The organism is Candidatus Nitrososphaera sp. 86-2, assembly GCF_056726185.1.
Map to the genome: position 1 here is coordinate 1 of NZ_JBWZON010000001.1, position 53,485 is coordinate 53,485.

Genomic DNA, 53,485 nt, shown 5'->3' on the forward strand with positions numbered 1-53,485 from the left:
GTTTGTCAAGGCGTTTGAGTCAAACCCCAAGATAGGCGCCGCAGTAGGCCATGTCAAGGTGCTTAACGCGAACAAGAACCTGCTCACCAGGTGCCAGGACACGTGGTACGACTTTGCGTTTAATATCCAGAAATGCTGCGAAAGCTCGTTTGGCAGCGTGACCTGCTGCTCGGGGTGTCTTGCATGCTACCGCCGCTCGCACATAGAAAAGTTCATGCCGTACTGGATGAAGTCAAACGTAGACTGCAGCGACGACAGGGAGCTCACGTCGTTCATCATCGCGCCGACGTACGGCAAGGTCGGGTTGAGCGAGAGTTTGTCCGGCAAATCAAAACTCGCAGAAAAAATCTTGATTGATGCAAGCCAGTACGACGACGCGGAAGACAGGATACTTACCGCTCACGCATTGACCCGGTCGGACGCCGTCTACATAGCTTCAGCCGTGGCATACACGGACGTTCCTGAAACGTTCCGCAAATTCACGCGCCAGCAGGAGAGGTGGAAGAAGGGGTACCTGCGAACCAACTTTTACGTGAGCACCTTCTTCTGGAAGAGGAACCCGCTGATGGCAATGTTGTACTACACGGAATATGCTGCCAGCTTTATCACACCGTTCATAGCGCTTGGCGTGACCCTGTACCAGCCGCTTGTATTGGGACACTACTGGCTGCCATTCACCTTCGTCTCGCTCCTCATGTTCAAGGGGTTCCTTCTTGGAACGGATTACCGCATGAGAGACCCGGCTACCCGGAACTGGAAGTACAACGTGCTGATGAGCATGCTGAGCCAGTTCGTGGTATCGTGGATGCTTGTACCGGCGCTTTTGCACATCAAGAACAATAGGTGGGGGACGCGCTGACGATGCAGGTCCTGCTGTCCGCAAAATGCCGCTACTGTGATATTCTGCTTGAAGGCCGGGAGCAGTTCATGGGCCACATGATCCACGGCCATGACATGCCCTTTGGGCAGGCCGAGATCATGTGGAAGTCGGTGCGCAGCGCTACCTTGGAGCCTTGCTGATACTCGATTACGATGTTGCAAAAATCCGATGTGCCGTCGCCGCACCTCGTCTTGCATGAAACTAGATCTATGTGAGTGTTAGCTGCCCGGGGACAGTAGTGGCAATATTGCTGTGGTATATAGTCTCCCTTAGTCGACATAGTTTATGTAAATCTCTAAAAACAGAGTAATACTCTATTATATTGCAACCTATCGAGATTGCATAATTGCTTTTAGTAATTTGAATAGCTTGCATCAAGATGAATCATAATAACAACAAGGTTTTGGTCATTGGTCTCGGTCAGATAGGCTACAGCAACGCAGAGTATATGACAATGAAGGGATTGACGGTCGACGGGTATGACATCAGCGGAAAAGCGGTTCAGCGCGCAATCAATGACCAGGTCATCAGAAAGAAGGCAACCAACTTTGCCGGCTATGACTATTACATCATCTGTATCTCAACCCACAGGCCGGAAGACATGTTCCAGCCGTACCTTGATGGATTGTTTGAGATAGCAAGGCAGCTTTCGTACGAGGGCAAGCAGGGCGCGCTTGTTGGTATAGACAGCACCATTACGAGGGGGACTTCAAAGAAGGTGCAGGAAATCCTTGGTCACCGCCTTCACGTGGTGCACGTTCCGCACAGGTTCTACATAAACGAAAAGCACGACCACGGCGTGCGCCAGACCAGAGTCATTGGTGGATGTAGGGAATGCTGCATAGATGCGGCAAAGCACTTTTACGGCAATCTCTTGGACATACCGCTCCACCCTGTAGAGTCGGTCGAAGTCGCTGAACTTTGCAAGATAGTGGAGAACAGCTATCGCTTCATGGAGATAGCTTTTGCAGAGGAGCTGCGCATGTTCTGCGACAGGTCCGGCATAGAGTTCCAGGAGCTGAGAGGGGCAATAAACACAAAGTGGAACATCGAGGTGCTGGAGCCCCGAGAAGGAATCGGCGGCCACTGTCTGCCAAAGGACAGCCAGATGTTCCTCAACTTGTCAAAGAACCTGCTTGACTCTTCGATAATAGAGGCTGCAAAAAGAGTCGATAGCGAATACCGATCTCATTTGAAATACGCAACCACATCCACAAAAACGGTCCCAGCATTATCGCAGACAAACTAGGCGCGCATGGACGGATGATGCATCATGAAACCGGCGCTACTGGGTATATCGTCTGCTGAAATCATGGCAAGAGGCAAGGCCAACGTCGTCAGTACTTTGAGCCTTGGGGCTGCATCCCGGGGTAAGAGGAGAGAGTATTGACCGCTACGGAAGTTACAGGCAATGCAAAGGCGCTTATCGATGAAGTGGACAATGTCAGCAAGCAGCAGCTGTCAGCCAGCGGCAGGATTAAGATCAGAAAGCTGGGATGGATAATCAGGGCGGCTACTCTATCAATAGTCGCTGTCATAATGTGGCATATCATAACCTTCAGCATTGAAACGAACGATATGATAATGATGGCGTCACTGATACTGCCAATTCATACCCTTGTGATTACCCTGATCGCATGGATTTGGTACACGAACCCCGCTCATAAGGTACCAGAGATCAAATGCAACCCAAAAGTCTCGATAATCATTCCAATCTACAATCAGGCCAAGCTGATAGAGTCAGTGATTGATGGGATCTTTGCTTCTACCTACAAGAATATCGAGGTTATAGCGGTAAACGATGGCTCAAAAGACGCCACAATGGAAACGCTGATTGACCTTTCCAGAAAGTACAAAAGACTTATCGTAATCAACAAAAGGAATCAAGGCAAGAGAAAAGCGGTCGGAACAGGCTTTTTAAAATGTACGGGTGAATACGTGGTACTTGTAGACTCGGACAGCATCATCGATCCCCGCGCAATAGAAGAGTTTGTCAAGGCGTTTGAGTCAAACCCCAAGATAGGCGCCGCAGTAGGCCATGTCAAGGTGCTTAACGCGAACAAGAACCTGCTCACCAGGTGCCAGGACACGTGGTACGACTTTGCGTTTAATATCCAGAAATGCTGCGAAAGCTCGTTTGGCAGCGTGACCTGCTGCTCGGGGTGTCTTGCATGCTACCGCCGCTCGCACATAGAAAAGTTCATGCCGTACTGGATGAAGTCAAACGTAGACTGCAGCGACGACAGGGAGCTCACGTCGTTCATCATCGCGCCGACGTACGGCAAGGTCGGGTTGAGCGAGAGTTTGTCCGGCAAATCAAAACTCGCAGAAAAAATCTTGATTGATGCAAGCCAGTACGACGACGCGGAAGACAGGATACTTACCGCTCACGCATTGACCCGGTCGGACGCCGTCTACATAGCTTCAGCCGTGGCATACACGGACGTTCCTGAAACGTTCCGCAAATTCACGCGCCAGCAGGAGAGGTGGAAGAAGGGGTACCTGCGAACCAACTTTTACGTGAGCACCTTCTTCTGGAAGAGGAACCCGCTGATGGCAATGTTGTACTACACGGAATATGCTGCCAGCTTTATCACACCGTTCATAGCGTTGGGGGTCACCGTCTTTCAGCCGCTTGTGCTTGGCCACTATTGGATGCCTCTCATGTTTGCCGCACTTTTGGTCCTCAAAGGGTTTCTCTTGGGAATAGACTACCGCCTGCGAGATCCAAATTCCAAGAATTGGAAGTACAACGTGCTGATGAGCATGCTGAGCCAGTTCGTGGTATCGTGGATGCTCATACCTGCACTCTTGCACATTCGGAATAACAGGTGGGGAACACGCTGATGAGGTGCTATAAGGTAGCACATACCTAAAAGAACTAGCCCGTGTTCGGTAGTTTCCACTGGAAACACGCCCTCTCCTATATCCTCTAATCGCACAGTCACAATCAGCAACATACATTAATTAAACAGAAATGCGACCATTCCTGCGTGAGCGCCCAAAAGGCCGCCGACTATGAAGCGCTGCTAAAGCGCCTGCAGGACAAGCTGGGAACCGGTGCCAGGAAGGCTACCTCTAGGCTAGAGATCCCGCAGCCCCAGATAATCTGGGTCGGCAAGAACACCATATTCCGCAATTTTATGGAGTTCCCAAAGGCCCTTAGGCGCGACCCTGAAAAATTGCTCCTGTACCTGAACAAGGAGCTTGCCTCGGCCGGCTACATACAGGGCGACCGCGTCCACTTCCTTGGCCGCAAGTCACCGTCTTCGTTTGCCGCGCTCCTCGACCGCTACGTCAAGGACTATGTGACATGCCCCGTGTGTGGAAGCCCCGACACTCGGACGGAAAAGAACAAGAAACTTGGCTTTTTAATCTGCGAGGCGTGCGGCGCCAAATCGTCTATCAAGGGCAACTACGCCTAAGCCTTCTGCTTTTCGCCGCAATCAGACAAAGCGCGCTTGCTACTGCTATCGCAATAAGCGGCGATGGGAACTCTGGGACGACTTGTGCGCCTGATATGCTGAAACTGTGTGCGCCGGAAGGCACGTCGAACGAGACTACTGTGGCTCCAAAGGCGTCATGTTGCTGCTGGAACTGGACTTCTTTTTCGTAGTCGGCAACAGAAACAGAATAGACATCGCTTATCATGCCCTTTGTAAGGGTCAGCTCCAGCCTGCCCTGGCCCTCGACGCCAACTTGTATGGATCTCCCAGGGACTATACTGACAAAAGTCACCTTTGCGTACGACGATTTTCCTGTCACCTCATAGTCTTCACCGCCGAATTTTGCCTGCACTATTGACACCTGCGGCCTGAACTGGACTGTCTTGCTAAAGGTCGTGATGCGCACGTTCTGCGCCGAGAACGAGTCTATCAAGCCATAGAGCTCGCTTATTGCTATGTTATCCAGTGTGTTTGTAGTTCTGCCATTCTTTGTTAGCAAATAGCTCTGTGGATGCAGGAGTATGACGGCATAACCATATTTTGCAATGCTGAGTTTGGCCTGAGAGATGATCTGCGTTTCTGACAGATTCGTCCAGGTCTTCTCGTCGCTGCCTACGACGCCAAAATAGGTTGCTGCAGGCAGGCGGGATACCTCTGCCTGCAGGCTTCTTCCAGCATTTCCATAGGCCACGAAATACATGCTGCCGTTACTGTCATGGGTCACGTCTGAGCTGATTATAGTCAGGTTGGTGCGAGCCATCGCCTTGATCGTGTCGTCGTTGAACCTGTTAAAAGGGGGATGAAGACACTTGGAGTTTCGCCAAACAACTTGTACATCTTTTCTTTTGCCGCCGCCATAGTGCTTGCCTGCATGTCCTGGCTCAGCGCTGAATAGTCCACGTGGTTCCAGCCATGGATGTCCAGCTCGAAAAGGCCCTTGTTGCGCCCCTCGATGATCTTGCTGAGCAGCTGGGAGTTGTTGCCAAAGTTGTTCATGATTATGCCAAGCGAGAGGTCCTGATTCCTTGAAATGAATGCATCCATCACTGCCATTGCCGGCATGGCGCGGTTGTCGTCAGTAACATCATCCATCCGAAATATCACGCAGTTGCATGGAAAATTATTGTTCCCTCCGCCAGTTGAGCCGGTGGCAAAAGAGGCCAGCGCGACGTTTGCGAAAAAGGATACGAACAGGCTAGCGACTATCGCAACGACAAGTGGTCCGATCCGTCCGGGCTTTATGCGAGCCGTCATCCTGTGGTGCCTGTCACGGAGGACACGCCGGAGGCTATAGGCGTTATAGAATAATGCTCTATAAAAAGAGCATACTGCCTGAAAGAACGATGCGTGTCACGTTTGCCCAGACGACAAATAGTCGCGGGCGTACAGGCCCCTTATCCAAGAGTTGACGACGGACGTGTCGCCATCGTAGCTTCTCCTGCTGCCAACCTGCGCGTTCATCTCGTTGAACTCGGCGACCTTTTTCTTGACCGCGTGGTTCCTGCCGGTGACGTGCTGGCCGACCTCGGCCACATCAATGACTTCGTTGCAGATGTTGCAGCGCAGCTTTTCTTCCATGCAGACAAAAAGCGTGAATCGATTATCTGCGCGCTCGCCAACCATGCTTGGCGCATTCGTCAGCTATTGTTGATCAGCTTTTTCAGAGTCACGTATCATATCAAGCACGTACTTTAGCTCCGGCTCGCTTGTCAATTTGTCCAGAAAGCTGCGCACTATTTGTCTGGTGGTCCTTTCAGCCGTGCCCTCGCCACGGTGCTGCACGTTCACCACATAGTCGTAGACGAACGGGCTGATGTATATCGAGCAGACGTCGGCAATCCAGCTGAAAAGCGTCTGCGTGGTCTGATCGGCAAGCATCTGCTCACGCTTTTCCTCGAACATCCTGCCGATTATGCGCACGTTGTAGAGGTACATCTTTTTTCCCGTCTTGCTGTCAGAGCCGGTGAAAAGGATGTTGTCGCGCTGGTCGTATATGAGGCCGAACGAAACGTTCTTGGGCATCTTTATGTGCTTGCTCTTTTGCGCGTGCTCAAACAGCTCGTCCATGAGCGCCTTGAGGAGCGCGTAAAAGCGTTCTACTGCCTTTTGCTTTTCCTCCTTGTCTTCTTCCCTCTTTTTCAGTATGCCCACTACTTTCTCATTGCACGGACCCGGATGATTAAAACGTTAGCGCGATAGTATTATTGAGGCGCTCAGAAACTTGCAAAATATGTGAGGTGGACGCTCTCATTGACTAAAATTTCCAAAAAACCGCCTCAATCGCTACTATCATGTCAACCTTGTTTACTTGATAATCGTCAAAAGTTGACTATTGGCTCTAAGTACCAACTAGGAACTATCTCATCATGACAGCCATAATGTCGCTTCACAATGAAGCAGCAGCAAGAAGCAACTTTACGACCGGCCAGAGCTGGGGTGCACTGCGCAAGGCATGGAAGGGCTACAGGATCGCCAAGGTACAGGGCGATGCGAGCCGCATGAGGGAATACGCAGGCAAGATCCGCAAGATCCAGGGCGAACTGGGCGTAAGCGTTGCATCCTTTCCGCACTTGGGAATAAACTAAAAGAAAAGTGCGGACGTCCTCTTTTTCTCTTCTCTTTTTCTTCTCTAACCGTATATTGTCGAACTGCCGCTGCTGTCGAGGTGCTGCTTTAGCTTCATCTCTATCTGCCCCTTTGGCATGGCGCCTATCATCACGTCGACCACTTTGCCGCCCTTGAACACCATCATGGTCGGTATGCTGGCAATCCCAAACGTGTTTGAGATTATGGGATTCTCGTCGACGTTTACCTTGCCGAACACTACCTTGCCGGCGTACTCTTTGGCCAATTGATCAATGACGGGCGCTACCATCCTGCACGGGCCACACCAAGGCGCCCAAAAATCCACGAGCATGAGAGGATACTTGGCCGTCTCACCGGAAAAGTTGGAATCGCTGAGGTGGACAGGCTGCGTTATCGAGGACAGCGCCTGCTTTTCGGCGGCAACCTTTTGGAGTTCTGCCATCTTTTTCTGCTTTATCGCCTCAAGTTCATCGTCGTCGCCTGCTGCTGACACGCCAGCTCCCTTCTCAAATTGCGCTATTATTCCTTTGGGCGCAATCTAATTATTGTTCAATGGCACCGGTAATGGCCGGTGACACCCTATGGTGGCAGCAGCAGAAGAGAATGATGAGGAAACGCAACAGCAGGCCGAAGAGACAGAGACTCTGAGAAAGGAACTTGCGGCCGCAAAGGAGGCGGCGGAGGGCAACCTCAACAAGCTAAAGTACCTCATGGCCGACTTTGACAACTACCGCAAGCAGATGGAAAAGCACTCCGCCTCAAGGGTCGAGTCGATAAAGGCAGAATTGCTGTTAAAATTCCTCAACATCCGCGACGACTACCAGCGCGCAATCGAGGGCGCCAAGAAAAAGAGCGAGCCGGCAGTCATCGAGGGCCTTGAAGGCATACTCAAGAACATCGACTCGCTCCTCTCGTCAGAGGGCGTGAGGCCGATTGAGGCCGTGGGCACGCCGTTTGACCCTAGCGTGCACGACGCAATAGCGTTCTCGCCCCGGGCAGACGTACAGGAAAACGCCGTCACGACCGAAATAAGGCGCGGCTACATGCTGAACGGCAAGGTTCTCAGGCCCAGCATGGTGGAAGTCGCAAGAAAGATAGTTAAAAATAGCGATGTTGCCAATAACGGTGGCGCAGGAGAGGAATAAGAATTGGGAAAAATCATAGGTATTGATCTTGGAACTAGCAACTCTGCCGCGGCAGCGATGATTGGAGGCAAGCCGACAATCATACAGGCCGCGGAGGGCACGTCCGTGGGCGGCAAAGCGTTCCCGTCCGTGGTGGCGTTTACAAGGGAAGGGCAGCTCATCGTGGGCGAGCCGGCGAGGCGCCAGATGATCTCAAACCCGGAAGGGACCGTGATTGCTGCAAAGCGCAAGATGGGGACTGACTTTAAGTTCCGCGTCTGGGGCAAGGACTATACGCCGCAGCAGGTGTCGTCGTTCATACTGCAAAAGATAAAGCGCGACGCAGAGGCGTTCCTCGGCGAGGCGGTCGACCGCGCGGTCATTACGGTACCTGCGTATTTCAATGACAACCAGCGCCAGGCGACAAAGGATGCGGGCGAGATAGCCGGCCTGCAGGTGGTCAGGATAATCAACGAGCCGACGGCGGCGTCGCTTGCATACGGCCTTGACAAGGCCCACAAGGACCTGAAGATAATGGTCTTTGACCTCGGCGGCGGAACCCTCGACGTGACGATAATGGAGATGGGAGGCGGCGTCTTCCAGGTAAAGAGCACGTCCGGCGACACGCAGCTTGGGGGCACGGACATGGACAACACCCTCGTCGAGTTTGTGGTGCAGGAATTCCGCAAGCAGTCCGGCGTGGACATCAGAAACGACAAGGCCGCCATGATGAGGGTGCGCGAGGCCTCAGAAAAGGCCAAGATAGAGCTTTCAAACGTCGTCACCACCGAAGTCAACCTGCCGTTCCTTGCGTACGACCAGCAGGCGGGGCCAAAGAACCTCATCCTGCAGCTGTCCAGGGCAAAGCTGGAGGAGCTCATGAGACCGATTGTGGAAAGGTGCAGGCACCCGATGCTCCAGGCGCTGCAGGACGCCAAGATGACGCCGCAGGAAGTCGACAAGATAATCCTCATCGGGGGCCCGACTAGGATGCCTATGGTGAGGGAGTTTGTCGCAAGCGTCATGGGCAAGGAGCCAGAGCGCGGCATCGACCCGATGGAGGCAGTGGCGATGGGCGCAGCGGTGCAGGGCGCAATCATTGCCGGCGACGTCTCGACGGACATTTTGCTTGTAGACGTCACGCCTCTCACCCTCGGTGTGGAGGTGCTTGGCGGGCTAAAAGAGCCCTTGATAGAGCGCAACACGACGATTCCGACCAAAAAGGGCAAGGTGTTCACGACTGCAGCAGACTACCAGACCGCGGTGACAATCCACGTGGTGCAGGGCGAGCGCCCGATGGCGTCTGACTGCGTCTCGCTTGGCATGTTCAACCTCTCTGGCATACCGCCGGCGCCTAGGGGCGTGCCGCAGATTGAAGTCACGTTTGACATCGACGCAAACGGCATACTCAACGTGGCCGCAAAGGACCTTGCAACGCAAAAGGAAGCGAAAATCACAATCACCGCTAACAACAAGCTCTCAAAGGACGACATTGAAAAACTAAAGAGGGACTCGGAGCAGTTTGCCGAGGCGGACAGGAAGAAAAAGGACGAGGCCGAGGCAAGGAACGAGGCCGACAACCTCGTGTACGCGGCGGAAAAGCTGGTGAAGCAGGACCTCAAGGACACGATAAAGCCCGAGCAGGCCGAGCGGGTCAACAAGGCCGCGCAGGAGCTTAGGGATGCAATTTCGAGCAACAATTTCGAGGGCATCAAGGCCAAGGTGCAGGAGCTAAAGAACATCCTTGCCGAGGTGAGCGCCGAAGCCTACAGGAATGCCGGCTCTGCCGCTGGCGGCGCCCAGCAGCAGGCGTCGGCAGGGGCAGGTCCTTCCCCCGGTCCGCAGCAGGCCGGTGGTCCGGCAGGCGCGCAGCCGTGATGATGCACTCCCTTTGCACTCCATCCTGCTTCCCGGTGACCCTGCATGAGCAATAAAAGGGACTATTACGAGGTCCTCGGCGTCCCAAAGGCAGCAAGCAAGGACGACATCAAGAGCGCCTACCGCAAGCTTGCGCTGCAATACCACCCCGACCGCAACAAGGACGCGGGCGCGGAGGAAAGGTTCAAGGAAATCTCTGAAGCCTACGCAGTCCTTTCCGACGACGAAAAGCGCAAGCGCTACGACACGTACGGCCACGTGGGACCGGAGGAGGTGTTCCGCGGCTCGGAGGCCAACTTTGAGGAGGTGTTCCGAGACATGGGAGGCTTTGGAGGGTTCCGGGATATTTTCGAGCAGTTCTTTGGCCGGGGCGGGGGCTTTGGCTTTGGAGGGGCAGACGTGTTTGGCTTTGGTGGCCGGCGCAAGGGGCGCGACCTCGTCTACGACATGGAGCTTTCGCTTGAGGATGTCCTCCGGGGCAAAAAGGAGGAAGTCGAGGTCCCGAGGCTCGACAGGTGCGGCGAGTGCGGAGGCTCTGGCGCGGCTCCTGGCACGAAGGCGCGCAAGTGCACAGTCTGCGACGGCCGGGGGCAGGTGCAGCGCGTGTACGGCAGTCAGAACCGGTTTTTCACCTCCGTGACAGTCGAGCCGTGCAGGACGTGCCAGGGAAGGGGCCAGATAATCGAGCGGCCCTGCGGAACGTGCAGAGGCTCTGGCAAGGTGCAAAAAATGAAAAAGCTAAAGATAGAGATACCGCCGGGAGTCGAGGACGGCATGGCGATGCAGCTGAGGGGAGAGGGCGAGGCGTCCGAGTCGGGGATACCCGGCGACTTTGTCGTGCGCCTGCATGTGAAACCGCACCAACAGTTTGAGCGCCTTGAAGACGGCCACCTGCTCTACAGGCTTGACGTCAGGTACACCGACCTTGCGCTTGGCACCGAGGTGAGGGTCCCGACGCTTGACGGCACGGAAAAACTGAAAATACCGCAGGGGACGCAGCCTGAAGTGCTCTTGAAGCTAAAGGGCAAGGGGCTTCCGCGCTATGGCGCATCGGGCAAGGGCGACGTGGTGGTAAAGCTGAACGTCAGGGTGCCCACCAAACTATCGGAAAGGCAAAAGTCGCTCCTGAAGGAGCTCGACAGGGCCCTGGACAATGATGATGATGACGGCGAAAAGTGAAATGCTTTAATAGAATTTTTGCTATTTTACCGGCGAATACAGAGATATGTCATCCCCATTTGACGAGTGGTTTTCCAAGAGGCGTAGAGCGTGGTTTCCGGACGTGGACGAGATGATGCGCGACATGGACAAGATGATGGCGGAGGCTTTCAAGAACTTTGAAAAGCAGGTTCCGAAGAACCTTGTCAAGGAGCGCAAGCTGGACGACGGCTCGACGGTACGCGAGATGGGACCCATAGTCTACGGTTATTCGGTCAAGATAGGACAGGACGGCAAGCCGCAGGTGCGCAAGTTCGGCAACATTGACGCCTTTCCGAACCTCCTCGGGGGCGGCCTTGCGGTCAAGGAAGAGCGCGAGCCGCTCGTGGACGTGATAAAGGGCTCTGACGACATACGCGTCGTCGCGGAACTTCCAGGCGTCAACAAGGACGACCTGCACCTGTCAGCCGACGATAACTCGGTCACGATAGAGTCGGTGACGGGCGAGCCGCGCTACCGCAAGGTGGTGGACCTGCCAGAGCCGGTGGACCCCAAGACTGCTACATCAACCTACAAAAACGGAGTCTTGGAAGTCGCGCTGAAACTGCGGAAAAAATCGGGCTCGGGCGTCTCTATCAAGATAGAATAGAGCGGGCGCACAAAGGATATTATTCTAGTCGATACGATACCCCGCACGGGCGGGGGTCGCCCAGCCTGGTCAAAGGCGTGAGACCGGATAAAATTATCTGGCGCGATGCTCAGATGTTCGACCAACTGGGACACCTCATTCCTTAGGGATTCGTGGGTTCAAATCCCACCCCCCGCACCACTTTCTTCCTTCTTTACTTCGTATCCGATCGCGTAAGTACTGGCAGTGCGTATACTTTCATGTGTGTAACTGAAATGAGCTCTGGCGATTCGGCAGAAAAGCAAGAAATGCGCGATGAAAATGATGAATTGCAGGACCAAGAGCAGTTTGAAAAGAGCGAGGAGTTTGAAGATCAAGGGTTTGAATATGGCGCTCCATTGGACGACAACCCTGAGCACACTTATAGCGAAGGGCATCCTGAACAAGAAGCAGAAGCAGAAGCGGATGCAAACGCTGAAACAGGATTTAAGAAAAAACGCCGACCCAAAGCGTGATCTTTTCTATTATTGCGTATATACAAAAACGTCTAGTCTTTAAAATAATGAGGACTGCAATTACAGCTCTTTAACGGCTTTTTTAATGCCTGCCACTCAGCCTTGCCAGCCGGCGCAACTTGGACCATCGCAGCAAGAGCTTGGATGCAACGATGCCTGCTACTACTACAGCCCATATCCAGAGTGGCGGGCTCTCCATCGGACTATTTTCGCACCAGAAGGATATAACTTGCCATCATCATTAGTCGCGTTTCTGAGAGATTTTGATCATAACCCTGTCATCGTTCAGTCCACGATTATATCTCTGAAAACCTGAATAGACACCTTGAGGATATTAGAGAATAGAAGTGACTGAAGACAGTGGTAGTAGTAGCAGCCTGATCATAACCTGCATATCGGACGACAGCATCCAGTTTGCCAAAGAGGTCTATGAATATCTGTATTCTGCATTGGAGCGGCAAAAGACGCAATTCACGGAAGAAAGTAAGGGCCTGAATGTTGCCCGAGACCTGATAACTTTGCACGTCAAAGAGAAAGGAGAAGAAGAACGAGCAGGGGAAGAAGAAAGTCAAATCCGCATTGACCGTCTTGCCAACATCTCTAAAGGAACGATAAAGTCGATTCTAGGGTCATTTTTGAAATCAAACATATCAAGGTTCAAGGACTATGAAGTAATAGAACTTGGAGAGACGTTTACGATAGGCGAGTACTTCCTCCATCTAAAATGGAGATGCTCACCTGCGAGATCTGCGGGTTCTTTACCCCTTACAGTGGGGAGCTCTATACTCACAGGATGACACACTTTGGGATATAACGTCTCTTTCATTTTTTGTCCTGAAAAACGAATGGTCCTGTGTTGCTGCTATTCTGTTTGCAAGCTCGGTAAAAGATTACTACCCCTGATATGATCAGAATTGTGGCGAATGTTGACAGGCCAAGAGACAGGACAGGCACTAGGTTAAAGTAGTCGGTCATATACGCCGGATACTCAAACCTTGAGAGGAAAATCAGAGGAAAGGCGTAAAGAAATGGAATTACCTTGCTCTGGCCCAAAAGTATGACGATTCCTATGACAAACATTGCCATTCCAGCTTTTTTCTCCATATGCTTCTGTGTGTGTGCTAGACTAGTGCACTATTATTTTTAAAGTCTGCAGTTTATCATGATAGCAGGGTATAATCAATTAAAGAAAAAGAGGCACGGCAAGGGGGCAAAGCAGTCCTGATAGGCGCGCTTTAAAATCCCAATGAGCTCGCTTTGACCCGGGATTCTGAAACCTACCTATCTTTCCGGCCGAAGGAAAGGTCGCGGATCAAAAAGAACGTTTATCGAACTTATTTTCCCACCATCATCGACGTGACACCAAATGGATGCAAAGACCGTTGCAGCCGGCTTGGTAAGAGCCGTTTCATGGAAAATGCAGACATCATTGTCGCCGTCGGTGAAAATCTTTTTGATATCTAATTTCGGCAGGTGCAAGCTGAAATTATACTTTAGGTATGCTTCAGCATTGTCAAATGAATTAAGAGGCGACACGTACGATATGTTGTCCTTCAGATAGCTTCTGGCAGATTCAAAGTCCCGGCGTTCTAGTGCATCAAAGTACTCCAGTACGATTTCCTTCGCGTTTTTTGCAGAAGATTCGTGTTGTTTTTGCATGGCATTTCTCCGGCAGCACTGGATTTATCTCCAGTGGCAGCGACACTCCCAGAATCGGACAACCTAATAGCAATCCTGGTGGATGCGGGTGACTAGGACAAAGATTGATTATGAAGAACTTTCTATCACTATCATACATACACGCATGTCTGGCAGCACAACGACACCTGTAATTACAGGTCTTGCCTGCGGAATTGCTTTGGTTGTGCTCTTTAGTTTTCTCTTCAGTGCCGACGCAACTCGCAGCGGCATATCGAACAATTCTGGAGAGATGGGAAAAACCGCTACCGAAAATGCATGTCTTCCCAAGAATCTCTCTTCTGTCGTCGTCAACTTTCCGGTAAAACAACCTGCTGCGACAAGTATGCCTGCAGGATTTAACTTGGAGGGCGTTGACTATGCAGGAGGCAGCGTCATTATGTTCTATACGGATTATTCCCTTTGCCCCAATACTGAATCATTCGAGGAACTGATTGACAAAGGCGCCATAGTTATCAGCGTCAGTAAATACGATGAGGTAAAAGATAGCGTTCAATTTCAGACCCGGGAACTTCAGTATTACACAAATCATACGGAAACACTGGCCAAAGTTGAGCCGGTTACAGTAAATGGCAACAAAGGAGTCGGATGGGAGCCATTTAACGGGACTGACACTGTAAGAATAGATGGGAATGTCGTTAAACAAGAACCAGTAAAGATGCCCGGATGGGTTAGGTTCTATGATGACCAAGATGGCACGCTTTACGGCGTTCGTGGGCACCAGCCTCTTCAAGAATTGATGAAGATTGCTGAAAGCTTGCACAGGTAGAGTGGTTCAATTACTCTGTGCTCTCCTTCGGAATTCGCTTTTATCGGGCATTTACTCACCTTGTTTTGGGCTACAAAACGATCCGTTTTACACAGAGCCAAGCTGAAATTAGTAGGCATCTCTATCACGAAATTTTCTTCTTCAGAACTAAATCCTTGGAAGCTTCCATCCTAACTGCTCTGCCAAATCATCAATTCTTTTTATCTCTCTGTCTACTGAGGTTATAAAACCTGGGGGTTCCCCTTGTTGTTGGCTCTTTCTACACCCTCATGAAGCATCTTCTGGTTCCGTAGAACTTCCTTATGGATTGCAAGGACGCTAGCGATAACATTTTGCTCCCTTGCAAGTATAGCTTGCAATTTCCCTTCTGGCGCTGAAGAATGACTGGCAGAAAATATTTCATGACTTAGTGTAGATAGGCGTTCAGGAGCGATGATGCTTTGGCACTTTTGCTCCAGTGACGCAAATTCAATAGCCCTCGCACGGTACCATTCTGGAGGTCTTGGCTCTTTCTCTAGTTCTTGCAAAAATGTAGCTGGATCATAAGGTAGAGAATGCTTTTCAAGTATGGATGCGATATCCATACCCTGCATTCTGCTTGGATTCACAGATTAATATAATGTCAAAGAAGGCTATAAGAGCCGCTGCGGTAATTGTGCATATTTAAAAGACATTGTTGTTGCATATGAAATAACATCCGGTCTGACTGCTCTTGGTTAGAGAAGAAGACTTGTTACACAATAACAACAAAAACTATCATCATCAATAAAAGAAAAGAAAGGGAGGAGATGCAACGAGTCTCCTACGGTATCGACCTGCTGTACAGCCTTCCTTCCAAGGCCAGCTTGTACATCTCTGCTATGTGCGGGTTTCTCGCAGGTCTCTCTGCGCCCAGCTCGACGAGCCTCGCGTAGACCCTCACAAGGTATGCCAGCGACCCCATGAGAGCCATGAATATCCCCATGTTAAAGGCCCAGTGCGGAGGGACGGCAAACACCTCTTCGACGAACCAAAAATGCCACAGCTCGTTAACTCCAATCGCAAACATTGCCGCCAGGTACCCGATGATTGCCACCTTGAGGCCGGTATTCAGCGTGTTTCCCGGCCCCCTCATGATGGGGACCCGCCTGTCATATATCGCTATCATGCCCCATCCCAAAGGCAGTGCTATCAAGGTGCTGTACAGCCACCAGTTTGCAGGGGTGAACGCCGAGTCGCGAATAATCGTCTGGTTCAGCGAAGTGTCAACAACATAGTCTAGTTCTGAAGAAGCCATCACAGAGACCATGACTATTATCAATATGTAGATCCGCTTTAGCCTCTGGACTTCAAGCTCTTTCGGTATCAGGGAAGGAATCTGAGCCATTTGTTTTTCATCATCTCTTATAACTATCATTCGTGGCCAGAAATAATAACTCTGATTAACCATGTGAATTAACAAGGTTACTTTTCTGGTTATTAAAAAAAGAAAAGGGAAAAGAGGCGTCTTTTACTGGATCTCTGCCAGTCCCCTGCCCTTTAGCACCTCGTTCAGGATTTTCAGGTCATAGATGTTGGAAAGGTCTGGTTTTTCCTTGCCAAGGAAGCCCAGCTTGAATGCGTCGTCTGCCGACTTGAACAGCGACGACTTTATCGGGTCCCACGTCAGGGTGAGCTTGGACAGCGCGTCCTTGAACTCGTCTTCGGGGATTGTCTGGCCAGTGAGCTTTTTCAGCTGCGCGTTGAAAGCGGCCCGTGCCTCGTCAGGGTGGCCGTTTATCCAGTTGGTCTCGTCGATGTTGGCTTCAAGCAGCTTCTTTATGACGTCCGGATTCTTTTGCAGGTAGTCAGTCCTGGCTATGATGTGCGTGGTCACAAAGTCGCCGTTTGGCCACAGCGTCCTTTCGTCGACGAGTATCTTGCCGTTGGCTTCCTTTACCAGTTTTGCGCCCCACGGCTCGGGCACCCACGCGCCGTCGATCTCTTTCTTTATAAAGAGAGTGACAATGTCCGGGTTCTTTGCAGGGATGACATCCACGTTGCCTCCCTTGTCCCTGGTCTTGTAGCCGTTCGCAAGGAGGTAGCTTCTCAGCGCCACGTCCTGCGTGTTTCCAAGCTGTGGCGACGCAAACTTTTTGCCAGCAAAGTCGGCCGGCGAGTTGATTCCTGCGTCGTTGCGCACCACAAACACCGCGCCAGCGCTTGCAGCCCCCGAGATGATCCTGAGGCTCTTGCCCTCCGACTGCACATAGCCGTTGATAGCCGGGTTTGGACCGATGTATGCCACATCGACTTGGTTTGCAAAGAGTGCCTCTATCGCCGACGGGCCGGCGTTGAACACCTGCGTCTTTACATCGACGTTGCTCCCAAAGGCCTTCTGGAAATCGCCATTGCCAAGTCCTATCACTGCCTGCGCGTGGTTTATGTTTGGAAAGTAGCCGATTCGAAGTGTCTTTTGTTCCGATGCCGCTACCGGTGTGCTAGTAGTAGTATCATTTCCCGTTTCGGCGCTCGTCTGGGGCTGCGCCTGCTGGTCAAGTACAAGGGGTATCGACGTCGCGATGACCGCAGCAATCACGGCCGCCGCTATGCCGATCTTTAGTTTGTTGTTCATATGCCCACTACGTAGACTGCCTTGTCTTAATATCTCTTGTAACTGTGCAGAATCCGGCAGTTATGTGCAGAAACATGACCTGAAACCGCGACTGTGTGCTGTATCTGCATGTGAGCAAAAGCCAAAATAGGCGCCGATCCTGCATATACACGTCAAATTTGCTGGAAAACTACGCCAAGAACAGGGTCGACGTCAAAAAACCCCGCAAGGAGGGCCGGACGTACATAATCGACAAGCTGCAGGGCCTCGACAGGGAGAACTTTGAGGCCATAGCCCCGTTCATAGACGTGGTCAAGGTCTACGGCGTGCTCCCACTCATGTTGTCCGACGACGTGCTGCAAAAAAAGATAAGGTTCTACCAGGACCTCGGCGTGAGGGTCTCGACCGGCAGCACAATTTCCGAGTACATGGTGGCTGAAAACGCGTTTGAAAAATTCGTCGACAGCGCCGCAAAAGTAGGGTTTGACATGATTGAAATCGGCGAGAACAGCCTCAACCTGACGTACGAGCAAAAGAAAAAGCTGACCGACGCAATCCTAGCAAAGCGCCTCGACTTTCAGTGGAAGGTCGGCAAGAAGGACCCCCGGCACCAGCTTTCAATCGACTCTACGCTTGCCAAGGTGGAGGAGGCAGTCAAGCTCGGCTCCGACAAGGTCGTGCTTGAGGCCAACGAGGGCGTCAACGTCGGCATCTATGACGAAAAGAGCTCGATAAAATGGAATTTCGTAGGCGCACTGACGGCCAAGTTCCCGCCGAGCACGTTCATCTTTGAGGCGCCCCTTGAGCACCAGCAGTCGTCCCTGATAGCAGAATTCGGGCAGCGGGTCAACCTCGCAGAGATCCACATCGACACGGTGTCGTCGATAGAGTCCCAGAGGAGAGGCTTTCCGACAAAATCGGCGTTCAGCGTCTCGTACCTGCGCAAAGACCCCGAAGGCGGCCCGGGCGCAAAATTCGTCTACTTCATCATCAAGACCAAGCACCCAATCGACCAGCAAGAGCTGATGGAACTGACCCGGATGCCGCGCAGGACCGTCCAGAGCGCAATAGAGGAGCTCAAGACCCAGGGCCTGATAATAGAGAGAAACAGCCTTGACGACGCAAGGAAGAGGATATACAGCCCTGTCCAGTCGTCGTGGTTATAAAACCCGGCAGAAACTGCGCATTTTGCGCGTCATGGGCGCATTCAAGGACGAATAAATCCGGCGCGCCATACAATATGCTCGTATGTCAACAGCCACAGTCTCGTCGCAAAGAAGGATAGCCCCTGTGAATTTCGTCATCTGCAACGAATGCTTTTGGTGCGCCTCGCTCCTTGGAGCAAGGTCTATCAATGATGGATGCCCGTCGTGCCATAAAAACGCGCTAGAGACGGTGCCGGTATCAAGCAACGAAAAGTACGCCTTTGACTACAGCCCGACAGGCGGGGCGGTGCTAACTGGCAGTGCAGCAAATGCATGTACACCGACGACTCGGTGCACGGCCACGGGGAAGTACAGCCAATCCCCAAAGTGGCGGGAACGGCCGAAAGGGATGTCCTTGCAGAAAAGTATGCGCAACAATTGCGCAGAATCTGCGCCTAAATCGTAGCCGTTGCACATTTGCGGTACGTTATATCGCATCTTAGAAAATACATACGGAGAAAGAAATGGCGCTCATCGAATCCAGGTACGAAAGCAAGCAGCAGGTGGCACTGTCCGTAAGGGACGTGTCAAAGACGTTTTCGTACAGCAACGGGACTTTCCAGACAAACAGGGTCCTGGACAAGATAAACCTCGACATAAGGGAGGGAGAGTTTGTGACGATTGTAGGGCCTTCCGGCTGCGGCAAGAGCACCCTTTTGAACATCATCTCCGGCCTGGACAGCCCGGACTCGGGCAGCATCATGATGAACGGCGAGGCCAAGCACTCGACCGACGCAAACAGAATAGTCATCTTCCAGGAAGGGGCGCTCTTTCCCTGGCTGTCGGTCCTTGACAACGTCGAGTTCGGCCTAAAGCTTGCCAATGTTCCGAAAGAGAAGCGGAGGGAGACTGCCAATTATTTCATAAACATGGTCCAGCTGTCGAAATTCACCGACTCGTACGTCTACCAGCTGTCCGGCGGCATGAAGCAGAGGGTGGCAATAGCCCGCGCCCTTGCGCTGGACCCAAAGATCCTCCTGATGGACGAGCCCTTTGCGGCCCTTGACGTCCAGACCCGGGACATGCTCCACGCAGAACTGCTAAAGATCCACAAAGCGACAGGCAAGACGATGCTGTTTGTGACCCACAACATAAACGAGGCGATACTCCTCGGGACACGGGTCATCGTCCTCTCGCCTGCGCTTGGAAACATCAAAAGAGAGTTTATTATAGACACTCCACGCCCAAGGGACGTTGACAGCCCGGAGATGGCGGCGGTCAAGAGACAGGTCTTGAAGGAGCTTGAACAGGACTTTCAGCAACTTAAAACCAGTGGAGTAACATTTCCAACTTGCTAAAAGGATACAGCTACAAGGTAAAAAACGGCAGCGGCCGGAAAAAGCTCGACACGACTGACATTGCCAACACGGTTTTGATGCTGGCGGCGTTTGTCGGGATCTGGCAGCTTGTCTACCTGCTTGGAATATGGCCCAAGGAACTGCTGCCGGCTCCCGTTCAGGTCGCCTCCTCGCTGGTCGAGCTTGCGACGGACCTCTCGCTGCCTTTTGGGATAGGCATGACTCTGCTGAGGCTGGTGGCCGGCTTTGGAATATCTATCGGGATAGGCGGCGCCGTCGGCCTTGCCATGGTCAAGTTCACGGGCTTTGGCAAGACGATGAGCTCCTTTGCGGTCGGCCTCTTGACCTTTCCCAGCATTGCGTGGGTGCCGTTTTCCATCCTGCTCATCGGCTTTAACGACTTTGGGATACTCTTTGTGCTGGTGATGGCCTCGGTGTTCTCGGTGATGATATCCACCTACAGCTCTATACGCAACGTGCCTCCGATATACATCCGCGCTGCAAAAAACATGGGCGCAAGCGGCTTTTCCCTGTTCAGGTACGTCATGATCCCAGCCGCGACCCCGTCGCTAATCCTGGGAATCAGGCAGGCGTGGTCTTTCGCCTGGCACGCGCTCATCGGGGCAGAGATGCTGATAGCGGTCTTTTACGGGCTGGGCCACGTGCTCAGCGTGGGCAGGGACTTTAACGACATGTCGCAGATAATCGCCATGATGATAACCATCTTTGCCATCGGCCTGCTCTTTGACCGGCTCGTGTTCATGAGGCTGGAGAACAAGGTCAGGGAAAAGTGGGGCCTTGACCAGCACAGCCAATAGCAGCATATGCCGCGATCCTCTTTATTATTTCTCTCACGTATCTCCCTTTCATGAATCCCAGGTCCGCTGCCAGGATAGGAGGCGCCGCGGCCGTAGCAGTCGCGCTCGCCGTCGCGGTATGGATTGGCGCACAAAGGGTTGACGCCGCGCAGAGCAACGTCGCCATGCTTGGAACCGGCAAGGACGTGTCCAAAGTCGAGACATCGACGGTAGAATACTATAACAACACGTCGGGCTTTCTCGCCAAGCCGGCAGGCGACGGCAAGTATCCCGGCATCGTCATGCTACATGAATGGTGGGGTCTGAACGACAACATCAAGGAGATGGCCAGGCAGATGGCGTCGGAAGGGTACGTCGTTCTTGCGGCCGACCTGTACAAGGGTCAGGTGACGACTGCAAGCTCGCAGGCGCAGGTACTTGCCACCGGCGTCAAGAACAACCCCAGCGAGGCGATAAAGAACCTGCAGGCCGCCGTCAGCTATTTGCGCAACAGCAGTTCGGTGGATGGCAAGATAGGCTCGCTCGGGTGGTGCTTTGGCGGCGACTGGTCGCTCCAGCTTGCGCTGAACGAAAACAAGATGGACGCGACCGGCCTTTATTACGGCCAGCCCGTCACCGATCCAAAAGCGCTGTCCGTGATAAAGTGGCCGGTGCTCGGCATCTTTGGGAGCGCCGACCAGTCGATACCCGTGGAGAAAGTAAATGCGTTCAAGCAGGCGCTTGACAAGGACGGCATAGTGAACGAGGTACACGTGTACAACGGCGTGGGGCACGCGTTTGCAAACCCGTCTGGGGCCAACTATGCGCCTGCCGAAACAAAGGACGCGTGGCAAAAGACGCTTGCGTTCTTTGACAAGCACCTGAAGGAATCTTAGGACACTACTATCGTGCCCTTCATCCCGTCCGCCGAGTGGATGGTGCAGTGGTACTCGAACGTGCCCTTTTCGGCAAACTTGTACTGGAACGACTCGCCGCCGTCGAAAAACCCGCTGTCTATGTTCGTGGCCTGGCCCGACTCGGTCTTGTACGTGCCCACCACGTTGTGGGGGACGTTTGACTCGTTTATCCATTTCACAGTCGAGCCGGCCTGCGTCACGGCCGCGTCGGGCATGTACATGTTCATTCCGCCGTACACAATGTCCTTGCGCAGGGTGTTTGACATCACCCGCTCGCTTTCGTTTGAAATGTTTGTCACCTTGTTTGCATCCATGTCGACAAACACGTTCCATATCTGCTGGTGCGACTCGCCCTGCTTGCCTGCTATAGAGGAAAAGCTCTCTGCGTCCGCGTAGGGCCTGCCTGCGACAAGCTGCCGGTTCGAGGTTATTATCACCTGCCCCGAGCCGCTGTGGATCACTTTGCCGGAGGGGTCGACAAACGCTGTCGGCTGCACCGCCGCAATCGTGACTGCGCTGCCCCTTGCCTGCGAGAGTATGTCCTGCACCTTTGCGTCCTTCTCGGCTATCTCCCACGCCTGCTTGGCCACGCTGTTTATGGCATAGATGTACGTGTTGTCGCCCGCGCTTGGCTCTTTGATGACTACAACGTTTCCGGTATCAAGCGTTATGTTGGAAAGGGCGTTGAAATTCCTGGCGCTTTCCTCCGGCAACAGGCCAGACGACATAAGCGCGACTCCGCCGGCGACAAAGACTGCAACGACGCCGGCTAATACCAGGAGCTCCCTTTTCACGGCGCGATATTAGCTGCAATTCATTTTATATGCCATGCGGTACAGCACTCGAAAATGGGTTTTAATACCGTCCATGCGCACACAGCCTTGCATATATCATGAGCGCAACAGCAGTAGAATATTACAACATAAAGTTTGGCGACAACGCCCAGGCCGCGTTCATACACTTGGTGCGCGAGATAGGCGAAATAGCCTTTGCGATGGAAAAGCAGAACGCCGAGCACGCCAAGCTAGAGATAACCGAGTCGATAGCACTCCTGCACTACCTTGCGTCGAAATACAGCCTTGATGTCCCGGCGAACATGCAGGCTTTGTATTCCAAAAAGCTGGAAGCCCTCAAGGCCAAAAGATAAAATGATAACGCTCGGGCAGGACCTGGACGCCATTTCGGACATTCTCCGGCAGACGTTTGCGATAGAGCCGTTCAAGCGTGACTATGACATGGTGTTTTCCGCGGTTGCAGCGATACTGCGCCGCTATGGGCTGGTGGAAAACCCGCGCAACCTGCGCTTCCGGTTCATACTGTGTATGCAAGAGTTCTTTGACGGGATACCGCAGGACCAGTGGCGCGTGAGAGACCCCGCGTTTGTCAAGCAGTCAGAAGAGTTTGCAGCCGCAAAATTCCGCGAGTGGATTCTGGAGCAGATCACTTAGTAGTAGCAGAAGCCTTGTTCTTGGCTATCCACTGCTCGTACATCTTTATGAGGTCGTCGACGTCGTCGCCCTTTTCCGAGTAAGTGACAATGACTGCAAACTTGCCATTCTTGCCGTCGTTGCCCCGGGCGTAATACCCCCAGAACGTGTCCGGGAGCCTTTCAAAGTTCGACCTGTTCATCGCCACGCCTGCGAGGTTCTTTGCAAGCGTGTCAACGACCTTTGCCGCGTCGCCTGACTCTATCATGTGCATTTCTTTTCTTGCCGGGCAGGTGATTTAGAGCTAGCTCCTACCTGATGCGCTCTATGAGCTCAAACACGCTATTCATGGCAGGTGGCTCGCCGGACTGCTCCCTCACGTACAGCGACGAAGCCGCGTTTGCAAATAGCAGGCGCTCGCGCGAATCGAGCCCCGCGATGTACCCGAGTATGTCCGCGGCATCCCACACGTCGCCGGCGCCCGTCAGTATCTTTGGTTCGACTTTTATTGCGTGCACAAATTCTGCCTCCTTGCCGTTTGACCACGCCGAGCCGATGCGGGTGTGCAGGTCGGTGGTTATTCCGACGCTTTCCGCTATTTTTCCAGCCGCCTTTTTTACGTCGTCAGGCCCATAGCTTGCGCCAAGGCGAGCGTCGAGCCCGAGCGCGGACGCCAGATGGTCGCACTCGTTTTCATTGATGCTTAGGTAGTCGGTGACAGAGCCGAGCTTGAACAGCGCGTCGCGGAACTCTTGCTTTCGAGTTGCAATGTCCGCCGGGTCGATAAAGTGAAGCGCGCTGGGCGAGCCCTTGAAGACGTGCTCTGCAAGCTCTGTTCCTTTCTGGTTGCTTGCCCAGTTGACCACCATCACCGCGTCGGCGTTCTTTAGAGCCGCCTGGTCGTCTTTAGAGCCGACCTTGTCTGGGCCAAAGCTTGCGTTGTCGCCAATGTCGCTTACCATCACGTTCACCCTGCTGTCACCGTGCGGGAACTCGAACGCGGTGGTGTAGCCATGCCTCCCTTGCGCGATCCTGAGAGTCACCCTGTCGCCAAACTGCGAAAACGACTGCCTTATCATGGCCGCGCCCATCTGGTCTGCGACCGTAAACAGCGTCACCTTGGCTCCGAGCTTGGCAAGCGCGTACGCGACGTTGACCGCGTTTCCACCCCTGATGTCCGTCGTGGGGACGCCCCGGACGCTCCCGCCGCCGTTTCTTGCCTTTTCCTCAAGCGCGCTGACCAGCTTTTCCCTTGCGTCGAGCCTGATTATCCTGTCGACGAAAAAGTCCGGCATCACCACTATCGAGCCGAGGATGTGCAGCTGCTTCAGCTTGTCAATCATTATTATCTCCTTCTTCTTGCGTGAGCGTTAACACTCGCGGTATTTGTTGTTTGTTGAAAAAGAGAAAAAAGGAAAAAGAGAGAGAAGAGGGGCTTGCTTATTCCATTCCCATGCCGCCCATTCCACCCATGCCACCCATACCGCCGCCCGGCGGCATCGCTGGCATCCTGGACTTGCTTGCGGCAATCACGTCGTCGATCCTGAGGATCATCGACGCGACCTCTGTTGCAGACTTGATTATCTGCTGCTTTACCACCAGTGGCTCCAGCACGTTCTGCTTGTACATGTCGGCTACCACGGTGTTCCTTGCGTCGACTCCCGTCCATTTGCTTCCTTTGCTCTGCTTGGCGCGCAGTTCCGTCATGGTGTCAATCGGGTCCATGCCGGCGTTCTCTGCCAGGTTGAGCGGGATTGCGTCAAGGGCATCTGCGAATTTCTGAACCGCAAGCTGGGCGCGGCCTTCTTGGCTTGAGGACCACTGGCGCAGCTCGTTTGCGATATAGGCTTCTGGCGCGCCTCCGCCTGCCACGATGGCCGGCTTTTCAAGGACGTCCTTCATGACCATGAGTGCGTCATGCAACGACCTGTCAGCCTCGTCTACTACACGCTGCGAGCCACCGCGGACAAGGATTGTGACAGCTTTCGGGTTTTTGCACCCTTCGATGAACACCCACTTGTCTGTCTCTACCTTGCGCTCCTCCACCAAGTCTGCAGAACCGAGGTCTTTTGCGGTCAGGTCGTCAAGGTTATTGACAATCCTTGCGCCCGTTGCGCGGGACATTTTCGTCATGTCGCTTTCCTTCACCCTGCGCACGGCAAGTACTCCTGCCTTTGCGAGGTAGTGCTGGGCGATGTCGTCGATTCCCTTCTGGCAAAGCACGACGTTTGCGCCAGAGCTCTTTATTTTGTCGACCATAGCCTTTAGCATCCTGTTCTCTTCTTCGAGGAACATCTGCATCTGGTGCGGGTCGGAGATGCGTATCTCTGCGCTCATCTCTGTCTTTTCGATTTCAAGTGCCGAGTTGATGAGCGCGATCTTGGCTGCCTCTATGCGCTTTGGCATACCTGCGTGCACCACTTCCTTGTCAAGGACGATGCCCTTGATGAGCTTCGTGTCGTGCATTGAGCCTCCAGCCTTCTTTTCCACCTTGATGTTGTCAAGGTCGACCCTCAGGCTGCCGTCTTCTGCCTTCTCTGCGACCTGCTTTGCAGCATCTGCAACTATCGCCCCAAGGAGCGGGCTGTCCTCAGATACAAGCTTGGAGTCCATGCTGGTCTTTGCTATCTTTAGGAGCATGTCCTTGTCAGAGATATCGACCTGCACCGCTATCTTTTCCAAAAGCTTTAGCGCCTGCTCTGCGGCCGAGTTGTAGCCGTCGACGATGACGGACGGGTGGACGTCCTTGTTCAAAAGCTCCTCCGCCCTTTCAAGCAGCGCGCCGGCAAACACCACTGAAGAAGTGGTGCCGTCGCCGACCTCGTTGTCGACCGACTTGGATACCTCGACCATCATCTTTGCCGCCGGATGCTGCACGTCTATCTCTTTCAAGATGGTAGCACCGTCGTTTGTTATGGTCACATCGCCGAGGTTGTCCACCAGCATCTTGTCCATGCCGCGTGGGCCAAGGCTCGTCTTCACTATCTCTGCGATCAGTTTTGCCGCTGTCAAGTTGTTCTTTTGCGCTTCGCGTCCCTTGCTTTCCTTAGTCCCTTCCTTCAGGATTAAGACTGGCATACCGCCAGGAGTTGTTTGAATTGATGCCATTACAGTATCACCTAAGAATAATTACGACTTTTCATGCATCTCTTATATATTTTTCACATGCCTAGCTGCTTTTGCTTCTCGCCAAACTTGGCCCGGAACCTCGGAACGTTGATGATAAAGCGCTCGTGCCTGCCCTCTCCTATCCTCTCAAGCTTGTCCCTCGCTTCCACATCGAACATGACCTGCCTGCCGTTTACAGAGGCCACTTTTGCCTTCAGGAACACATGGGCACCCACTGGCGTTGCAGCAAGGTGCCTGACGTCGACTATGGTGCCGACCGAGTCCCATTCTGCCTCGGGGATTACCTGCTCCTTGAGAAGGAGCCGGCACGTCTCTTCCATCTCCATTATCATGGCCGGGGTGGAAAACACGTTCTCGCCCTCCCAGAGAAAGCTTGTGGTCATGTTCGAGCTAACCGTTATTTCGCGCTCTTTTACCGCGCCCACCCTTACCCTGGACCCAAAATCGATGCTCATAATATCCTGTTTTCCACGAGAGGCTCGCTTAAAACTTGTGCCGGCGGATGTCCGACTTGCGCTCCCTCTCCTCCTTGACGTGGTGCAGCCTGTCTTTCTCGTGGAGGAAAAGCTTGCCGCAGTCCGTGCATTTTATGATGTGGTGCTTGTGGGCGTCATGCGCGTGGTGCACGAGCTCTTCGTAGCTTGAAAAGCGCGTATGGCAGTCTTCGCACTCGTTCTTTTCGCGGTGTAAAAGGCCCATATATCGGGCTATGGTATAATAGCCTACGCTATAAGGTAATCGAAAAAGAAAGAAAAGAGAAGCGACCCTGTGTCTTTCTTACTTGGCACGCCTCATACCGGAGGCAATAGCATAGGCCAGACCAACTATCAGGCCAAAAGCCAACGGAATCCATACGGGAAATGCAGCCGGGTCGATCACTTGTCTGAACAGAGCTTCAAACATGCCTGAAGGATAATAATACAAGTATATTAGATTTTCTAAGCTGGCCCTCCTCAAGGCACCCAGACATACCTTAAATTACCCTAGCGTGGATTCATGTGATAGCTATGAAGATGGAGAAGGAGATGCGCAAGTTCTGCCCCAAGTGCAAGACGCACACCATGCAGTCTGTTGCAATATACAAGAAGGGCAAGGACAGGACCGTGGCAGAAGGCGCTCGCAGGCACGCCGAGGACAAGAAGGGATATGGCGGCCAGAAATTCCCAGAGCTTAAAAGGACCGCCAAGACCACGAAAAAGATTACTTTACGCTATACATGCAAGACTTGCCAGAGAAAGACCATGAAGGAAGGACGCAGGATACGCAAGCTGGAGATCTGATAATAGTCATGAAAAGAGAAAACATCCTAGTTCCAAAGCCGCGGAGCAACTTTATCTCCGTCCAGTGCGAAAAGTGCGGCGCAAGGGCCGTCATATTCTCGCACACGACGTCTGAAATAAAGTGCTCCGGATGCGGCGAGACGCTTGCCACGAGCTCGGGCTCAAAGGCGCTCATCGCCGGCAAGGTCATTGGCGTTCTTGACCAGTGACTCTGCAAGCTTTTTTTCCATTCTTGTGTTCACATTCAGCGCGATTTCTGTCTTGTTCATGATGACATAGCGTTCCCCCACCGCGCCCTTTTTTGCGCGTGCCGTGTCAAACAGTGTGATGCCCGAGTGGCACAGGTTTCCAAAGGCTACGCTTGGGACGACGCCGAGGTCCTCCACAAAGCTCTTCTCGACTGCGATGGATGCCGCAGGCGCATCGGCCTCTGCTAGCCTGTCGACGATTTCATTTACCGTCTCTGCGGTCAAAAGGGGCACGTCAGCCGGCACCACTAGCACTCTTGCCGGCGCAAGCTTTTCGAGCAGGATTGCAAGGTCCTGCGGGTAGCCAGCTCCCGGCGTATCCATTGTCTCGACGCCTGTTGACTGCAGGAACTTTTTTGTCTCCGGCGTGCTTGGCGAAACTACTGCGACTATCCTTTCAAACCGCCCGGATTCTCTTAGCGCGAGCACCACGCGCTCGACAAAGCGCCTGCCTGCAAGTTCTGTCATCGGCTTTTCGGTCCTTGATTTCATCCTTGTGCCCCTCCCCCCGCACATGATTGCAGCGGCAGCAGCAGTTATCAAAGCGTGATCACCATCGCCGCCGTCGACGAAAAGACGATGAGCGAGGCAAGCCTCGAAACTTCATTGGAGGCGCCCAGCACGTCGCCGGAAATTCCACCAAAGCTCCTCTTTGCGGCGTGCCTCATCAGCGCCCCGAGTGCGACAGAGACTCCAAGGGCGGCCATGCCGGCATAGCCGGCGCAAAACCACACGATTGGGAGCATTATCGCAGTAGCGGCAAGCATCTTTTTTCCGTCCTTCATGGCCGCGGTAAAGGGCGAACTGAACCCCTCCCATGCCGACGTGCCCCGGTATGTCAGAAGGACCATGATGTATTTTGCAATCACTTCGGCGGCGACGATGCTCGTCAGGATCTTTGTGCCAGAAAATCCCGTGTTGAACACGATTATCATGCCGGCAAAGTACATGACAAGGGCCGCGACGCCTGCCGAGCCGACGGCAGGGTCCATCATCGCCTTGCGCTTCTTTTCCTTGTCGCCCTTGGCCATCAGGCCATCCGCATAGTCTGCAAGCGCGTCGGTGTGGTGCACGCCTGTCAGTATCACCAGCGCCCCTGCGACCAGCAGGCCGACAAGGAGCGGGGGCAGAAACGGCGATATTCCAAGGGCCATGCCGCCGGTGATGGCGCCGACTACGGCGCCGGCCACCGGGAACAGGTACATGTTCTTGGCGATGTAGTGTATGTCGTGTTCGCCCTTACCGACCGGGATTATGGTCAGAAACGCCAGCACAGACTGAATGGGCTTAAGGGAGGCCAAGCAAAAGCCTCCACCAGCCGGCCAGATATAAAACCGACACCGCCGGCACGCAAAACGCAAGGAAGAACAAGAGCGTGGTGAGTTTCATCATCGAGATCGCCTTTCTGCACTTTTCAAGGGTGGCCTGCTCCTGGCTGTCGCCAAGCGAGTAGTGGCCTATCTTCTCAAGCCGTATCCGGAGGGCGCCGGCCATCGTGGCCATGGGGTAGCCTGCGTTTGGCGAGAACGTCTTGGCGTGGTCGCGCTGCAGAATCCCAAGCGAGTTCTTCCAGTCGGCGCCAAGCATCCTTGCTGAAACAACCATCAGAAAAGCGGTTATTCGAGCTGGCACATAGTTGGCAAGGGTGTCAAGCCGCGCCGACATCCAGCCAATGTCCCTGTAATAGTCGTCCTTGTATGCGACCATCGAATCAAGCGTGTTTATCGTTCTGTACGCAAAGGCGCCGGCCGGCCCAAGAAGCGAATGATAGAACAACGGCCCCGTGATGCCGTCGACTGTGCTTTCGCTGACGCATTCTATTGTCGCTGAAAGCACGTGCTGCTCGTCAAGGTCCTCTGTCGGCCGGCGCACTATCATCGACAGGTTCTGCCTTGCGCCGGGCAGGTCGCCGTTTTCAAGGCAGGCCATTATTGCCCGGGCGTGCCTGTCCATCCCGCGCACGGCAACCGTGACTTTGAGGATTACCGCGGAAAATATCGCCAGTGCGACTGCGCCTGCAATATGCAGGCTTGCCATTGCGCCAAGGTGCACGCCGGCGCCGACAAGCGCCACGAGCAGTATCGCAAAAGCGATGCCTTTGGCCCGCTCTTTTGCCCTTGACTCTGCCTTGAGCCGCGGGACGAAATAGCCGATGAGCCGGCCAAGCCATGCCACTGGGTGGTAGCGGTTTGGCGGGTCGCCTGCGACAACGTCAAGGCCAAGGCCGCCGGCAAGACCTGCAATAATGAGAGTAATCAGCATCAGACGCCCACTATCCAGTCCAGCCTCTTTACGTCCACGCTGTCTTTTATTACCTTTGCAAGTATGTCTATCTGCCAGTCCCACGCGTCCTGTGGCAGGTCATCCCTTGTTGCGCCGCCGCCCACAAGCGAGTCTTCCTCGGGCAGGTCAAGGTCGATTTTCGGTATGACTCCAAGGATGCGCTTTCCAGTCAGCCTCTGCGTCTCTTTTATCGCCGGCTCCAAGAGCGACTTGTCGCCCCTGAACTTGTTTATCAGAAACCCCTTGACAAGCGCCCTGTGCTTTGTCTTTAAAAGCTGGAGCGTCCCGACCATGCTGGCAAAGCACCCGCCCCGCTCAATGTCTGCCACGATCACAACGGGCGCGCCTACCTTTTCTGCAAGGAGCATGTTTGCAATGTCGTATTTGGCGATGTTTATCTCCGCCGGCGAGCCGGCTCCTTCGATGATTATCAAATCGTTTTCCCGCCGCAGCCCGTCAAGCGCCTTTAGTACAAGAGGCAGGCCGTGCTCCAGCGCGAATTTTTCGTAATAGTCGCGGGCGTGCATCTCAGAGTAGAACCTGCCGTTTATCATGACCTCGCTGCGATAGTCGCCAAGCGGCTTTAGCAGGATTGGGTTCATCCGGGAGTCCGGCTGCTTTTTTGCGGCGACTGCCTGTACCGCCTGCGCCTGCGCCATTTTTGAGCCGTCTTTTGTCAGGTACAGCTTGGATGACATGTTCTGCGACTTGAAGGGCGCCACCCTGTAGCCCCTGTCGGCGTACAGCCTGCACAGACCCGCCACGAGCGTGCTCTTGCCTGCTCCAGACGACGTGCCCTGAACCATTAAAAGTTTTGCGCGCCTAGCCACCTGACACCATTGCCTCCAGCGCCTTTACAAGCGCAACGTTTTCTTTGTGCGTCTTTATCGCGACGCGGATGTGCCTGTCTCTCATCCCGGTGAAGGTGCTGCAGTCGCGCACAAGCACCCCCGTCTTTTTCAAGAGCCGGTCGCGAAATTCAGTAGAGTCGCCCTTTATCTGTACGAGAAAATAGTTTGCGTCGGACTTTATCGGCAAAAACCCTGCTTTTCTTATCCTGTCGTGGAGGAACCTGCGCTCCCTTGCCACCAACGCCCTTGCCCTTGCGATATGGCCCCTGTCTGCAAGCGCCGCTATCCCTGCCGCCTGCGCAAGCCCGTTGACGTTCCACGGCGTTTTCTTTGCCTGCATCTCTTTTGCAAGCGCGGGGCTGGAGATGCTATAGCCGAGCCGCAGGCCGGCCATGCCAAACGACTTGGTCAGCGACCTCAATACCACGAGGTTTTCGTGCTTGCGCACCATGTCCGCCAGCGTGTTTTCCTTTGGTTTGTCGACAAGCTCGATAAAGCACTCGTCAAGCAAGATCCTTGTTGTGGATGGGTCCACTCCATCAACCACCTTTCTCACCGCGTCGGTCGCAAGCAGGCCGGTCGGGTTGTTCGGGTTGCAAAGAAAGACCGCATCCGCGCCCCTGGCGCTTTTAGTGACCGCCTCTGCGTCAAGCGCAAAATCCGCAGACAGCGGAACGAACGTCACCTCCGCGCCCGCCTTTTCAGACGCAAGCTCGTACTCGCAGAACGTGGGCGCCGGGATGACCACGCGCTTTCCCGCAAACGCCTGCGCAAACCAGTAGATTATCTCTGCCGCGCCGTTGCCCACCGTTATGTGGCCTGTGTCAAAACCAAGACGCCGCGAAAGTCCCTTTTTGAGGTCAAGGCACTCTGGATCGGGGTATACAGGAGCAAGGCGGCCCGCCTGCCTCTCGATGACTCTTACCGCCTTCTTTGGCGCGCCAAGCGGGTTGACGTTTGAGCTAAAGTCTACCCTGACCTTTTTGTGGTCCACCGAGTAGATGCCGCCGTGAGAGCAGGCGCCGGTTGTCATCAAGGTTCTTGTATTGTTCTCTGTATTTAGAATGTGCGCCTCTCCGTTTGGAATAACGATTATTAGCTGCGACACATCTCAAACGCCCGTATATGCTCAAGGTAGCAGTGATAGGCGCCACCGGCGCCGTGGGCCAGGAATTCGTCGTGGCCCTGCACAAGCACAAATGGTTCCAGCTTACGCAGGTGGCAGCTTCTGAAAGGTCGGCAGGCAAGAAATACGTCGACGCCCTCCGTGACCCAAGCTCGGGGATACTGAGGTGGCACAACCGCGAGGAAGTACCCGAGTACGTCAAGGACATGGTGGTCAGCAAGGTCGACGACATCAAGCCGGAGAACTTTGACCTCATATTCACCGCGCTAGAGTCTGACGACGCGATGGTTATCGAGCCTCGGTTTGCCAAGACCACGCCGGTCATAAGCACCGCCGCGGCATTCCGCTACGAGTCGGACGTACCGATACTCATCCCGGGCGTAAACGACGACCAGGCCGGCCTGTTGAAGGCTCAGAGCAAGAATAGGGACTGGAAGGGGTTCGTCGCTCCGCTGCCAAACTGCACGACCACCGGCCTTGCAATCACGTTAAAGCCGGTCCTTGACAAATTCGGCATAAACAAGGTGATAATGACCTCGATGCAGGCGCTTTCCGGCGCAGGCAGGTCGCCGGGCGTAATCGCATTGGACATCACCGACAACGTCATCCCGTACATACCAAAGGAGGAGGAAAAGGTGCAGAGAGAGGCGAAAAAGATCCTCGGCAAGTTCGCCAAGAACGCAATCACGCCGGCGGATTTCCGCGTCAGCTGCACGTGCACCCGTGTACCGGTCCTTGACGGCCACACTGAAACGGTCTTTGTCGAGACGGCCGAGGCGGCAGAGCCGGAAGACGTGAAAAAGGAGATGCTAAAGTTCTCAAAGAACGTGTCGATAGGCAAACTCCCATCCGCGCCAAAGGAGTACATCGTGGTCCACGATGACCCGACCAGGCCGCAGCCGAGAATTGACCGCGAGCTCAACGACGGCATGACGACGGCAGTCGGCAGGCTCCGCAAGGATACGGCCTTTGACAACGGGATAAAGTATGTCTTGCTGTCTCACAACGAAAAGATGGGTTCTGCCAGGGGCGCCGTCCTGCTTGCAGAGCTGCTGAAAGACAAGCAGATCCTCTAGGCTTTTTTTATTATTAATGATGGCGCATGCGCCGGTCGCCGGGTTGCACTGGCACATTGCCCTTTTGTGGCTACTGTTGCATTTTCCCGGTAGGCGGGGAACTTAAATTACCGCCAGCCAGCAATAATTCACCGACGCCTTTTCATAACTTGAAAGCTTGTAAAATATTGAATTAAAGCACCGTTTGGGGTCATATTATACGTTTATTAACACCCAGTCTCTTAAGTTATGCTCGGCTTTCCATGGGGAAAATAGACGATCTCGACGTCAAAATTTTAAGCGAACTAGCCAAGGATGCCAGCATTTCTGTGCCCAAGCTATCCAAAAAAATCAACATCAACTCGTCCGTCGTGTACAGCAGGATAAAGCGTCTTGTGAAAAAGGGTCTCATCAAGAAATTCACGATTGTGATAAACGACGAGGCGCTTGGCTTTAACGTAAAGGCGCTGACGGGCATCAACATGGATTCAAAGCTGCGCGACAACGTCCTCAACGAGCTCTTCAAGATCCCGGAGGTGCGCGAGGTCTCTGAAGTGACGGGCAGGTTTGATATCCTTGTCACCATGAACGCCCACTCTCTTGACGAGATGCACCAGCTGATCTCGGAAAAGATAGGCAGAGTCGAAGGAGTACAAAAGACCGAGACATTCATCGAGATGCGCAAGACGGTCAGGGAGCTTGCGTACCCGTCCTCGATAGAAAAGTAGCAGTTTTTAAGCTATAAATAACTAGAATGTGCCCTGTAGGTCGGATCTCGATCGCTTGGACACTGTGAGGCAGGTCTCCGTAGGAAACAAGATCAAGGACTACTATGAAGTCACCAAGCCCAAGATCTGGTATCTTCTCGTTTTCACTACCTTTGGCGCGGCCCTCACGGCGTCGTTCTACTTTCACATGCCACTATCGCTCTCGACGTGGGTCCTGCTCATTGGAGGCGTGACCGCCGGCTCGGCCGCGGCAGAAACCCTGACAGGGTACATCGACCGCGACATTGACGCCATGATGGACAGGACGAAGGACCGGCCCATCCCGTCGGGTAGGATATCCCCGAAAAACGCCCTTGCATTTGGGCTGATACTGACTGCGATATCCCTTGTCATGTCATGGTTTGTCAACATCTGGGCGTTTGGGCTCATGGCCTTTGGGCTCTTTGACAACGTCATAGTCTACAGCAAGTGGCTCAAGAGGCGCAGCCAGTCAAACATCATACTGGGCGGGTTTTCGGGAGGCGCGCCGGCGCTCATTGGCTACGTGGCGGTGACGACGCAGAACCTGGAGATAGGGCTCGTGATGGCCGGCCTCGTGTTCCTGTGGATACCCACCCACATCTGGAGCCTTGCGCTGCACATAAAGAAGGACTATACCAAGGCAAGCGTTCCGATGCTCCCCGTGGTGTCGAGCGAAAAGAGCTCGGTCCGCGTCATTGCCGGGACGACTGTCATGATGGTGGTGTTCAGCCTCGTGCCGTTCTTTTTTGGCGAGTTTGGGCTCATCTACCTTGCGACCGCGGGGGTGTTTGGCGCGGTGATGCTTGCGCTTTCAATGTGGCTACTTGTCAAACCCACCGAAAAAGCCTCATGGACAGTCTTTAAATTCTCTAGTCCGTACCTGACGGCGCTCTTTATTGCGTTCATGGTGGACGCCTATTACTTCAAGCCGCCTGCCTAGCCTTCTTTTTCTCGCACTCGTACAGCATCCTGGCAATTACGACGTGGGCCTCCAGCCCCATGCCCTCGATAGAGTAGGTGCAGTTGAACAGTGCCTTTGTGTCGTCGCCAAAGTGGCCCTTTGGAAAGCCGCCTATCACGAACATGCAATTATCGACGTCATTTTTGCTGACGACCTGCTCGGCGCTTGACTGCACACCCGCCGACGATAGTCCTACTACTTTGTCCGGCTTGACATCGCGTACTAGATCTGCAAGCGTGCCTTTTTTCATTTCCATGAGGACAGCCCCTTCGTCGCTTTTCACCACGCCGTCGCGGAACAGGCCCTGCATTAGGCCCTCAAAGCGGAAATACGACTTTGGGATGCGCAGGCCGGCTGCGACTAAAATTATCCTGTCGCCAAACGTGTGCACGTACACGTCCAGGTGCCCCTGGATAAAGAGCGGGGTCGAAAGCGCCTCCATGAGCGCAAAATGGACGATGTCGGGCCGGCCCCGCTTCCAGCTATCCGGCAGGCGCTTCATGGCGGCGTGGTGGTAGCTTCTGTCAAGAAGCGTTTCCTCTGGTTTGTGGCCAAGCTTTCTTGCGCGGTTTGATACCGCCGGGTGGCTCGCTATCTCTTCCGGCATGCATTCAAGGGCCGCCTCTGCTATCACAAGGATTGATTTGTCCGTGCCGGACGGTTTGCCTTGTGGGCCTTATATTGACAGCTGCTTTTTATCAGGCGCCGGCGCTAGAGCTCTCACGGACAGCAAAAAGCAGCAGGTCAGGGAAATGGCAAAAGAGCGCATCGAGATCCTGGTAGCAGGCGCCCTGAAGGAGCAGGACATCACCCTTGCCAGCCGCCAGGCAAACCTTGCAAAAAAGGTGGCGATGCGCCACCGTGTGCGGATGCCCTATAGTGCAAGGCAGCTGTACTGCAAAAAGTGCAAGGCGTTCATAGTGCCGGGCAGGACAGCAAGGGTGCGCTTGGGCCGGTCGGAGACAAAGGCCGTGCGCATTACCTGCACACTGTGCGGGCACACATACCGCAAGGTCATCGCCAAACGCAGTAAGGATTTATAAGGGCTGTTGCGACTTTTTTCCGATACAAATGGCCAAGGTTTACGACGTTCCGGCTGATGAGCTAATCGCCAAGCTGGCCGAGCAGCTGAAGAAGGACAAAAAGATCGAGCCTCCAGCGTGGTCGGCGTTTGTCAAGACAGGCTCGCACGCCGAAAAGATCCCGCAGAACAGGGACTGGTGGTACACCAGGTGCGCTTCTCTTTTGAGAAAGATTTACCTTCACGGTCCGATAGGCGTTTCAGATCTAAAAGTGGCATACGGCGGGCGCAAGCAGATAGGCTACAACCTCTCGCACCACAAGGACGCAGGCGGCGCCATCATCAGGCACGCCATGCAGCAGCTCGAAGCCGCTGGGTACGTCACAAAGCTGCCAGCAAAGGGCAGGGTGGTGACAAGCGAGGGCACGAAAAAGCTCGACAGGCTTGCGACAGAGATTCACAAAGAGCTGATCAAGGCCGCCCCGGCGCTCCAACGCTACGCATAAGTGAAAAATGTCTGCCCCTCCACCACAGCAACCAAACGACGAGGAGATTAGGAGGCGGGAGGCAGAGGCCGCCGCGATGCGCCAGCGTGTCCTGTCCGTTGTTCTGGACCCGCAGGCACGACAGCGCCTCACCAATATACGAATGGTCAAGCCAGAGCTTGCGACAGCCGTCGAAAACTATTTGATAAATGCTGCATCGACAGGCAGGCTCAACCGCGCCCTTTCCGACGACGAATTGAAGCAGATTCTGGCGAGCCTGCAGCAGCCAAAGAAGGAATTCAAGTTCGACCGGCGCTAAGCATCCGACGGTTTTCTGCCGGCCGTTGTGGAGTTAACTATTTAAGGTCAAAAGCAGGCTTTGCCCTCTATATATGAAGGCAGCAGTATTTAGAGAATACAACAAAGACCCGACAAAAGTTGTCAAGATTGAGGATATCGACGTTCCCAAGCTAAAGCCAAACGAGGTTCTAATAAAAGTAGAGTCAGCGTCGTACAACTACAACGACCTGTGGGCAATATGGGGCGAGCCAGTAAAGACTCCATTGCCGCACATTTCCGGAAGCGACGTCGCCGGCACGGTTGTAGAGGTGGGCTCGGACGTCCTGAAGCTCAAGGTGGGCGACAGGGTTGTGTCGCACTCGAACATGTCCTGCAGGGTGTGCGACGCGTGCACCTCAGGCAGGGAATATGACTGCGAAGACCGGCAAATCTGGGGCTTCCAGACCGGCCCGCTCTGGGGCGGCTTTGCGCAGTACACTCGCCTCCCAGAGGTAAACGTGGCCAAGATAGCAGACAACGTCTCGTTCCACGACGCAGCGGCCGTCTCGATGGTCGGCATGACCGCGTGGCACATGCTGGTCGGCAGGGCCAAGATAAAGCCCGGGCAGGTCGTGCTCATCATGGGCGGCGGTTCCGGCGTCGGCATGGTAGGAATACAAATTGCAAAGCTGTACAACTGCACAGTCATCGCCACTGCAGGCAAGCAGGACAAGATGGACAAGTGCCTTGAGCTTGGCGCCGACTATGTAGTCAACCACAGGGAAGCCGACTGGTACAAGAAGGTGCGCGCAATCAACAAAGAGATGAAACAGACCGGCGTCGACGTGGTGTTTGAGCACATCGGCAAGTCCGTCTTCCCGCAGGAAGTGAGCCTGCTAAAGATGGGCGGGACACTCGTGGCGACAGGTGCGACGACAGGCTATGACTCGACAATCGACCTGCGCTATCTGTTCTTCAAGGGCACAAACCTCCTAGGCTCTACGCAGGGCACCAAGGCAGAGCTTGAAGACGTAGTGCACTGGGTCTCAAAGGGCAAGATAAAGCCAATTATTGACAGCGTGCTTCCGTTCTCAGACATGGTCAAGGGCCACGTCATGATGGCAGAGGCGCAGCAGTTCGGCAAGATCCTGACGACCCCGCAAAAGCTGTAAGGGAAACCTTTTTCCCCTCTTTTTCCCTTTTTACCGACATGACGTTGTTCAGGACGCTCATCTTTGTACCCGGCGCAAACGCGCGCTTTGTGGAAAAGGCCAAGGCGCTTTCCGCCGACATTGTCTGCTTTGATTTGGAAGATTCCGTGCCGGCAAACGAAAAAGATGCGGCAAGGAAAACAATCGCCGGCGCGCTGGCAAAGAGGCAAGATTATCAAAAGCCTGTATACGTGCGCACCAACTCGCCTGAATCCGGATTAATAGATGCTGACATCAAGACGGTGGTGCAAAAAGGGATTGACGGGCTGGTTATTCCAAAGGTGAACGACGCAAGCGAAGTTATTGAAATCGCCAAGGTTGTGTCGGCGCTTGAAAAAGAGCGCGGAACAGGCAGGATAGCGTTAATCCCTTCAATCGAGACTGCAAAAGGGGTGGTAAACACGTACGCCATATCGAGCGCGGACGACAGGGTGAACGCCGTGGTGTTTGGCGTCTTTGACTTTTTGCATGACATGCGCATGGACTATGACGAGCATGACGGCAGCGGCTATGCTTATGCGCGGGCCAGAATCCCTGTGGACGCAAGGGCCGCCGGCGTCGCCGCCATCGACGCGATATGGCAAAAGGTGGACGACATTGACGGGCTCATACGGGACGCAACTGCCGCAAAGCGCCTCGGCTACTCTGGCAAGAGCATAATCCACCCCGGCCAGATAGAGCCTGTGCACAAAGTTTTCCTGCCCTCAAAAAGCGAGGTCGAGTGGGCCAAAAAAGTCGTCGAGGCTCTAGGCGAGGCGATGGAAAAAGGCACAGGCCGGCTCGCAGTGAGGCTCGAAGGCAGGATGGTAGACGCCGTGCACTACAAGCAGGCCAAAGCCATCCTCGACGCCGCAGGACAAGCCTAGCGGCGCATTATCTTTTTCAGCGCAAGGATGCACGCATAGTAGGGTATGTTGTAGAGTCCCGCAAGGGCCGCCACCTGCGGGCCAAAGAACTGCGCGGCAAACACCATGACAAGCGTGTTGTTGACGTACGCAGTAGCTATCATACCCGCGGATTTCTCGCTCTTGGGAGCAGCAACAAACCCGACAACGGCAAACGCCGCAAAGCAAAGGAACGTGGCAGCTATATTTTGCAATAGAAACAGCTGGTCTGAGAAAAAGAGCCCGGACAGCTTGGAAAACATGCTGATGTTGATCAAGATTGCAAAGATTATCGAAAGGTGAAACGAGTTTTTGTGCGCAAACTCGGACGCCTTTGGCGCCTTTTTCTTTACCGCCCACCCGCCGACGAGCGGTATGAAAAGCGCAAGCGCAAGGAGCAGCATCATGTTTGCGATGGGCAGGTCAAACTCTGACCCTACAAGCGCGTACGTAAGCGACGGGAGCACAAACGGCACGGAAAGCGATGTCGCGATTATCATGCCCACCACCAGCTGCAGGCGCCCGCCCACGATGTTGACCACAAAGGGCGCTCCAAGACCGGTCGACATGCCGGACACGAGCAGAACAGGCAGGGCAAGCGGCCTGTAGAGCGCGTACGAAAGCGCGTACATGCCGACAGGAAGCGCCACCAGTTTCACGAGGGCAAGGACGGCAAGGCCCTTTGGCCTTGCAAAAGTCGCCGCGACATCGGAGGCTTCCAGCTTTATCAGGTTGAGGAAAAGTAGGATGCCAAGCCACACCAGCAGGTATGGCTCTACCAGCAGTCCTGCCCGCGGCACGAGCACGCCGGCCGCCATCGAGCCGGCGATGGCGCACGCCAGTATCGCGTCGTTACTTGGACGCAAGCCCTTTCAGCTGCTGTATCTTTTCGCCCACTAGGTCAAAGCCCTGCTGCCAGAACTCTTGTTTCGTGATGTCAAGGCCGGACTCTTTCAAGAGCTCCTCCGGCTTTCTGGAACCTCCTGCAGCGAGGATGTCCAGGTACTTTGGCACAAAGGACTTGCCCTCAACTTTGTAGCGCTGGTACAGCGAGAGCACCAGCAGGTTCCCAAACGAGTAGGCATAGCAGTAGAACGGCGTGTGGTAAAAGTGCGGAATGTATATCCATTCCCACCCGAATTCCGGCGAAACGGCGACAGAGTCGCCAAACTGCTCCTTCAGGTTTTCGGAATAGATCTGCGTGACCTGGTCGATCGTGGCGTTCTCTTCTCCTATCGCCCTGTGGGCGTCTACCTCAAACAGCGTGAAATACGCCTGGCGCATTATCGTGGCGTACATGTCGTCAATCTGCTCTGCCAATAGCAATTGCCGCTCCTGCCTCGACATCTTTTCCATCAGGCGCTCGTTTAACAGCATCTCTGCAAACACCGACGCCGTCTCGGCAAGCGGGAGCGGCGCGTGCGACACCATTATGGGCAGTTTTTCCGCAAGCATACTGTGTATGGCGTGCCCGAACTCGTGGGCAAGCGTAGAGACGTCGCGGGTCCTCCCGTCAAAGTTCAGGAGCACGTACGGCGTTATCGACGGGGAGACGGTGTGGCAGAACGCTCCTCCGCGCTTTGCCTTGCGTATCTGCGAGTCGACGTGGCCCTCGGAAAACACGCGCTCGGCAAGGGCGCGCACCTGCGGATCAAAGTCGCCAAACGTGTCAAGCACGCTTGCGACTGCCTTGCCGTACGCAAACTTTTTGCCAGACGTCTTTGTCGAAAGCGGCGCGTAAAGGTCGTACCGACGAAGTCTTTTGACGCCTAACAAGCGCGCTTTTTCCCTGAAATATTCCTGGAACACCCGGTTGTTTTTCCTGCATGCAGCAAGGAGCGCATCCACTGTCTCGTCGTCCAGGTTGTTTGCGATGTTCCTGACAGAAATAGGGGTCCTGTAGCCGCGCATGGAAATCCTCTCGTTGCGCCACTCGACCACTATGTTCTGGTATATCTCGCCAAGCACGCCGGAGTTCTTTTTGTACGTCGCAAACAATGCCTTGTACGCGGCCTCCCTCTCCGCCGGGTTTGCGCTGCGCACAAGCGACACCAGTTTTTCCTTGTTGTCAAATTTTTTGGTGATTGTTTTCCTGCCGCGCTTTAGCGACATTTCAAACTCAAAGGCGGACGTCATCTTGTCGTATATCTTTACCAGCGCGCCGGTGCCGGTGACTTCAAGCGTGTTGATTACCCTTTCCTCCGGCTCTGACAGCGAGTGCTTTGCCAGCAGGCGCTTGTGGCGCAGGTACTCGCGGTAGACCGCAGGCGCCGACTCTATGAGGCGTACAGCGTTGCCCTCATCGAGCTCTTTTTTGAACCAGAGGTCGAAAAACAGCAGGCGGTTTCCAGCCTCGGCCGACATCTTGTCCATCCGAGTCACTAGCGCCGACGCCTCGTTTGAGGCGGTGTTGCCGTAGTAGCGCAGATGCGCATAGCCTCCTGCGATGCTGAGCTTTTCGTAAATGTCCTCAAGGTCATGGATCATGCCCTCAAACTCGGCGGCGGGGATGTCTGGCCGGAGCGACCGGCGCCTGCCCTCAAACGCCTTTACCTTGCCCTCGATGGAATCCAAAAACTGCGCAAACTCGGAGCCGGCGGGGTCCTTTACGAGCCCGGAAAGGTCCCATGCGCCTATTTTAAGAGCTGCAAAATTCACGAGAATGCGATGTCCCCGCCCGCTCAAATACGTATCCCTGCGCCCTGTCTACAGGAATTAACCTAAAATATAGAGAATATTGCCGGCTGCCTTAAATAACTGAAATGCGGATATACCGCTACTCGGATAAAACACGAGTTTCAGCATGGACGAACGGAAGGCGAGCAATATGCGCGCGCCGGGCGCCTTTGGCCCGTAGCTGCGTCGCATGATAATGCCTTTCCTTCACCTGCTGTCGTCTTTTATTATTCCGTCTTTGCAAATATCGAGTGGGAGGTTGCCGAAAACTGCTGGCCCTTTTCGTCATCGAACATGGCGTACACGGTATAGACGCCGTCCTTTTTCATCGCAGGCGCAAGGTCGAAACTGACATCCAAGTTGTTATTGCCGTCCTGCCACCTGTCGGCCTCTATCACGACATAGTCGCCCGGCTGCTGGTACCTTAGGCCCCGCGGAAGCGGCTCGAACACACTTGCGACAAGCGTGCCTGCGTCGTACGAAAGCTTTTCCTTGTTTGCGTCGTACGCCTGCTTGTCTGGGAGCCCGTCATAGTACACCACGACGTTGTCAAACTTGTCTCCTGCGGGCACGGAGCCGGCGATGCTGACCTTGGTCCCCTCGACATCCACAGACAGCCCATAGTCCGCCTCAAAGTTCTGCACCATTGCCAGGTAGTATTCGTCGTACGCTATTCCGATGCTTACGCGCGTGTGGTCCCTGTCGAGTATGTTGTCCCTGTGCCCGTTGTCGCAGCATTCCTTGTCGTTGTTCATCATCTCGTTCTCCAACTCGTCGATGGTGGACAGCGGGTCTATGCGTTCGCACAGTATGACTGTGGAGACGCACCTGCCGTATTCGTCGGGCCCAAAGCCGGCGATGGCGACGTTCTGGTGAACGCTCCCCTCGCCCCCAAGCCGAGTGTACGTCATGTAAGGCTTTTCTCCTGACGTCGTCCAGTGCGAGATCTGCTTTGTCTTAAAGACATCCTCGGCGTGCAGCTGCGCAGCTTCGTTGTCGCCAAGAGTGACAGGCTCCAAGCCGAATTTCTTGCGGTCGCTGTTTATCGCGGCAAGCACGTGCGCCACAAGCTCCTCCTGCGGCACCTTTTCCGGCTTGGTCGCCTGCGGCTGCAGTATCTTTATGGCGCTGTTTATCGGGTTGTTATCGTTGTTTGTCCCGCCGCCAAGGTCGCCTATGAACTGGGGGGCGATGAATATCACGGCAATAGCAGCAATTACAATCGCGGCTATTATGCCGGCCTTGCCGCCGGTGCTGCGCTTTTTTTCGCCATAGAAGGCGTTTGGCGCACTGCAGTTTGGGCAAGCTGGGAGGTTTGCACCGTAACGGGCACCGCACGCACAATCTATCCACGAGTCTGTCGTATCGCTGTCGCTGCACAAATCGCAGTTTTCATGTATAATGCTTTATGTAATGTCCTTCTACAAGCATATTAGCGAGCCAGAACAAGAAACTTTGCGTTTGAAAAAATACCACGTCACCGTGCGATTTTCCCCGGACGGTATGATAGAGGTGGCAGGCGACGAAATAACCGTGTCGATAAAGTCGCAGCCAGAGCGCGGCAGGGCAAACCGCGAGCTTGTCAAAAAGCTTGCGGCGCATTTCGGCGTCTCCGCGCAGGACGTGCACATCCTCTCCGGCCTTGCGTCGAGGAAAAAGGTGGTGGAAATTGCCTGACACTTGATCTTCTGAGGGGCGAGATGCGGGCGCTTGGCGACTTGGAAAAGGCAAAGGTGATGCAGCGGTTCTTCAAGACCGGCCCGGGCCAGTACGGGCAGGGCGACGTCTTTATCGGCATCACGGTGCCTGCGTCAAGGCAGCTTGCCAAGAAATACACGGCGGAAATCAGGCTTGCAGATGTGAAGACACTCTTGCACTCGCAAATCCACGAGGAGAGGCTCGTGGCGCTCTTGATGCTGGTGCAAAAATACCAAGGCGAACCAGAGAAGACCACCAAGTTTTACTTGGAAAACCTTGACAGGGTGAACAACTGGGACCTAGTAGACCTGACTGCGCCTTCTATACTCGGCGCTTTTCTGCTTGACAGGAGGGAGGACCGCTCGATTTTGTACCGGCTTGCAAGGTCAAAAGTGCTGTGGGAAAGGCGCGTCTCCATAGTCTCGACATACGCGTTCATCAGGAAAAACGACTTTGCAGACACGCTGAAAATATCTGAAATGCTCCTTTCCGACTCGCACGACCTGATGCACAAGGCCGTCGGCTGGATGCTGAGGGAGGTGGGCAAGCGCGACCCTGCCGCGGAAGAAGGCTTTTTGAAACAGCACTACAAAAAGATGCCCCGGACGGCGCTGCGCTACGCCATAGAGCGCTTTTCCGAGGACAAGAGGCGCGCCTACATGCAAGGTGCCGTCTAAAACAGCCGGCGCGGCGAGTGCCTGTCAAACATCTCGGCGTTTATCTTTTTCAATAGCTTTTTGCGCGCCTTGTCGGCTTTTTTGTTCTCGCCATAGTCCTTTGCCACAAGAAGGGCGCGCAGCCTGTCAAGCTCGGCAATCGAAAGGACCTTGAGCCCCTTGTCGGACACGGCCTCCAAGAGGCCGCGCAGCTCGTCAGACTCTTCTCCTCTTTCTCGTTCTTCCTTGCCGCTCACGCGCATATACTGGTTCTGCCCCGTACTATATTATTTATCGTCGTGTCGGCCCTCACTTACTTGTTTACGACGTAAAAGTCATAGACCTTGGTCTTTTGCGCAGGGTCCTTTTTCTTTATGTTGTACTCTATCATTGCCCAGAACGCCGGGAAGGTCTCGACCAGTCCCAGTATTGGAGAAAGGAGAAACGTCTGCAGGTGGAATATCATCCTCTTTTTCCAGCCTATCTTTGAGTACTTTAGGTTAAGAAAGAGCCCCAGCTGGTACGACCCGAGCCAGACCAGAGACGTAAAGAGCAGGACGGAACTTGCACCAAGCTCTACCATGCTGCCCTTTGTCAGGGCCTCGGTGAGCGAGGCAAAAAGGATGTTTGGGAGCTTTTCTGGAAGCGACATGATCTGCTGTCCTATGGTGTCGTACTGTAACAGGGAAGGGATGTAGTTGGACAGCAGGATGGCAGTTGAAGTGACGGCAGAGAGAAAGCCGGTAAAGTACATTGTCGACTTGTACATCAGCTTGTACCTGTGCCACCGGGGAAAGTTCTGGAGGTTCTGCAGCGTGCCGAGCACCCACCTGCGCCTCTGGAAAAAGTGGTCCTTGATGTTGAGGGGAGGCTGTTCGAGGAGCACGCCTCCGTGCCAGCCCATCGAGCCGGGCCCGTATTTTTCATAGACCTTGTAACCAAACATCTGGTCCTCTGCAAGCGTCGGCCCGAACTTCCATTCTATCGTGTCCTCGATGTCCGACCTTATGAGCAGGTTGCTGCCGTGCATGTGGAGAGGGGGCGGGTTCGTCATCTGCGAAACGCAGTCATAGCAGGAAAAAGGACGGATGGACTCCGCAATGGCGGTGACCCTGTTGGCCGCCTCGAATTTCAAAGGGTAAAAGATGGGCCCTTCGGAGGCGAGCTCCTTTCCGTTCTCTATCGACTTTAAAAGCGAGATTATCGTCTGGGTGGTGACATAGCTTTCGTCGTCCATGTGGAATATCCACTGTTTTGCCGTGTTCATGCCTGCGCGCCTGCGGTGCTCCACGGCGTACTGGAGCGCCCTGCCCTTCCGTATCGCGTTCGTCTTGAAGCTTTTGTTTACGACTATGACTTCGCAGTTGATGCCCTTTAGCGTGTGGACGTCGTCGGGGTCATCGGTCACTATTGATATGTGGTAGTTGCGGTAGTCGGTCTTTTTCGCAGAGTCGATTATCGACTGTATGCCACGCCTTACCACGTGCGTCTTGGTGGCCGAGCGGGTCGTTATCTGAAATATTATCGCGGCGTCGCTGTGCACTCGATGTTTTACGCGTTTTTCTTCTACAATCTCGTGCTTTTCCACGAACAGGTTCCGGTTCTGGATCACCCGATAAAGCGATACCGCAGCGATGGGAACGTACGACAGCCAGAAAAACATGGCGACTATGATAAAAGGATTATCAAACACGCCTAGACTAAGATCTCATCATTTAAAACAGTCATGCGGGCTAATCTCTAGAAAGGTACTCTGGAAGATTCCTGCAGGCAAAACAGCCGCCAAAGTCTTACGGAGCGAGACAACACTAAAGCTGGCATAGATAAAAAAAGGATGGAGTAGTATGAAGGGCAAGCCGCAAGACATGTTCAACATGGACGTATTTGGGAGGCAGTTTGCCATGAGGACCATACACCTTACGTCTGCCGCCTCCACCTTCATCTTTGCAATGGTCTACGGCGTGATAGAACACACGCTGCTCACGAGCCCGCTTGGAATAAGCATTCTCGTGCACCCGCTGAGCGTGCACCTCGTCGGCCAGATCTACTTTTATCACGTGCTGATGTTCATACTTGCGATCCTCATCTCCTTCAACCCGTTCTTTGACATACTGTTCTTCTCGTCTACACGCGTGCTCAAAAAGCAGGCGTTATTATGGGGCACTGGCAACATCGTGAATTTCATTTGGCTCGAAGACCTGTTCTACTGGGTGCTTTTCGGGGAATGGCCCAAGGACATGATGACCCCTCTGCACCTCTCGTTTTACGGCGTAGTATGGTGGTATCCTGTCTCGTTTGTGTGCGCGTCAATCCTGTACTATATGACCATGCGCAGCATGCGCAAAATGAAGGAAAAAGTCGTGTAATTGATAGAAGCCTCCTCTACCGCCAGAAACCAAACTCGTTAATAATTTTGCATGTGTCTTGTAGGTGCCGGACTAGATCATGAGCAGGAAAAAGGGCACCGTATTGGCCGTTGTTATCGCGGCCGCTGCAGCAATCCTTGCGATGACGTTATATCAAAACAACGGTGCAAAAGCCCCTGACACCAGCGGGACTGCGTCCCTCCCGCCGCAGCAGGGTGGCGGCATGGGGACAAACGGGACCGGGGGAGGAGGGCAGGTTGCAAAAACCCCCCTCAGTGCCCTGTCGTCGCCTTCTGCGGTGCCGTTTATGGAAAAGTGGGTTGTCCAGTACAACAGCGAAAAAAACCTGGGCAGCGTAAACGTAAACTACTCTGACCGCGCAGACGATGCCAGTATACCACTTCTTTATCCAAATCTCACGTCCTTTCTCGCAAACCATTCGGCAGACCTTGCAATAGCAAGCAGGCCGGTCGCGGAGAAGGGAAACTTTACGTACGCCGGCTCGGTGTTTCTGCCTGTCAGCCCGCAGGCGGTGGTGGTGGTCTACAACATACCTGCGCTTCCGGACGTGCCGTCGGGATTGAGGTTTGACCCTGACGCGCTCTACTCCGTCCTGAGCGGAAACGCTACGTACTGGGATGACCCTGCCATCAAGTCGCTCAACCCCGGCACAAACCTGCCGCACCAGAAAATAGTCGTCGTGCACGAAGGCCCTGCGGGAAGCGCCTCTGACATGCTTGCAAGGTATCTTGCCTCTGCCCCAAGCAACAACAATAACGGCACTATCGCATGGCCGAAATCAAGCCTGGTGGCAGACTCGGCAAATAGCCTCTCTGCCATGGTCAGGCAGACGCCCTACTCGATAGGATATGTAGATTTTGCCTTTGCCACCCAGACAAGGATGACGTATGCGTCACTCCAGAATTCTGACGGGCAGTACCTCATGCCGTCGGCCGACTCGATAGGCGCGGCTGTACGTAACGGCACGACAGTTGACCCCGCGCTGGTCGTCAACAATAACAACAACGGCACTGGCCCTGAAAATCCTGCGCTTGCTATACCTCCCACCATTTCCGTCGGGCAGCTTGGAAACGGCTCGTACCCCGTGGTCGGATTCTACTACGCGGCATTTCCCGAGCGCGCAGTTGGCAACAATGGCACCATGATGAATGAAACCGCGCTTGCCGATGGCGGAAGCAAGGACGCGGCAGTAATCGACCTGATGCGGTGGATTGCTGGAACCGAGGGCCAGCGAGTCCTTCAGGACATGCAGTATCCTTCGGTGTACGAGCAGAGCAAGGATCTGAAGGCTTTTGCAGACAGGGTGCTTGGGACAAGAGCCGGATTGCTTGCAACAAAAGAACCGGCCCTTAATGGGAGCAACATCTCTGGCACATAAACAAGTCATTACCTAGAATTTCTAGGTAATCCTGCAGTCATGTTTGACGAGACCCGTTAATATTATATCAGCATTATTAATTTCGTGATAGACAATTTTATCTGCAATTCTGTACCTTCTTCCTTTGTTCTTCTTCTGCCGCTGCCGCCAATGGCCCGCGTGCGCCTTGGCAGCACGGCGTCCAAAAACGCAACGATGGCACCGCCATCCTAGTGAACCTGGGCGAGATGAAAAACGATGAAGGTAAACGTGATACACGCCGACTTGAACCCCTGCGGCGGCGCAGAGCAGCTAGCGGTTGCCACGCTGCAGGCGCTGCTTGAAATGGAAACGCAGGTAGACCTGACAGTTGCAAAAGCGCCGGACCTGGCGAGGATCGAAAAGGCGTTTGGTGAAAGGGCCCGGAGGATATTTGACCGCATCAAGGTAAAGCCGCTTGGCCGGCTTCCGGTAGAGCTTGACTGGCAGACGGGCACTCTGGCCTGCCGCCCGGGCGCAGAAGGCGCCATGCGGGAGTACGACTTGGTAGTAAACACTCACGGCGACGTGCTGCCGTATTTCCTGCCGTCTTTTTCAAGCAGGAACTGCATAACCTACTGCCACTTTCCTGTAGTGGCAAGCTATGCGCCGTGCCACAACCTTGACTACCTGCAGGGGCTTGTCGACTTGGGCCTGCTTGACAGGGAGGTCATGGGGATGGCAGACAGCGCTCTGTTCTGGCGCAGCCTTTTGGAATACTATTTGCTCATGCTGAGAAACTCGCTTGTGATCACAAATTCAAGATTCAGCCGCCAGGCAATCATTGACGAGGTAAAGACAGCAGGCGCGCACAGGCCGGCTGTCACCGTGCCGGCCATCATCGCGCCTCCGGTGTGCGTGGACGAGCTGCGTCGGGCAGTGCTTTTTCCGTCGTCAAGGGAAGACCGCGTGCTAGTAGTGTCCAGGATACACCCGTCAAAAAAGCTGGAAAACGCGATAGAGCTTGCCCGCATCCTGAAACGGCGCGGGATAGGCGGAAAGGAGATGGTGATAGCCGGCAACATGCCGGCGGATGACAGTTGCGGCCAAAAGTACCACGAGCAACTGTTGGATATGGTGGAGGGCTATGGGCTTTCCGGCTATGTCTCCATCAAGCCAAACGTGGAGCTTGGCCAGCTCCAGTCGCTGATGCAAAAATCAAAAGCGTATTTTCACCCAATGCCGGAGGAGCCTTTTGGGATCTCAGTGGTAGAAGCAATGGCCGCCGGCCTCGTGCCGGCAGTGCCGGCCACGGGAGGGCCGACAGAGTTTGTGCCGCAGAAATACCAGTTCCGCTCGCTTGAAGAGGCGGCCGGCATAATCCAGGCGGCGCTGCAGGTCTCAGACAAGGAGCGGCTGGCGATAAGCGACTCGGTCAAGGGATTCTCTCTGTCCGCATACACGAGCCGGTTCTTGCAATTCATAAGCGAGAGACAGCAGCTTGCGCCCGCTACTACTACAGCTACTGCCTCGGCCTCCACTTCTACTGCCGCGGCAGCAGCACAGTACGAGCGGCGAGCAGCGTCCGGCAGGAGGCCCGGTCTGGCTTAACTAACCGGCTCTGCGCACAGTTTTTGTAAGTCTTTAATATTTTCAGGTGCATTAGCTGTTCATGTCAGTCATCCGGGTGACGGAACTTCTCGCAACCTCTCCAACCAGCTGGGAGGACGCGGTCGAAAACGGGCTGGAGCGTGCCACCAAGACCATTCGCAACGTAAAAGGCATCGACGTGCGTGGCTGGAAGGCGGAAGTCCAGAACGAAAAGATAGTGGAGTACAGGGTCCTCCTGAAAGTGGCGTTTGAGGTTGAAGGTGGCCCGGAAGCATAAGCATAATGATGATAATAACAAGAGGCTGTTCCTGCCAAAGTCAATACCGTAAAAAAAGAAGAGATCCGCGCAGCCTAGGCTGCTGTATGGGCTTCTTTCTTTTTGTTGCCGATTTCCTTTGCAAAGCCCACTTTTTGCAGATGCTCCACTACTATATGCTTCTGCATGTCGCCAAGCGACTCAAACTTTTGCTTGCAGACAAAGCACCTGTACTCGCTTTTTCTTGGCAATTCTATTACTCTACTGTAATCTATTGGCATTCCGAACACAAAAGGGTTTTCAACCCGGCAAGTGAGAAATAACTTTTGTATGGGTGACGCAACTGTCCCTCCGATGGACAACCACATCAGCCTGTGGCACTCGTTTTTAGCCAACGCCGGTGCGTTTGCAGAGGCTACCGAGCAGTTCGTGCAAGAGGGCGTGAACCCTGGCGACTACTACACGGCCGTATGGTGCCGCGATGCTTCGTACATTCTGAAGGACTGGTTCCTGTCGGGCCGCTTTGAAGACGTAATGCACGAGCTACTTTTCATCTGGTCGCATCAGGTGGCGGCAGACAGCGAAAAGGTGATTTATGGCAGGGGGTCGCCGGAGATGCAATACTTCCCGCAGGTGGCCAGCCCGGAGGCCCACAAAAAGTTCCGGGGTGCCCTGCCCACCACGATATTCCACGGCTTTTCCGAGGTGTACGGCAAGGACCCTGACATCGACTCAACTGCCCTAATGATCTCCACTACTGCGTGGGTCCTTGACACTTACATAAAGTCAGGGATGACTACTCCGCCTTCTTCTTTTCCGCCGGCGCCCGGAGGAGGAACGGAACTGAAAATGTCCTCACTGGTCTCGACCCCCTCCATAGTGACGGAATATGTTGTACCCAGAATGCTTCGGGCTGTGGACTACCTTGCGTCCCGCGACACTGACGGCGACGACCTCTTGGAGCAAGGCTACAACGAGGACTGGATGGACACCGTCCTGCGTTCTGGCAAAATAGTGTACAGCCAGGCGTGCTGGATACTTGCCCTTGGCAACCTCTCGTCGCTCCTTGCAGAGCTTGGCAAGGCAGACGAAGCAAAGAGGATTGCGTCGATGGCGCAAAGGGCGATGGACGCAGTGGAAGGCAGGCTGTGGTCGGAAAAGGACGGCACGTACCTGGACCTGCAGAAGGACAGAGGCGGCAGGGCGCTGACGCAGGACATTGCGCTGTATCTGGTGGCAGTCACGGAAAGCACCGGCCATGACAAAAAAATAATGGCCCGGCGGCAGGAATTCAATGGCAGCAGTAGTAGGGCAAACCGCGCCCTCGACACCTTGAAGGCAAGAATCTGGAAGGACAAGTGGCCCCTTGTGACGGAAGCCGCCCTTGAAAGGACCGGCCCCTGGGTGCTCAACCCAAACCAGTACCACAACCACACCTTCTGGCCGTGGACTACGGGTATAGAGATGCTCGCAAGGAGCCGGCTCGGCAGGGCAGACGAATGTCACGCCCTGCTCTCGATGCTTGCCTCATGCGACAGCCAGTCAAACACCCGGGCCTTCTACGAATGGGTAAACCCTGTCACCGACACGGGCTCGGGGGCGCGCCCCTTCCGCACGGGCATCTCGGCGGTACGGATTGCAATCGCTGATATCCTAGGTCAGACAGGCAAGCGCAAGCCGGTCTAACTCATTAATAATTTAACGATGTACAGAGAGAGCATATATGAACGACAGCGTGAAAATCCTTGGAATCGCGGGCAGCCTCCGAAAGGGTTCGTACAACCGCGCCGCGCTCCGCGCCGCGCAAAAGCTCGTCCCCAATAACGCGCGGCTGGAGATTTTCGAGCTTGACGGCATACCACCCTTCAACCAGGATCTTGAGATGCAGCCACCGCAGGCGGTGTCGGAACTGAAAAGCAAGGTGCGCTCGGCTGACGCTATACTCTTTGTCACACCCGAGTACAACTACTCTGTCTCTGGCGTCCTAAAGAACGCCATCGACTGGGGGTCAAGGCCGTACGGAGACAGCGCGTGGGAAGGCAAGCCGGCGGCCATAATGGGCGCCTCCATGGGGATGATGGGAACGGTGCGTGCGCAGTACCACCTGAGGCAGATGTTCGTCTTTCTGAACATGTACGCCCTCAATAGGCCGGAGGTGATGATCCCGAGAGCTGCAGACAAATTTGACGCGCAGGGAAACCTGATTGACAACGACACGCGGGAGCGAATAAGGGAGCTCCTGTCGGCGCTTGTCGTCTGGGCGATACGCCTCAAACAGGTAAAGCTGGCGGCGGCATAAGAAGACAAAGAGTCCTGAAAAAACTCGTACTGCAAACTCGCAGCACCATCTTCCGTATTGCGTAATTACGTGCTCTGCGTCTCTCTATGCTGAATATATGAGCAGCAGCAACAAAGAAGCTGAAAGGGAAGAAATGAAGGAGGAAAACGACGAGCTGCAGGACGCCGAGCAGTTCGACCTTGATGAGGAAGAAGAGGAAGAAGGCGAGATGTGACAAGGTGTGTCCTGCAGCACAGAGGGCGCAAACCAGGAAAATAAATTGCCACGCATTTTTTGCATGCTAGGTCTGCAGATCCCTGACCCAGATGTGTTCCACCCTGTGGACGGGGATCAACTCCCGCCGCACGATAGAATTGGCCTTTTCGTCTTTGTAGAACGTGATTGTCACAAACTCTGACACAACCTGGACGTTGACGGTTTCGCAGACCTGCGGGTCTTTTGCCGCATCAAATTCTTCGATAATAGTTGTTGTCGTTGCATCATCGCCCTGATTATCGCGCGCTTTTAAATAAAGCACAACCACGTCCTCTACTTCTTGGCCGTGGAATTTTATTATCGTCTTTTTATTCTTGCTTGGCATATTCAGACTCGTCAGTCAAAGGGGCGTGCGCGGCTGCTACTTTTGCCATTTCTTGCTTGTTAGCCGGGTCGACCATCAATGATTCTCCTTTCTTTGTTCTGGTGTGGAGCGTCATTGAAGCAATCTTTGACGGCTCTCTGACCCTGTCTGAAGGCACGTCCGTGCCTTTTTTGCTGATTCCCTTTGCCCAGACCGCGACATCCGGCGTATCCAAAATGTCCATTATGCCGCTATCATCGTTATCCTTGCCCGCCATGCAAATAAGTTATCTCTGGCAAAATATTAAACACCTTCCTCTTTGATTGATCAGACTATTAAAAAGAGAAAGAAGATGCACTAGACCGCTCTCTTTTGATCCTGATGTAAAGCGCATTTTCCGTGATCTCTGTCTCGGGCTTGGCGTTCATAAAGTCAGACGACACGTGCTCAAAAAGCCGGCCCAGATACTGGGACCACTTGCCTCCCATGTCATGCTGGATTACAAAGACGCGCTCGATGTCGTTTATCTTGTGGTGATAGTTAAAGCCGCAAACCCTTATCCATCTCTCCAGGAGCTCAAAAATCGATTCTTCTGTGCGCTTGCTCGGCATTATCATCATCAGGTCGTCCGTCATGCCTCTTGAGACATCAGCCGCTATCGCGTCTATTTGCTCCTTGGTCAATGGCTCAAACAACTTTTTGACCAGTTTCCTGCGCACCGGCACCATTCCGGCTCTTGCGGCATTTGCGTGCCATTCTACATGTGATTTTACGATCTGGTTGAGCAGCGTGTTGAGGTTTATCCGTTTTTGCTCGGCCTCCAGTCTGAGCTGGTCAAGCACTATTTTTTCGAACCTGAATGTGGCGGCTTCAGTCGGGTGAGTCAAGTTTCGTTGACTGATGAAGGAACTGTCCGGCCTTTTTATCATTTTGGAAAAATTAGTTACTATCCTATTTTTCTTGCAAAAATACAGTTAATAAATTACGTAAACTGTATGCTTACTCGAATACTAGAACATCATTATTATAAAAGCGCGAAAGACTCATACAATGCGATATTGGCAATAATTCCCTGATCCGGAGCCTGATATATCAGGCACGTACACATAGTACACAATGTACTCAAGCTGCTTATAGCAAGGCTTTGTAACAAAAAACTTGCATATACCCCCGAAGGCAAGCCACCGCCCCATCTCACCAGTTAAAGAGAATGTGTGTGTATGTATTGATGAGCTGGGGCCGGCTTTGTGTTTGGGTGTCTCTGTGCGCGGATGGTCTTGATATTGAACTTGAGAGAAGAACATGACGGCGGCTCCAGGATAAAAGGGGTGCTAGCAGGCGCAAGTGCTGCTCACGAATTATTTTTCGTCCTTTGCAAGTCGTGTTTCTGGACTGCTTCTGTATTTGCAATTGCAACACCTTCCAGCTTTTCTTCTTGTCCTGCCTGCCGGAAAAGAGACGTGGCCTTTATTCCCCTGAAAGGAGCGGGCACGCAGAATGAAGCGTGAAAACGTCGAAGAAGAGCTGTACGAGAAGCTTGAAAAACG

At 53.9% G+C, this 53,485-nt stretch carries 70 protein-coding genes and 1 tRNA gene (1 of these 71 cut by a window edge); 40 read left to right on the top strand and 31 right to left on the bottom strand.

What is annotated here, in order from left to right:
* The 5 genes from ACYOR7_RS00005 to ACYOR7_RS00025 form a co-directional block, all read left to right on the top strand.
* A partial coding sequence (locus ACYOR7_RS00005) for a glycosyltransferase family 2 protein (RefSeq protein ID WP_479912767.1) occupies positions 1-859 on the top strand: 859 nt, incomplete at its 5' end.
* A gap of 2 nt (positions 860-861) precedes the next feature.
* Positions 862-1,020 carry a hypothetical protein gene (locus ACYOR7_RS00010; protein WP_479912768.1) on the top strand — a complete coding sequence of 53 codons (159 nt, stop codon included), beginning with the start codon at positions 862-864 and terminating at the stop codon, positions 1,018-1,020.
* A 239-nt stretch (positions 1,021-1,259) separates the two neighbouring features.
* Entirely contained in the window at positions 1,260-2,129 is an 870-nt protein-coding gene (locus tag ACYOR7_RS00015; RefSeq protein WP_479912769.1) for a nucleotide sugar dehydrogenase, read from the top strand.
* Positions 2,130-2,266: 137 nt separating this feature from the next.
* On the top strand, positions 2,267-3,727 hold the full coding sequence (locus ACYOR7_RS00020; RefSeq protein WP_479912770.1) for a glycosyltransferase family 2 protein: 1,461 nt from the start codon (positions 2,267-2,269) through the stop codon (positions 3,725-3,727).
* A 146-nt stretch (positions 3,728-3,873) separates the two neighbouring features.
* A complete protein-coding gene (locus ACYOR7_RS00025; protein ID WP_294806376.1) occupies positions 3,874-4,305 on the top strand; it encodes a translation initiation factor IF-2 subunit beta in 432 nt (143 codons plus the stop codon).
* Here the strand turns inward: ACYOR7_RS00025 and ACYOR7_RS00030 are convergent.
* From ACYOR7_RS00030 to ACYOR7_RS00045, 4 genes are all read right to left on the bottom strand, one after another.
* Complete coding sequence (locus tag ACYOR7_RS00030; protein WP_479912771.1) at positions 4,286-5,086, bottom strand: hypothetical protein; 801 nt, start codon at positions 5,084-5,086, stop codon at positions 4,286-4,288. The genes ACYOR7_RS00025 and ACYOR7_RS00030 overlap by 20 nt on opposite strands.
* Entirely contained in the window at positions 5,068-5,580 is a 513-nt protein-coding gene (locus ACYOR7_RS00035) for a polysaccharide deacetylase family protein (RefSeq protein WP_479912772.1), read from the bottom strand. Before ACYOR7_RS00035 ends, ACYOR7_RS00030 begins: the two co-directional genes overlap by 19 nt.
* 96 nt (positions 5,581-5,676) lie before the next feature.
* Positions 5,677-5,949, bottom strand: coding sequence for a hypothetical protein (locus tag ACYOR7_RS00040; protein ID WP_294806370.1), 273 nt, complete (start codon positions 5,947-5,949; stop codon positions 5,677-5,679).
* Positions 5,950-5,967: 18 nt separating this feature from the next.
* On the bottom strand, positions 5,968-6,477 hold the full coding sequence (locus ACYOR7_RS00045) for a hypothetical protein (protein ID WP_294806367.1): 510 nt from the start codon (positions 6,475-6,477) through the stop codon (positions 5,968-5,970).
* 215 nt (positions 6,478-6,692) lie between these two features.
* Here ACYOR7_RS00045 and ACYOR7_RS00050 point away from each other — a divergent pair, with 215 nt between their 5' ends.
* Positions 6,693-6,911 carry a hypothetical protein gene (locus tag ACYOR7_RS00050; RefSeq protein ID WP_144239696.1) on the top strand — a complete coding sequence of 73 codons (219 nt, stop codon included), beginning with the start codon at positions 6,693-6,695 and terminating at the stop codon, positions 6,909-6,911.
* Positions 6,912-6,955: 44 nt separating this feature from the next.
* Here the strand turns inward: ACYOR7_RS00050 and trxA are convergent, their stop codons facing one another.
* Complete coding sequence (trxA, locus tag ACYOR7_RS00055; protein ID WP_294806362.1) at positions 6,956-7,405, bottom strand: thioredoxin; 450 nt, start codon at positions 7,403-7,405, stop codon at positions 6,956-6,958.
* 88 nt (positions 7,406-7,493) lie between these two features.
* Here trxA and ACYOR7_RS00060 point away from each other — a divergent pair, with 88 nt between their 5' ends.
* The 7 genes from ACYOR7_RS00060 to ACYOR7_RS00090 all read left to right on the top strand — a co-directional run bounded on the left by ACYOR7_RS00060 (position 7,494) and on the right by ACYOR7_RS00090 (position 13,012).
* Complete coding sequence (locus ACYOR7_RS00060) at positions 7,494-8,057, top strand: nucleotide exchange factor GrpE (protein ID WP_294806360.1); 564 nt, start codon at positions 7,494-7,496, stop codon at positions 8,055-8,057.
* 3 nt (positions 8,058-8,060) lie between these two features.
* A complete protein-coding gene (gene dnaK, locus ACYOR7_RS00065; RefSeq protein WP_294806357.1) occupies positions 8,061-9,914 on the top strand; it encodes a molecular chaperone DnaK in 1,854 nt (617 codons plus the stop codon).
* Between the two features lie 45 nt (positions 9,915-9,959).
* Positions 9,960-11,093: a molecular chaperone DnaJ gene (dnaJ, locus tag ACYOR7_RS00070; RefSeq protein ID WP_479912773.1), complete on the top strand. Its 1,134-nt coding sequence runs from the start codon at positions 9,960-9,962 to the stop codon at positions 11,091-11,093.
* A gap of 46 nt (positions 11,094-11,139) precedes the next feature.
* Entirely contained in the window at positions 11,140-11,721 is a 582-nt protein-coding gene (hsp20, locus tag ACYOR7_RS00075) for an archaeal heat shock protein Hsp20 (protein WP_294806353.1), read from the top strand.
* Between the two features lie 49 nt (positions 11,722-11,770).
* A tRNA-Leu gene (locus tag ACYOR7_RS00080) sits at positions 11,771-11,901 on the top strand.
* Between the two features lie 74 nt (positions 11,902-11,975).
* Entirely contained in the window at positions 11,976-12,215 is a 240-nt protein-coding gene (locus ACYOR7_RS00085) for a hypothetical protein (protein WP_294806351.1), read from the top strand.
* Positions 12,216-12,562: 347 nt separating this feature from the next.
* Positions 12,563-13,012, top strand: a complete 450-nt coding sequence (locus tag ACYOR7_RS00090; protein ID WP_294806350.1) for a hypothetical protein — start codon at positions 12,563-12,565, stop codon at positions 13,010-13,012.
* A 25-nt stretch (positions 13,013-13,037) separates the two neighbouring features.
* On the opposite strand, the gene ACYOR7_RS00095 is transcribed toward ACYOR7_RS00090, so the two are convergent.
* Positions 13,038-13,319 carry a hypothetical protein gene (locus tag ACYOR7_RS00095; protein WP_294806348.1) on the bottom strand — a complete coding sequence of 94 codons (282 nt, stop codon included), beginning with the start codon at positions 13,317-13,319 and terminating at the stop codon, positions 13,038-13,040.
* A gap of 177 nt (positions 13,320-13,496) precedes the next feature.
* On the bottom strand, positions 13,497-13,874 hold the full coding sequence (locus ACYOR7_RS00100) for a nuclear transport factor 2 family protein (protein ID WP_294806346.1): 378 nt from the start codon (positions 13,872-13,874) through the stop codon (positions 13,497-13,499).
* Positions 13,875-13,962: 88 nt separating this feature from the next.
* Here ACYOR7_RS00100 and ACYOR7_RS00105 point away from each other — a divergent pair, with 88 nt between their 5' ends.
* Positions 13,963-14,682, top strand: a complete 720-nt coding sequence (locus tag ACYOR7_RS00105) for a hypothetical protein (protein WP_294806344.1) — start codon at positions 13,963-13,965, stop codon at positions 14,680-14,682.
* 221 nt (positions 14,683-14,903) lie between these two features.
* On the opposite strand, the gene ACYOR7_RS00110 is transcribed toward ACYOR7_RS00105, so the two are convergent.
* The 3 genes from ACYOR7_RS00110 to ACYOR7_RS00120 all read right to left on the bottom strand — a co-directional run bounded on the left by ACYOR7_RS00110 (position 14,904) and on the right by ACYOR7_RS00120 (position 17,275).
* The gene (locus tag ACYOR7_RS00110) at positions 14,904-15,290 is read right to left on the bottom strand and encodes a hypothetical protein (protein ID WP_294806342.1); all 387 of its coding nucleotides are present in this window, start codon (positions 15,288-15,290) and stop codon (positions 14,904-14,906) included.
* A gap of 194 nt (positions 15,291-15,484) precedes the next feature.
* Complete coding sequence (locus tag ACYOR7_RS00115) at positions 15,485-16,123, bottom strand: methane monooxygenase/ammonia monooxygenase subunit C (RefSeq protein WP_479912774.1); 639 nt, start codon at positions 16,121-16,123, stop codon at positions 15,485-15,487.
* A 48-nt stretch (positions 16,124-16,171) separates the two neighbouring features.
* On the bottom strand, positions 16,172-17,275 hold the full coding sequence (locus tag ACYOR7_RS00120; RefSeq protein WP_479912775.1) for an ABC transporter substrate-binding protein: 1,104 nt from the start codon (positions 17,273-17,275) through the stop codon (positions 16,172-16,174).
* A gap of 158 nt (positions 17,276-17,433) precedes the next feature.
* On the opposite strand from ACYOR7_RS00120, the gene ACYOR7_RS00125 reads away from it, so the two are divergent.
* The 5 genes from ACYOR7_RS00125 to ACYOR7_RS00145 all read left to right on the top strand — a co-directional run bounded on the left by ACYOR7_RS00125 (position 17,434) and on the right by ACYOR7_RS00145 (position 21,450).
* Positions 17,434-18,420: a phosphosulfolactate synthase gene (locus ACYOR7_RS00125; RefSeq protein ID WP_294806337.1), complete on the top strand. Its 987-nt coding sequence runs from the start codon at positions 17,434-17,436 to the stop codon at positions 18,418-18,420.
* Between the two features lie 82 nt (positions 18,421-18,502).
* Positions 18,503-18,865 carry a hypothetical protein gene (locus ACYOR7_RS00130; protein ID WP_479912776.1) on the top strand — a complete coding sequence of 121 codons (363 nt, stop codon included), beginning with the start codon at positions 18,503-18,505 and terminating at the stop codon, positions 18,863-18,865.
* 58 nt (positions 18,866-18,923) lie between these two features.
* Positions 18,924-19,757, top strand: coding sequence for an ABC transporter ATP-binding protein (locus tag ACYOR7_RS00135; RefSeq protein WP_479912777.1), 834 nt, complete (start codon positions 18,924-18,926; stop codon positions 19,755-19,757).
* Complete coding sequence (locus ACYOR7_RS00140; protein ID WP_294808466.1) at positions 19,751-20,575, top strand: ABC transporter permease; 825 nt, start codon at positions 19,751-19,753, stop codon at positions 20,573-20,575. Before ACYOR7_RS00135 ends, ACYOR7_RS00140 begins: the two co-directional genes overlap by 7 nt.
* Positions 20,576-20,625: 50 nt before the next feature.
* Positions 20,626-21,450, top strand: a complete 825-nt coding sequence (locus tag ACYOR7_RS00145) for a dienelactone hydrolase family protein (protein WP_479912778.1) — start codon at positions 20,626-20,628, stop codon at positions 21,448-21,450.
* On the opposite strand, the gene ACYOR7_RS00150 is transcribed toward ACYOR7_RS00145, so the two are convergent.
* Positions 21,447-22,265 carry a cupredoxin domain-containing protein gene (locus ACYOR7_RS00150; RefSeq protein WP_294808470.1) on the bottom strand — a complete coding sequence of 273 codons (819 nt, stop codon included), beginning with the start codon at positions 22,263-22,265 and terminating at the stop codon, positions 21,447-21,449. The genes ACYOR7_RS00145 and ACYOR7_RS00150 overlap by 4 nt on opposite strands.
* Positions 22,266-22,363: 98 nt before the next feature.
* Here ACYOR7_RS00150 and ACYOR7_RS00155 point away from each other — a divergent pair, with 98 nt between their 5' ends.
* Positions 22,364-22,618, top strand: a complete 255-nt coding sequence (locus tag ACYOR7_RS00155; protein ID WP_294806772.1) for a hypothetical protein — start codon at positions 22,364-22,366, stop codon at positions 22,616-22,618.
* A gap of 1 nt (position 22,619) precedes the next feature.
* Positions 22,620-22,919: a hypothetical protein gene (locus tag ACYOR7_RS00160; protein WP_479912779.1), complete on the top strand. Its 300-nt coding sequence runs from the start codon at positions 22,620-22,622 to the stop codon at positions 22,917-22,919.
* Here the strand turns inward: ACYOR7_RS00160 and ACYOR7_RS00165 are convergent.
* The 5 genes from ACYOR7_RS00165 to ACYOR7_RS00185 form a co-directional block, all read right to left on the bottom strand.
* Entirely contained in the window at positions 22,912-23,166 is a 255-nt protein-coding gene (locus ACYOR7_RS00165) for a hypothetical protein (protein ID WP_479914433.1), read from the bottom strand. The two genes, ACYOR7_RS00160 and ACYOR7_RS00165, sit on opposite strands and share 8 nt — an antisense overlap.
* Before the next feature lie 43 nt (positions 23,167-23,209).
* A complete protein-coding gene (locus tag ACYOR7_RS00170) occupies positions 23,210-24,241 on the bottom strand; it encodes a carbohydrate kinase family protein (RefSeq protein WP_479912780.1) in 1,032 nt (343 codons plus the stop codon).
* A gap of 97 nt (positions 24,242-24,338) precedes the next feature.
* Positions 24,339-26,006, bottom strand: a complete 1,668-nt coding sequence (thsB, locus tag ACYOR7_RS00175; RefSeq protein ID WP_479912781.1) for a thermosome subunit beta — start codon at positions 26,004-26,006, stop codon at positions 24,339-24,341.
* Between the two features lie 53 nt (positions 26,007-26,059).
* Positions 26,060-26,482, bottom strand: a complete 423-nt coding sequence (locus tag ACYOR7_RS00180) for a thioesterase family protein (protein WP_479912782.1) — start codon at positions 26,480-26,482, stop codon at positions 26,060-26,062.
* Positions 26,483-26,510: 28 nt separating this feature from the next.
* Entirely contained in the window at positions 26,511-26,726 is a 216-nt protein-coding gene (locus tag ACYOR7_RS00185) for a hypothetical protein (protein WP_294806790.1), read from the bottom strand.
* A 308-nt stretch (positions 26,727-27,034) separates the two neighbouring features.
* On the opposite strand from ACYOR7_RS00185, the gene ACYOR7_RS00190 reads away from it, so the two are divergent.
* Both ACYOR7_RS00190 and ACYOR7_RS00195 read left to right on the top strand, forming a co-directional pair.
* On the top strand, positions 27,035-27,307 hold the full coding sequence (locus ACYOR7_RS00190) for a 50S ribosomal protein L44e (protein ID WP_294806793.1): 273 nt from the start codon (positions 27,035-27,037) through the stop codon (positions 27,305-27,307).
* Positions 27,308-27,315: 8 nt separating this feature from the next.
* Positions 27,316-27,516, top strand: coding sequence for a 30S ribosomal protein S27e (locus ACYOR7_RS00195; protein ID WP_294806796.1), 201 nt, complete (start codon positions 27,316-27,318; stop codon positions 27,514-27,516).
* Here the strand turns inward: ACYOR7_RS00195 and ACYOR7_RS00200 are convergent.
* The 5 genes from ACYOR7_RS00200 to ACYOR7_RS00220 are packed head-to-tail and all read right to left on the bottom strand — an operon-like array spanning position 27,469 to position 31,722.
* Positions 27,469-28,071 carry an NTP transferase domain-containing protein gene (locus tag ACYOR7_RS00200; protein WP_479914434.1) on the bottom strand — a complete coding sequence of 201 codons (603 nt, stop codon included), beginning with the start codon at positions 28,069-28,071 and terminating at the stop codon, positions 27,469-27,471. The two genes, ACYOR7_RS00195 and ACYOR7_RS00200, sit on opposite strands and share 48 nt — an antisense overlap.
* A gap of 23 nt (positions 28,072-28,094) precedes the next feature.
* Positions 28,095-28,856: an adenosylcobinamide-GDP ribazoletransferase gene (gene cobS / locus ACYOR7_RS00205; protein ID WP_479912783.1), complete on the bottom strand. Its 762-nt coding sequence runs from the start codon at positions 28,854-28,856 to the stop codon at positions 28,095-28,097.
* On the bottom strand, positions 28,843-29,817 hold the full coding sequence (locus tag ACYOR7_RS00210) for a cobalamin biosynthesis protein (RefSeq protein WP_479912784.1): 975 nt from the start codon (positions 29,815-29,817) through the stop codon (positions 28,843-28,845). Before ACYOR7_RS00210 ends, cobS begins: the two co-directional genes overlap by 14 nt.
* On the bottom strand, positions 29,817-30,668 hold the full coding sequence (locus tag ACYOR7_RS00215) for a cobyric acid synthase (protein WP_294806805.1): 852 nt from the start codon (positions 30,666-30,668) through the stop codon (positions 29,817-29,819). The genes ACYOR7_RS00210 and ACYOR7_RS00215 overlap by 1 nt, the downstream gene beginning before the upstream one ends.
* Complete coding sequence (locus ACYOR7_RS00220) at positions 30,661-31,722, bottom strand: pyridoxal phosphate-dependent aminotransferase (RefSeq protein WP_479912785.1); 1,062 nt, start codon at positions 31,720-31,722, stop codon at positions 30,661-30,663. Before ACYOR7_RS00220 ends, ACYOR7_RS00215 begins: the two co-directional genes overlap by 8 nt.
* A gap of 92 nt (positions 31,723-31,814) precedes the next feature.
* Here ACYOR7_RS00220 and asd point away from each other — a divergent pair, with 92 nt between their 5' ends.
* From asd to ACYOR7_RS00235, 3 genes are all read left to right on the top strand, one after another.
* Positions 31,815-32,891, top strand: a complete 1,077-nt coding sequence (gene asd / locus ACYOR7_RS00225) for an aspartate-semialdehyde dehydrogenase (RefSeq protein WP_294806809.1) — start codon at positions 31,815-31,817, stop codon at positions 32,889-32,891.
* 242 nt (positions 32,892-33,133) lie between these two features.
* Positions 33,134-33,598 (top strand): Lrp/AsnC family transcriptional regulator, encoded by a 465-nt coding sequence (locus ACYOR7_RS00230; protein ID WP_075055409.1) that lies wholly within the window; start codon positions 33,134-33,136, stop codon positions 33,596-33,598.
* A 64-nt stretch (positions 33,599-33,662) separates the two neighbouring features.
* Positions 33,663-34,559 (top strand): heme o synthase, encoded by an 897-nt coding sequence (locus ACYOR7_RS00235; RefSeq protein ID WP_294806818.1) that lies wholly within the window; start codon positions 33,663-33,665, stop codon positions 34,557-34,559.
* Here ACYOR7_RS00235 and ACYOR7_RS00240 read toward each other — a convergent pair.
* Positions 34,543-35,187 (bottom strand): ribosome biogenesis protein, encoded by a 645-nt coding sequence (locus tag ACYOR7_RS00240; RefSeq protein WP_479912786.1) that lies wholly within the window; start codon positions 35,185-35,187, stop codon positions 34,543-34,545. The genes ACYOR7_RS00235 and ACYOR7_RS00240 overlap by 17 nt on opposite strands.
* On the opposite strand from ACYOR7_RS00240, the gene ACYOR7_RS00245 reads away from it, so the two are divergent.
* The 5 genes from ACYOR7_RS00245 (at position 35,186) to ACYOR7_RS00265 (ending at position 38,442) form a co-directional block, all read left to right on the top strand.
* On the top strand, positions 35,186-35,623 hold the full coding sequence (locus ACYOR7_RS00245) for a ribonuclease P protein component 4 (RefSeq protein ID WP_479912787.1): 438 nt from the start codon (positions 35,186-35,188) through the stop codon (positions 35,621-35,623). The two genes, ACYOR7_RS00240 and ACYOR7_RS00245, sit on opposite strands and share 2 nt — an antisense overlap.
* Before the next feature lie 28 nt (positions 35,624-35,651).
* The gene (locus ACYOR7_RS00250; RefSeq protein WP_294805792.1) at positions 35,652-36,107 is read left to right on the top strand and encodes a 30S ribosomal protein S19e; all 456 of its coding nucleotides are present in this window, start codon (positions 35,652-35,654) and stop codon (positions 36,105-36,107) included.
* 7 nt (positions 36,108-36,114) lie between these two features.
* Positions 36,115-36,405, top strand: a complete 291-nt coding sequence (locus tag ACYOR7_RS00255) for a DNA-binding protein (protein ID WP_294805790.1) — start codon at positions 36,115-36,117, stop codon at positions 36,403-36,405.
* 73 nt (positions 36,406-36,478) lie between these two features.
* A complete protein-coding gene (locus tag ACYOR7_RS00260) occupies positions 36,479-37,537 on the top strand; it encodes a zinc-binding dehydrogenase (RefSeq protein ID WP_294805788.1) in 1,059 nt (352 codons plus the stop codon).
* Positions 37,538-37,575: 38 nt separating this feature from the next.
* Entirely contained in the window at positions 37,576-38,442 is an 867-nt protein-coding gene (locus ACYOR7_RS00265; protein ID WP_294805786.1) for an HpcH/HpaI aldolase/citrate lyase family protein, read from the top strand.
* Here ACYOR7_RS00265 and ACYOR7_RS00270 read toward each other — a convergent pair.
* From ACYOR7_RS00270 to ACYOR7_RS00280, 3 genes are all read right to left on the bottom strand, one after another.
* Positions 38,439-39,326 (bottom strand): bile acid:sodium symporter family protein, encoded by an 888-nt coding sequence (locus tag ACYOR7_RS00270; RefSeq protein ID WP_479912788.1) that lies wholly within the window; start codon positions 39,324-39,326, stop codon positions 38,439-38,441. The two genes, ACYOR7_RS00265 and ACYOR7_RS00270, sit on opposite strands and share 4 nt — an antisense overlap.
* Positions 39,313-41,118 carry a M3 family oligoendopeptidase gene (locus ACYOR7_RS00275; protein ID WP_479912789.1) on the bottom strand — a complete coding sequence of 602 codons (1,806 nt, stop codon included), beginning with the start codon at positions 41,116-41,118 and terminating at the stop codon, positions 39,313-39,315. The genes ACYOR7_RS00270 and ACYOR7_RS00275 overlap by 14 nt, the downstream gene beginning before the upstream one ends.
* Before the next feature lie 245 nt (positions 41,119-41,363).
* Positions 41,364-42,518 carry a CAP domain-containing protein gene (locus ACYOR7_RS00280; RefSeq protein WP_479912790.1) on the bottom strand — a complete coding sequence of 385 codons (1,155 nt, stop codon included), beginning with the start codon at positions 42,516-42,518 and terminating at the stop codon, positions 41,364-41,366.
* Positions 42,519-42,597: 79 nt separating this feature from the next.
* Between ACYOR7_RS00280 and ACYOR7_RS00285 the strand changes: the two genes are divergently transcribed.
* Positions 42,598-42,813: a DUF167 domain-containing protein gene (locus ACYOR7_RS00285; protein WP_479912791.1), complete on the top strand. Its 216-nt coding sequence runs from the start codon at positions 42,598-42,600 to the stop codon at positions 42,811-42,813.
* A gap of 23 nt (positions 42,814-42,836) precedes the next feature.
* Complete coding sequence (locus tag ACYOR7_RS00290; RefSeq protein WP_294805776.1) at positions 42,837-43,511, top strand: DNA alkylation repair protein; 675 nt, start codon at positions 42,837-42,839, stop codon at positions 43,509-43,511.
* Here the strand turns inward: ACYOR7_RS00290 and ACYOR7_RS00295 are convergent.
* Both ACYOR7_RS00295 and ACYOR7_RS00300 read right to left on the bottom strand, forming a co-directional pair.
* A complete protein-coding gene (locus ACYOR7_RS00295; protein ID WP_294805774.1) occupies positions 43,508-43,747 on the bottom strand; it encodes a hypothetical protein in 240 nt (79 codons plus the stop codon). The genes ACYOR7_RS00290 and ACYOR7_RS00295 overlap by 4 nt on opposite strands.
* 56 nt (positions 43,748-43,803) lie before the next feature.
* Positions 43,804-45,183 (bottom strand): glycosyltransferase family 2 protein, encoded by a 1,380-nt coding sequence (locus tag ACYOR7_RS00300; RefSeq protein WP_294805772.1) that lies wholly within the window; start codon positions 45,181-45,183, stop codon positions 43,804-43,806.
* Positions 45,184-45,334: 151 nt separating this feature from the next.
* Here ACYOR7_RS00300 and ACYOR7_RS00305 point away from each other — a divergent pair, with 151 nt between their 5' ends.
* The 4 genes from ACYOR7_RS00305 (at position 45,335) to ACYOR7_RS00320 (ending at position 49,101) form a co-directional block, all read left to right on the top strand.
* On the top strand, positions 45,335-45,856 hold the full coding sequence (locus tag ACYOR7_RS00305) for a hypothetical protein (protein WP_294805771.1): 522 nt from the start codon (positions 45,335-45,337) through the stop codon (positions 45,854-45,856).
* Between the two features lie 79 nt (positions 45,857-45,935).
* Positions 45,936-47,255 carry a substrate-binding domain-containing protein gene (locus ACYOR7_RS00310; protein ID WP_479912792.1) on the top strand — a complete coding sequence of 440 codons (1,320 nt, stop codon included), beginning with the start codon at positions 45,936-45,938 and terminating at the stop codon, positions 47,253-47,255.
* Between the two features lie 237 nt (positions 47,256-47,492).
* A complete protein-coding gene (locus ACYOR7_RS00315) occupies positions 47,493-48,824 on the top strand; it encodes a glycosyltransferase (protein ID WP_479912793.1) in 1,332 nt (443 codons plus the stop codon).
* 61 nt (positions 48,825-48,885) lie between these two features.
* On the top strand, positions 48,886-49,101 hold the full coding sequence (locus ACYOR7_RS00320) for a dodecin family protein (RefSeq protein WP_294805766.1): 216 nt from the start codon (positions 48,886-48,888) through the stop codon (positions 49,099-49,101).
* A gap of 74 nt (positions 49,102-49,175) precedes the next feature.
* Here ACYOR7_RS00320 and ACYOR7_RS00325 read toward each other — a convergent pair whose 3' ends face one another.
* A complete protein-coding gene (locus ACYOR7_RS00325) occupies positions 49,176-49,331 on the bottom strand; it encodes a hypothetical protein (protein WP_294805765.1) in 156 nt (51 codons plus the stop codon).
* 79 nt (positions 49,332-49,410) lie between these two features.
* Here ACYOR7_RS00325 and ACYOR7_RS00330 point away from each other — a divergent pair, with 79 nt between their 5' ends.
* Both ACYOR7_RS00330 and ACYOR7_RS00335 read left to right on the top strand, forming a co-directional pair.
* Positions 49,411-50,766 (top strand): glucosidase family protein, encoded by a 1,356-nt coding sequence (locus tag ACYOR7_RS00330; protein WP_479912794.1) that lies wholly within the window; start codon positions 49,411-49,413, stop codon positions 50,764-50,766.
* Between the two features lie 37 nt (positions 50,767-50,803).
* The gene (locus ACYOR7_RS00335) at positions 50,804-51,379 is read left to right on the top strand and encodes an NADPH-dependent FMN reductase (protein ID WP_479912795.1); all 576 of its coding nucleotides are present in this window, start codon (positions 50,804-50,806) and stop codon (positions 51,377-51,379) included.
* A 280-nt stretch (positions 51,380-51,659) separates the two neighbouring features.
* Here ACYOR7_RS00335 and ACYOR7_RS00340 read toward each other — a convergent pair whose 3' ends face one another.
* The 3 genes from ACYOR7_RS00340 to ACYOR7_RS00350 are packed head-to-tail and all read right to left on the bottom strand — an operon-like array spanning position 51,660 to position 52,825.
* On the bottom strand, positions 51,660-51,959 hold the full coding sequence (locus ACYOR7_RS00340; RefSeq protein WP_294805760.1) for a hypothetical protein: 300 nt from the start codon (positions 51,957-51,959) through the stop codon (positions 51,660-51,662).
* Positions 51,943-52,215, bottom strand: a complete 273-nt coding sequence (locus ACYOR7_RS00345) for a hypothetical protein (protein WP_294805759.1) — start codon at positions 52,213-52,215, stop codon at positions 51,943-51,945. Before ACYOR7_RS00345 ends, ACYOR7_RS00340 begins: the two co-directional genes overlap by 17 nt.
* Before the next feature lie 58 nt (positions 52,216-52,273).
* Positions 52,274-52,825, bottom strand: a complete 552-nt coding sequence (locus ACYOR7_RS00350) for a hypothetical protein (protein ID WP_294805757.1) — start codon at positions 52,823-52,825, stop codon at positions 52,274-52,276.
* A 610-nt stretch (positions 52,826-53,435) separates the two neighbouring features.
* Here ACYOR7_RS00350 and ACYOR7_RS00355 point away from each other — a divergent pair.
* Positions 53,436-53,485: the 5' end (the start) of a hypothetical protein gene (locus tag ACYOR7_RS00355; RefSeq protein ID WP_294805756.1), read on the top strand. It continues 115 nt past the right edge of the window; the window shows 50 of its 165 coding nt (coding positions 1-50); the start codon lies at positions 53,436-53,438; its stop codon lies off the right edge, out of view.

What these genes read in the sequence shown, in the direction of transcription:
- ACYOR7_RS00135 (WP_479912777.1), top strand. Translation starts at nt 18,924, where the DNA reads ATGGCGCTCATCGAATCCAGGTACGAAAGCAAGCAGCAGGTGGCACTG.
- ACYOR7_RS00190 (WP_294806793.1), top strand. Translation starts at nt 27,035, where the DNA reads ATGAAGATGGAGAAGGAGATGCGCAAGTTCTGCCCCAAGTGCAAGACG.
- ACYOR7_RS00145 (WP_479912778.1), top strand. Translation starts at nt 20,626, where the DNA reads ATGAATCCCAGGTCCGCTGCCAGGATAGGAGGCGCCGCGGCCGTAGCA.
- ACYOR7_RS00185 (WP_294806790.1), bottom strand. Translation starts at nt 26,726, where the DNA reads ATGGGCCTTTTACACCGCGAAAAGAACGAGTGCGAAGACTGCCATACG.
- ACYOR7_RS00060 (WP_294806360.1), top strand. Translation starts at nt 7,494, where the DNA reads ATGGTGGCAGCAGCAGAAGAGAATGATGAGGAAACGCAACAGCAGGCC.
- ACYOR7_RS00305 (WP_294805771.1), top strand. Translation starts at nt 45,335, where the DNA reads ATGAAGGGCAAGCCGCAAGACATGTTCAACATGGACGTATTTGGGAGG.
- ACYOR7_RS00330 (WP_479912794.1), top strand. Translation starts at nt 49,411, where the DNA reads ATGGGTGACGCAACTGTCCCTCCGATGGACAACCACATCAGCCTGTGG.
- ACYOR7_RS00265 (WP_294805786.1), top strand. Translation starts at nt 37,576, where the DNA reads ATGACGTTGTTCAGGACGCTCATCTTTGTACCCGGCGCAAACGCGCGC.
- ACYOR7_RS00120 (WP_479912775.1), bottom strand. Translation starts at nt 17,275, where the DNA reads ATGAACAACAAACTAAAGATCGGCATAGCGGCGGCCGTGATTGCTGCG.
- ACYOR7_RS00220 (WP_479912785.1), bottom strand. Translation starts at nt 31,722, where the DNA reads ATGACAACCGGCGCCTGCTCTCACGGCGGCATCTACTCGGTGGACCAC.
- ACYOR7_RS00200 (WP_479914434.1), bottom strand. Translation starts at nt 28,071, where the DNA reads ATGTGCGGGGGGAGGGGCACAAGGATGAAATCAAGGACCGAAAAGCCG.
- ACYOR7_RS00240 (WP_479912786.1), bottom strand. Translation starts at nt 35,187, where the DNA reads ATGCCGGAAGAGATAGCGAGCCACCCGGCGGTATCAAACCGCGCAAGA.
- ACYOR7_RS00210 (WP_479912784.1), bottom strand. Translation starts at nt 29,817, where the DNA reads ATGCTGATTACTCTCATTATTGCAGGTCTTGCCGGCGGCCTTGGCCTT.
- dnaJ (WP_479912773.1), top strand. Translation starts at nt 9,960, where the DNA reads ATGAGCAATAAAAGGGACTATTACGAGGTCCTCGGCGTCCCAAAGGCA.
- ACYOR7_RS00180 (WP_479912782.1), bottom strand. Translation starts at nt 26,482, where the DNA reads ATGAGCATCGATTTTGGGTCCAGGGTAAGGGTGGGCGCGGTAAAAGAG.
- ACYOR7_RS00130 (WP_479912776.1), top strand. Translation starts at nt 18,503, where the DNA reads ATGTCAACAGCCACAGTCTCGTCGCAAAGAAGGATAGCCCCTGTGAAT.
- ACYOR7_RS00245 (WP_479912787.1), top strand. Translation starts at nt 35,186, where the DNA reads ATGCATTCAAGGGCCGCCTCTGCTATCACAAGGATTGATTTGTCCGTG.
- ACYOR7_RS00195 (WP_294806796.1), top strand. Translation starts at nt 27,316, where the DNA reads ATGAAAAGAGAAAACATCCTAGTTCCAAAGCCGCGGAGCAACTTTATC.
- ACYOR7_RS00155 (WP_294806772.1), top strand. Translation starts at nt 22,364, where the DNA reads ATGAGCGCAACAGCAGTAGAATATTACAACATAAAGTTTGGCGACAAC.
- asd (WP_294806809.1), top strand. Translation starts at nt 31,815, where the DNA reads ATGCTCAAGGTAGCAGTGATAGGCGCCACCGGCGCCGTGGGCCAGGAA.
- ACYOR7_RS00340 (WP_294805760.1), bottom strand. Translation starts at nt 51,959, where the DNA reads ATGCCAAGCAAGAATAAAAAGACGATAATAAAATTCCACGGCCAAGAA.
- ACYOR7_RS00260 (WP_294805788.1), top strand. Translation starts at nt 36,479, where the DNA reads ATGAAGGCAGCAGTATTTAGAGAATACAACAAAGACCCGACAAAAGTT.
- ACYOR7_RS00030 (WP_479912771.1), bottom strand. Translation starts at nt 5,086, where the DNA reads ATGGCTCGCACCAACCTGACTATAATCAGCTCAGACGTGACCCATGAC.
- ACYOR7_RS00255 (WP_294805790.1), top strand. Translation starts at nt 36,115, where the DNA reads ATGTCTGCCCCTCCACCACAGCAACCAAACGACGAGGAGATTAGGAGG.
- ACYOR7_RS00230 (WP_075055409.1), top strand. Translation starts at nt 33,134, where the DNA reads ATGGGGAAAATAGACGATCTCGACGTCAAAATTTTAAGCGAACTAGCC.
- thsB (WP_479912781.1), bottom strand. Translation starts at nt 26,006, where the DNA reads ATGGCATCAATTCAAACAACTCCTGGCGGTATGCCAGTCTTAATCCTG.
- ACYOR7_RS00310 (WP_479912792.1), top strand. Translation starts at nt 45,936, where the DNA reads ATGAGCAGGAAAAAGGGCACCGTATTGGCCGTTGTTATCGCGGCCGCT.
- ACYOR7_RS00165 (WP_479914433.1), bottom strand. Translation starts at nt 23,166, where the DNA reads ATGATAGAGTCAGGCGACGCGGCAAAGGTCGTTGACACGCTTGCAAAG.
- ACYOR7_RS00100 (WP_294806346.1), bottom strand. Translation starts at nt 13,874, where the DNA reads ATGCAAAAACAACACGAATCTTCTGCAAAAAACGCGAAGGAAATCGTA.
- ACYOR7_RS00050 (WP_144239696.1), top strand. Translation starts at nt 6,693, where the DNA reads ATGACAGCCATAATGTCGCTTCACAATGAAGCAGCAGCAAGAAGCAAC.
- ACYOR7_RS00010 (WP_479912768.1), top strand. Translation starts at nt 862, where the DNA reads ATGCAGGTCCTGCTGTCCGCAAAATGCCGCTACTGTGATATTCTGCTT.
- hsp20 (WP_294806353.1), top strand. Translation starts at nt 11,140, where the DNA reads ATGTCATCCCCATTTGACGAGTGGTTTTCCAAGAGGCGTAGAGCGTGG.
- ACYOR7_RS00160 (WP_479912779.1), top strand. Translation starts at nt 22,620, where the DNA reads ATGATAACGCTCGGGCAGGACCTGGACGCCATTTCGGACATTCTCCGG.
- ACYOR7_RS00320 (WP_294805766.1), top strand. Translation starts at nt 48,886, where the DNA reads ATGTCAGTCATCCGGGTGACGGAACTTCTCGCAACCTCTCCAACCAGC.
- ACYOR7_RS00040 (WP_294806370.1), bottom strand. Translation starts at nt 5,949, where the DNA reads ATGGTTGGCGAGCGCGCAGATAATCGATTCACGCTTTTTGTCTGCATG.
- ACYOR7_RS00335 (WP_479912795.1), top strand. Translation starts at nt 50,804, where the DNA reads ATGAACGACAGCGTGAAAATCCTTGGAATCGCGGGCAGCCTCCGAAAG.
- ACYOR7_RS00250 (WP_294805792.1), top strand. Translation starts at nt 35,652, where the DNA reads ATGGCCAAGGTTTACGACGTTCCGGCTGATGAGCTAATCGCCAAGCTG.
- ACYOR7_RS00345 (WP_294805759.1), bottom strand. Translation starts at nt 52,215, where the DNA reads ATGGCGGGCAAGGATAACGATGATAGCGGCATAATGGACATTTTGGAT.
- ACYOR7_RS00290 (WP_294805776.1), top strand. Translation starts at nt 42,837, where the DNA reads ATGCGGGCGCTTGGCGACTTGGAAAAGGCAAAGGTGATGCAGCGGTTC.
- ACYOR7_RS00035 (WP_479912772.1), bottom strand. Translation starts at nt 5,580, where the DNA reads ATGACGGCTCGCATAAAGCCCGGACGGATCGGACCACTTGTCGTTGCG.
- ACYOR7_RS00015 (WP_479912769.1), top strand. Translation starts at nt 1,260, where the DNA reads ATGAATCATAATAACAACAAGGTTTTGGTCATTGGTCTCGGTCAGATA.
- ACYOR7_RS00095 (WP_294806348.1), bottom strand. Translation starts at nt 13,319, where the DNA reads ATGGAGAAAAAAGCTGGAATGGCAATGTTTGTCATAGGAATCGTCATA.
- ACYOR7_RS00315 (WP_479912793.1), top strand. Translation starts at nt 47,493, where the DNA reads ATGAAGGTAAACGTGATACACGCCGACTTGAACCCCTGCGGCGGCGCA.
- ACYOR7_RS00085 (WP_294806351.1), top strand. Translation starts at nt 11,976, where the DNA reads ATGAGCTCTGGCGATTCGGCAGAAAAGCAAGAAATGCGCGATGAAAAT.
- ACYOR7_RS00170 (WP_479912780.1), bottom strand. Translation starts at nt 24,241, where the DNA reads ATGATTGACAAGCTGAAGCAGCTGCACATCCTCGGCTCGATAGTGGTG.